Here is a 53,109-nt window from a genome sequence, read left to right on the forward strand (position 1 = left end):
CGGTGTAGCGGCTGGGGTGTGGGCCGGTGTAGCGGCTGGGGTGTGGGCCGGTGTAGCGGGTGGGGTGTGGCGGGGGGGGGGTGGTTTGGGGCCGTTTCTGTCGCCGGGTCGGTGGGCCGTTCCGTGGGGTTTCGGGGGCCCTGGTAGCTTGCTGCGGACCCTGCGGCCCGTGGGCCGACCGGCTACAGCTCGGGAGTTTGCAGTGACTTCGGTTACCTCCTCGCGCCCCACGCGGAGCGCGTCGCGTCGGCGGGTACGGATCGCGGCCGCGGCCCTGGGGCTGGCGGGTGCCCTCGCGCTGACCGCCTGCAGCGACGGCGGCGACGGCAACGACTCCGCGGACGACTCTCCCTCCGGCTCGGGTGCGAGCGCGAGTGAGACCGCCGGGTCCGGTGGCGGCTCCGGCGGTACGACGTCCGCGTCCGACGGTCTCCAGGGCAGCTGGCTGACCACCAAGGACGGGCACGCCGTGGCGCTGGTGATCAGCGGCAAGCAGGCCGCGCTCTTCGCCACGGGTGGGTCCATGTGCAGCGGGACCGCCGGTGACGAGGCGGGCATGCAGATGCTCCACCTCAAGTGCACCGACGGCAACAAGGACCGGGCGACCGGGATGGTCGACTCCGTGAACAAGGCCAGCCTGAAGATCACCTGGGAGGGCGGCGCGGGCGCGGAGACCTACACCAGGTCGGAGGGCGGGAAGCTGCCCACGGGGCTGCCGACGGCGAGCCTCGGTTCGTGACCTCCGCAGCGTTCCGCGAGCCGCTCGGGGGCTCGGGCGGGGCGCGCGAAGGGGGCGCACGGTGGTGCGGTGCGGTCGGGAGCGCGGGGGTGCGCGGCGGGGCGGGGTGCTCGTACGTGATGATCGGTGGGCACTGTCACGATCTCAGGGGACCCATCTATGCGCGCCGTTCCGCTCACCGTCACCGCTCTAGCCGCCGCCCTCCTGCTCACCGCCTGCGACAGCGGCGGTGACGCGTCCGGCGGCGGGGCCGACAGCGGCTCCTCCGCCGAGGGCAAGAGCCCCGGTGGCGCCTGCGCCATCGGCAAGCTGGGCTCGGAGGTCGGGCCGGTCAACGCCGCCCCGGCCGCCGGGGACAGCGGCAACGTCACCGTCACCCTCACCAACCAGGGCCCGGAGTGCGCCCTCGAGGGCTTCCCCGCGATCAGCCTCGACGCGGGCAGCGTCTCCGGCAACGTCCCCCACGACGAGGCCGCGCAGCCGCAGAAGCTGACGCTCGCCGAGAACGCCACCGCGACCTTCACCATCACCTACGCGCGCGGCGCGGGCGGCGACGCGAAGAGCCTCTCCGTGAAGACGGTCAAGTACGGCCTGCCGGGCGCCAAGGCCACCAAGAGCTTCCCTTGGTCGTACGGCGACATCGCCCTGAAGGGCGACACGGGCGAGCCCGACGCCTCGGTGAGCGCGTTCCAGCAGGCGGGCGACTGACGGTCGAGCGCCGCCGGGCGTGGCCGAGCGGCCTCAGGGGAGGCGCGGCCGGGACTCCACGCGGGCCCGGTCCGCGGCTTCCGCGCCCTCGGTCCAGCCCGCCGCGTCGCTGACCCCGCGCAGGCGGGTCGTGACCGTCTGCGGGAACAGCCGGTCCGTCGTCGAGGTGACCGCGACCTCCCGGGAGGCGAGGACGGGGAGCAGGTCGTCGCTCACCTCGACCTCGGCGGCGGACGCGAGGCGCATGCCGATGCGGTGGGCGTACGCGGCGAGGAAGGACTGCCGGAAGGTCTTCGTGCGTTTGCGGCCGCCCGCGCGCTGGGCGGCCTCCGCCTTCGTCATCGCGCTCGTGGCCTGGACGAGGAGCGAGGTGTAGAGGAGCTCCACCGCCTCCAGATCGGCCTCGAAACCGACGACCGTGGAGAAGCAGAGGGGTTCGTTCCACACGGCCCGGCAGTGGTTGGCGTCGGCGACCGCGTCCAGCAGGACCGCCTTGGCCTGCTCGTACGGCGGCTCCACCCCTATCCGGCAGGCGCCGGGCGCGTCCGGGGCCGGCGCGCGGGCGGCGAGCAGCGCCTCGTCGACGCTGTGCCGGGCCATCAGCTCCTGTGCCTTGGCGGTGAGCGCCTCCGCCTCCTCCGGGAACCCCGTCGCCTCGGCCTTGGCGAGCAGCGCGCGGATGCGGGTGAACATGCGGGAATCGGATCCGGACTGCCGGACCGGTTCCTCCAGGGGTTCGAGGGCGGGCAGGCGCAGCAGCAGTCGGTACAGCTCCAGGACCGCTGTGGCGTGCGAGAAACGGTCGGTGCCGGGCGTGGTGCCGGGAGCCGCCGCGGCCAGTTCCTCCAGTTGGGCCGTCCAGCGGCGGCCGCGCGGGCGGTCGTCCGCTGCCTGCGCGCGGATCAGCTCCGAGGCGAGCCGCACGTGTACGTCGTCCAGTTCGCGGCGCACGATCCGTACGACGTCGGCGGGCTGCCAGCCGCGCCGCCAGGCCGTCGCCACGAACTCCCGCCCGCGCCGCTCCAGTTCGGCGTCCGCCGAGGTGTCGGCGGCCAGCAGCGAGGCGCCCGAGTCGAGGGCGGCGTCGGTGGTGGCGTAGAGGGCGGTCTGGAAGGCACGGTCGACGGCGCCGGGCGTCCCGGGTGCACTGCTGCTCACCCGTCGATCGTGTCACGGGCGGGAGGGCGGCCGCCGCAACGCCCTCTTCATGTCAACCCGCGGTTGACACCCTGAGGGCGTCAACCTAAGGTTGACACATGACGACGAACACGACCATCACGTCATCCGTACGCCTCGACGACCTCATCGCGGCTATCAAGGGCGTCCACGCCGAGCCCCTGGAACAGCTCCAGGACGCGGTGCTCGCCGGTGAGCACCTCGGTGAGGTGGCCGACCATCTGATCGGGCACTTCGTCGACCAGGCCCGCCGCTCGGGCGCCTCCTGGACGGACATCGGCAAGAGCATGGGGGTCACCCGGCAGGCCGCCCAGAAGCGCTTCGTGCCGAAGGAGTCGACGGACCTCGACCCCAGCCAGGGCTTCAGCCGCTACACGCCCCGGGCCCGCAACGTGGTCATGGCGGCCCACAACGAGGCCAAGTCCGCCGGTGCCACCGAGGGGCTCCCCGAGCACCTCGTCCTCGGCCTGCTGGCCGAGCCGGAGGGCCTCGCCGCGAAGGCCCTGACCGCACAGGGCGTCTCCCCCGACGCGGTGCGCGAGGCGGCCACCGCCGCGCTCCCGCCGGCCGCCGAGGACGCCCCCGAGCTGGTCCCGTACGGCCCGGCGGCCAAGAAGGCACTCGAACTCACCTTCCGCGAGGCCCTCCGCCTCGGCCACAACTACATCGGCACCGAGCACATCCTGCTGGCCCTGCTGGAGCACGAGAACGGCGAGGGCGTCCTCAGCGGCCTCGGCATCGACAAGGCCGGGGTCGAGGCGTACGTGACGAAGGCTCTGGCGGAACTGCTCAAGGCCCGTGAGCAGGGAGAAGGAACCGGGGAGGAGTCGGCGCAGGGACCGGAAGACGCCGGCTGACCTGCGGCTTCCCACAATCCGGGGCCGTTGTCAGACCCCCCTGCCACACTCGCGGTATGGCCGAACGGTGGGCGCTCGCTCCGGCCGAGGACGGCGGCGCGGAGCTCGCCCCCCTCGGTCCGGACGGGCTGCTCGCGGGGCCGGTGCTGCGGGAGGCGGACCTCGCCTCCGCGGTGCGCGGCCGGCCCGAGGTGAGCCGCTGGGTGTGGCGTTCGACGGCCGAGGTCTATCCGCGTCTGCTCGCCACGGGGGTGCGAGTGGAGCGGTGCTACGACGTCGAGGACGCCGAGACGCTCCTCCTCGGCCACGAGGGGCGCTACGGCGAGCCACACTCGGCGGCCGCCTCCCTGGCCCGACTGCGCGGCGGCCCCGTACCACCGGATCCGCCGCAGCGGCCGGCCGCGCCCGGTGCCCAGTCCCCGCTCTTCGAGCCGGAGGGCGTCCGGCTGCCCCTGACGGACCTCGTCGAGGTGTACACCGAGCAGCAGCGGCGGCACGACCGGGCCGGGCACCCGGAGAGGATGCGGCTGCTGACGGCCGCGGAGTCGGCGGGGATGCTGGTGGCCGCCGAGATGAACCGGGTGGGGCTGCCGTGGAGCGCGGAGGTCCACCGGGAGGTGCTGCACGGACTGCTGGGCGAGCGGTACGCGGGCGGGGGCGAGCCACGCCGGCTGGCCGAGCTGGCGGACGAGGTGTCGGCCGCGTTCGGACGCCGGGTGCGGCCCGACCTGCCCGCCGATGTCGTCAAGGCCTTCGCGCAGGCCGGCATCCGGATCACATCGACCCGCCGCTGGGAGATCGAGTCCATCGACCACCCGGCGGTGAAACCGCTGATCGAGTACAAGAAGCTGTACCGCGTCTGGGTCGCGCACGGCTGGTCCTGGCTGCAGGACTGGGTGCGCGACGGACGCTTCCGGCCGGAGTTCCTCGCCGGTGGCACGGTCACCGGCCGCTGGGTGACCAACGGTGGCGGCGCGCTGCAGATCCCCAAGGTGATCCGGCGGGCGGTGGTCGCCGACCCGGGCTGGCGGCTGGTCGTCGCCGACGCCGACCAGATGGAGCCGCGCGTCCTCGCGGCGATCTCCCGCGATCCCGGGCTGATGGAGGTGGCCGGCCGCGAGACCGACCTGTACCAGTCGGTGTCGGACCGCGCCTTCTCCGGCGACCGCGACCAGGCCAAGCTCGCCGTGCTCGGCGCGGTCTACGGCCAGACCTCCGGCGACGGGCTGAAGAACCTCGCGGCGCTCAGACGCCGCTTCCCCAGGGCGGTCGCGTACGTGGACGACGCCGCCCGCGCGGGCGAGGAGGGGCGGCTGGTGCGGACGTGGCTCGGCCGCACCTGCCCTCCGGCGGCGGGGGCGACGCAGGACGCGGCGGAGGAGGCGGGCATCCCGGTCGGGGAGGACGAGGCCGGCACCGACGGCCGGCCCTGGGCACCCGGTTACGCCTCCACCTCCTCCCGTGCCCGAGGCCGTTTCGCCCGCAACTTCGTCGTCCAGGGCAGCGCCGCCGACTGGACCCTGCTGCTGCTCGCGGCGCTGCGGCGGACCTGTGCGGACATGGCCGCCGAGCTGGTCTTCTTCCAGCACGACGAGGTGATCGTGCACTGTCCCGAGGAGGAGGCCGACACGGTCGTCGCGGCGATCCGGGAGGCGGCGGAGCTGGCGGCACGGCTGACGTTCGGGGAGACGCCGGTGCGGTTTCCTTTCACGACGGCGGTGGTGGAGTGCTATGCCGATGCCAAGTGAGGGCCGAGTGACCTAGCGAGAGGGGCGAACGGGCCGACTGCCCTCGATCTCGGCGATCAGTGACCGGAGTTCCTCCGTGAGCGCCTTCTCGTCCGTGCGGTGCAGTGCGGCGAGGGCGGCGCGCCACTCCTCGTACGCCTCATCGGGGCGCCCCGACTCGTGCAGCAGGAGCCCGTGCTGGTGACGGGCGAGGCCGCCCATGTAGCGGTCGGCGCGGGCGTCCGCGCCGCGGAGCAGCTCGGCGCACTCGCGCCGGGCGCGGTCGGCGCGGCCGAGCAAGCGCAGCGTGCGCACCAGCCCGAGCCGGGTCTGGGACTCGCCGTGCCAGTCGCCGTGACCGCCGAGGATGCGCCGGCTTTCCTCGAAGTGGGGCAGCGCGGCGGCCGGTTCGCCGAGCGTGAGGTGGGCGTAGCCGATGTTGCAGTGCGCGGAGTGCTGCACGATGACGGCGCCGATCCGGTCGCCGATCGCGAGTGAGTGCCGGTGCTGCTCGATGGCGGCACGCGGGTCGGTGTGCTCGTACAGGTTGCCGAGGTGGCTGTGGGTGACGGCCTCGCCGTGCGGGTCGTTCAGCCGGCGTGAGTACTCGAGGCTCCGCAGCAGCGCCTCCCGCGACTCCTCGTACCGTCCGAGCCCTTCGAGCAGCAGGCCCCGGTTGTTGAGGCAGCGCCGGATGCGGGTCGGCCGGCCGAGCCGCCGCCAGGTCGACAGGGCCAGGTCGTTCAGGGCGAGGGCGTCGTTGAGGCGGCCCGTCAGGAAGTGCACGCCGGCCAGGTCGCCCAGCGCGTACGCCTCCGCCTCCTCGTCCGCGAGCCACCGCGCCACCCGCAGGGCGGCCCGTCCGAGCACCTCCATCTCGGCGACGCGACCGCTTCGCTGGACGTAGGGGAAGAGGAGGCGGACCAGGGTCGAGACGTGCGCTGCGGTGCGGTCGTCGGGCGCGTCCGCGGTGCGCCCGACGAGGGTCACGATGTTCTCCAGCTCCAGCTCGCCCCAGGTGAAGGCCTGTTCGGGACTCTCGAAGGGCGGCACCTCCCGGACGTGCGCCGCGTGGTCGGCCGGCTGTGCGGCGGTCGGGCGGCGGCGGTCCTCCTGGTCGGGACCGGCCTCGACGATGGCCATGAGGCTGCGTTCGGCGACGGCGGCGTACCAGCGCAGGGAGGCCGCGGTGCTCTCGGCGCGCCCGGTGTTCTCGGTCTGCCCGGTCCCGTCGGTGTGCCCGGCGTGCCCGGCGTGCCCGGCGTGCCCGGCGTGCTGGGCGTGCTGGGCGTGCTGGGCGTGCTGGGCGTGCTCGCCTTCCGCCAGCTCGCGGGCGAAGTCGCGCACGAGGTCGTGGGGGGCGTAGCGGCCGTACGCCGTCTCCTCCAGCAGGGCCACGTCGACGAGCCGGTCGAGGGCGGCCTCGGTGCGGCGCTCGTCGGTACCGGTGAGGCGGGCCAGCAGGGGCGCGCCGTACGCGGGCAGGTCGAGCGCGCCCACGCGGCGCAGCACGAGGGCGGCGTCCCGGTCCGCCTCGCGGTCGGAGGCGGCGAGCGCGTCGTGGGCGACGGCGAGGGAGCGGCGCACGCTCAGGTCGTCGTACTCGAGGTGGTGCAGTCGGCTGCCGCTGGCCGCGAGTTGCCCGGCGAGCACGTCGGCGGTGAGGGCCCGGCGTGCGGCGAGCCGGGCGGCGACGACACGCAGGGCGAGCGGGAGGCGGCCGGTGAGTTCGACGAGCGGGTGGCCGGCGTCGAGACCGTCCCGTCCCGAGACCGCGCGCAGCAGCGCCGCACTGTCCTCGTCGGAGAGGGGAGCCAGCGGGAACCGGTGGGCGCCGTCGAGGGCGGTCAGCGGCGAACGGCTGGTGACGATCACCGCGCAGCCGGCCCCGGCCGGCAGCAGCGGACGTACCTGGGCGGCGCTCGCGGCGTCGTCGAGCACCATGAGCGTGCGGGTCGGCGCGAGCAGGGAGCGCAGCAGGGCGGCGGCCGCGTCCGGGTGTTCGGGGACACGGCGGGGCTCGACGCCCAGGTCGCGCAGCAGGGCGGCGAGGGCCTGGGCGGAGGTGAGCGGGGTCATGCCGGGGGTCGCACCGTGCAGGTTCACGTACAGCTGCCCGTCAGGGAAGCGTTCCCGCAGCCCATGCGCCACGCGCAGCGCGAGCGCGCTCTTGCCGACGCCCGCCATACCGCTGATGACGGCGACGGGAGTGCTGGTTCCCTGAGCGGGGGCTGTGGCGGGCGCGGGCCCCGCGGCGGCGGCGACGGCCGGGGCGCCGGTGGCCAGCGTCCGGTGCAGACGGCGTAGCACCTCGGTGCGGCCGGTGAGATGCGCGGGCGGTGGGGGGAGCTGGGCGGGGCGAGGGGTGGGCGGGGTCTCGGAGAGGCTGGAGGTACCAGGGGCACCGCCGGTGCCGGGGGCGGTGAGGTCAGGGGTGTCGGAAGGGTCGTCGGGCCCGGCGCCGGCCTCGGGGTCGGAAGCGGCCATGGACGCGGAGGCGCCTTCCGGGGCACCGCCGGCCTCGGGCAGGTCGGCGCTCTCCGGTGCGGCCGCCCGCAGTACCTCCACGTGGGCCTCGCGCACCGCCGGCCCCGGTTCGATGCCGAGCTCCTCGACGAGGCGGTTGCGCAGGTCGCGGTGGACGGCCAGGGCCTCGGCCTGGCGGCCGGTGCGGTGCAGGGCGAGCATCAGCTGACGGTGGTAGCCCTCGCGCAGGGGATGCTCGGCGGCCAGCTCCGTCAACTCCGGTACCAGGCCGTCGAGCCGCTCACCACCGAGGGCCAGTTCGGCGTCGTAGCGCCACTCCAGAAGGAGCAGCCGCGCCTCCTGGAGGCGCTGGACGAACGCGTAACCGCCCAGCTCGGCGGGGAGACCGCTCAGCGGCGCGCCCCGCCACAGCGCGAGCGCGGCGGCGCACTCGCGCACCACGCGCTCCCAGTTGCGGGCGGCGTACGATCCGCGCGCCGCGGCGACGTGCCGCTCGAAGACATGGACGTCCAACTCGCCCTGTTCGACCCGCAGCAGGTACCCGGGCGGCACGGCCCGCAGCCGTTCGGGGTCGTCGAGGATCCGTCGCAGCCGGGCCACGTGGTTGTGCAGCGAGGCCTGTGCGGAGGCGGGCGGTGCGCCGCCCCACAGTGCGTCCTTGAGCGACGCGACCGGAACGACTCGGCCGGCCTCCAGCAACAGCACGGCGAGCAGGGCCCGCACCTTGGGGCTGCCGACGGTCCGGATCGCGCACCTGGCGCCGAGGTCCGCGTCATCGACGCCGTCGCCCTCGCCCTGGACGCCGTTCCGGCCCTCGTCGTCGTACAGGACCGGCGGCCCCAGCAGTCCGAACCGCAGCGCGCATCGCATCACGCCGCTTCACTGCCTTCCCGCGCCGTCCACGTCCGACCCCGCTCCCTGCGGGTCGTCGCCACTGCTGGCGCGTTTCCACCCACCTTGGACGGTTTCCCGCCACCCTCTTTCTGACGGACCGCCATGGAATCCGCCAGCCTACCGCCCGTTTCCGGTATCCGTACGGCGACTTCAGGCCAGTTGACCTGCGGCCACATGGAGGACCGTTGGCCACATGTTAGCGATCCGTTGGCGCGACCTGATGTGATCAATACATCGGATCTGGCCCGACGGTGCGCGCGTACACGCGTTGCTCGGGGGAGTGTCGCCGCCGCGGCCGGATTCGGGAACGGGACGAAGGCCCCGGTCGGCGGAGGTGAACGACTGGGGCCTTCGTCCCGTTTCCGTGCGCCCAGGCGTGCCGCGTGGGTCAGATGACCGGCGGCCGGCCCAGCCGGGTCAGTCGCCACACCGTGCGCCAGCGCATGGGCCGTCGCTCACCGGCCGGCTCGCGCATCCCCTCCGCGAACCCGCCGAACCAGGCCCGCAGTCCGCCGAGGGACCGGGTGCGCAGGAGCGTGGCGAGCATCCACACGCCCAGGTGCACCGGGATCAGTGGCAGCGGCAGCCTGCGCCGGACCAGCCAGACCCGGTTGCGGGCGGTGACGCGGTAGTAGATGGCGTGCCGGGCGGGCGAGGTCTTGGGGTGCTGGAGCAGCAGTTCGGGCGCGTAGAGGATGCGCCAGCCGGCGTCGGTGGCCCGCCACGCCAGGTCGGTCTCCTCGTGGGCGAAGAAGAACTCGGCGGGCCAGTCGCCGGTCTCGGCGAGCATCGCCATGCTCAGGGCGTGCCCGCCGCCGAGGAACCCCGTCACGTATCCGCCCTGCATGGGGTCCGCCGCCCCGACCCGGGGCACGTGGCGCCGCTGGGTCTCCCCGTGCTCGTCGGCGATGCGGAAGCCGACGATGCCGAGGCGCGGGTCGGCCGCGTACAGGTCCCTGACCCGGCGCAGCACGTCGGCGTCGACGAGCAGCCCGTCGTCGTCGAGTTCGACCACGATGTCGACGTCACCGAACTCCCGCAGCCGCGCGAGGGCGACGTTGCGTCCGCCGGGGCAGCCGAGGTTCTCCTCGACCTCGATGGCGGTGACCTCGCCCGGCAGGGAGAGCCGGTGCGCGAACTCGGGCAGCGGGCAGCCGTTGCCGACGATCACGATGCGGGCGGGCGGGAGGTCCTGCTTGGCCACGGACTCCAGCAGGGCGTCGACCTCGGCCGGCCGGTTGCCCATCGTCACCACGGCGACGGCGATCCTCGGCTCCACCACGTACCTCACACCCCATCCGGCTTCCGTCGCCGCTCACGCCTGTCCGTGCGACGCCCGTCGTTCACCAAGATGTTGCCTCAGGTCCGAAGGTTGTCCTGAACACCGGATCACTTTGCGCCTGGTTTACGGCGATTTTCCTTCCGCCGAACGAATTTCAGCCCCGACCAGTCCTCCCCCAGCGCGGCGACCTTCACATCGACGACGCCGAGCGGCAGGAACAGCTCCCGCAGCCGGTTCTCGGAGATGTCACTGACGTGCCCGGCGGCCCTGCGGGGCCACGCGATCCAGAGCATGGACGCGTCGGCGAGGTCCCGTACGAGGACCGGCGCGGCGGCGGCCAGTGCACGCTCCTCCCGGAAGAACGCGACGGTGACGTCGGCCGGTTCCGGCCCGCGATCGACGACCTCGCAGCCCTCCGGCAGCCCGGGGATGTCCCAGGCGGCCGGCGCCTCCAGCAGCCGTACAAGGTGTCCGGCCCTGATCCCGATCTTCCTGGCGAGCGGCGTACCGGAGTACCCGCCCGCCGCACCGACTCCGCTCACACCGGTCTCCTCCGCTCCACGCGGGCGTTGACGACGCTCGGCATCCGACCCCGGCTCCATCCTCCTGGGTCCGACTCCAGTCACCAAGCAACGCACAGCTCTTGTCACGGGAGCCGGCGGCCGAAGAGGCTTCCGTTTCCGTGCGAGGGAGCTGCCGTTCCGGTGGCCGGTGCGGCCGTAGGCGCGGCGTGGCACAGTCCGTACCACAGGACGGCCTGGTTCGAGGTGATGACCGGCACGCCCAGTTCCTGTTCCAGGGGGACGACGGCGGCCCGGGAGGGGAAGCCGCTGCCCGGTACCAGGACACCGTCCGGGCGCGGGTGGTCCGGGTCGTGGAACGCCTTGACGACCTGCTGGTGCACCTCGGCGGGGTCGATCGTCCAGTGGGCGCCCTCGTCGAAGGCGTTGTAGCGGGCGATGCCGTCCCACTCCGGCCCCAGCGCGAACTGGATCAGCCTGGTCCGCTCGACGCCGACCTCGCTCAGGTACTCCTCCGTGGCCCGGAACGTCGGCTCGGTGAACCACGGCGGCATGACCAGCAGCGGTCGTCGTACGCCGGACGCCCGCAGGGCCGCCGTGATGGCCGTCGCCGCCGTGTACACGGGTACGCCATGGGCGTGCGCGCCGGCCGCCGCGACGAACTCGGTGTCGAACGCCGGTCCCCCGAAGAAGCTGCTCGAACCGAAGCAGAGCGCGACGCTGTCCGCGCCCAGCCGGCCCAGCTGGTCCAGGCCTCGGACGACGTCGGGCGCGTTCGCGAGAGCGCCGGCGGGACTGCCGACGTACTCGGTGTCGGCGGGCCGTGGGCACTCGAAGCGCGCGGTGTGCACCGAGACCCCCTCGGGAGCCATGCGCCAGATCTCCGTCTCGGGCACGGGGTCGTTGTGGATGACGAGGATGCCCAGCCGGGCGGCTACCGCGGCCATCAGCACTCACCCGCCGCGGCCGGAGCCGGAATGCCGTCCGCCGGCTGTGCGTCCCGGTCCACGGCGGCGGCCCGACCGCCCGGCGCGAACCCGAGCCACGCGAACACCGCGCCGGCCGCCGCGATCCCACCGGCCAGCAGGAAGCCCGTACGGAACGCCCCGTCGCCCGGGTCCGTGCCCAGGACCAGGATCAGGGCCGCCACGCCGAGGGCGCCTCCCGCGTACTGGGTGGTGGTCATCAGTGCCCCGGCCACGCCCTGGTTGCGGTCGTCCACGTCACGCGTGCCGCCGACGAACATCGAGGTGTAGATCATGCCGTGACCGAGTCCGCTGACGACCAGGCCGGGCAGCATCGCCGCGAGGTAGCCGTGGTGGGTGGCGGAGAGGCCCAGCAGCACCAGTCCGGCCGCGCCGACCGTGAACGCCAGCGTCAGGCAGCGGCGCACGCCGAGGACTCCGACCAGCTTCCCGGCGATCATGTTGCCGAAGGTGATGCACGCGGCGAGCGGGAGGAACGCGATCCCGGCGGCCAGCGGCTCGTAACCGCGGCCGTCCTGCAGGAGCAGCGTCACCAGGTAGAACTCGACGCCCGCCACGCTCGCCATGTACAGCGCGGAGGAGCAGCAGCCCATGACGAGGCTGCGGGTGCGCCTCAGCACCGGGTCGACCAGCGGCTGCCCGCTGCCGCGCTCCCGCAGCGCGAACAGCACCAACAGGCCGGCCCCGGCGAGGAAGCTGCCGAGCGTCAGCGGTTCGGTCCAGCCGATGTCGGCGGCCAGGGTGAGACCGAGAACGGAGACCAGGACCGTGGCGGTGCACAGCACGGCGTTGAGCACGTTGAGGGCGGCGTGCCGGCCCTGCTCCGTCTTCCCGGGCAGGAACCGGGGGGCGGCCAGCGCGCACAGCACGGCGAACGGCAGGTTCACGAAGAACGTCCAGCGCCAGGAGAGGGTGGTCAGCAGTCCGCCGATGACCACGCCCGCGGCCAGTCCGCTGGCGCCGACCGTGCCCCAGACGGCGAGTGCCCGGGTGCGCTCCCGTCCCGCCGGGAACGTGGTGTTGACCAGGGCCAGGATCGACGGCTGGAGGCAGGCCGCGGCGACGCCCTGGGCGCCGCGGGCGACCAGCAGCAGCGCGGCGTTCGCCGCGAGGCCGCCCAGCAGTGAGGCGACGCCGAAGAGCACCAGCGCGGCCATGAACAGTTTGCGGGCGCCGACCCGGTCCCCGACCCGGCCGCCGACGATCAGGAAGCCGGCGAAGAACACGGAGTAGGCGCTGACGACCCACTGCATGGCGCTGCCGGACAGCGTCAGGTCGGAGCCGATGTCGGGCAGGGCGACGAAGATGACGGAGAAGTCGAGCGCGATGAGGAACTGGGCCGCGGAGAGGGTGATGAGGCCGCCGACGGGACTGCGGGACGCCGTCGGTGCGGAGGATGCAGTCGGAAGAGGCATGGTGTGGATGACCGCCTGGTTCTTGTGCCGCCCCGGGTGGGGCGGAGGTGTCTGGGGGATGGCCTGTCGGGAGTCAGGAAAGGGCCGGAGTCGTCACCGGGCTGCGGCTCAGGGCCTGTTGCAGCGCGTCGACCGTGTCCGCCACCAGCGCGGCGCCCGCCTCCGTCAGCTGCCGCGACGAGGCGACACCGTAGGAGACGCCGATCGCGGGCATGCCGGCCGCCGTCGCCATCCGCACGTCGTCCACGGCGTCACCGACGACCACGCACGCCTGCGGCGCGATGCCGACCGACCGGGCCGCGAGCAGCGCCAGGTCGGCGTGGGGCTTGCCGCGCGGGGCCATGCCGTGGCAGACGACGGCGTCGAACTCCTCGACGAGCCCGGCCGGTTCGAGGAGTTCCAGCGCGCTGGCCCGGATCTTGCTGGTGCAGATCGCGGTCCTGAGTCCCTCGGACCGCAGTCGGCGCAGCAGCTCCGGCACCCCGGGGAAGACCAGGTCGGCGGCCCGGGGGACGACCTCCTCCCGGAACCGCTCCCGGAAGAGGGCGACCGCGTCGGCCACCTCCGGATGCTCCTCGGGCAGCCCCGTGAGCTCGGCGAAGACGGCCCCGAGCGGCTTGCCGACGGTGGCGCGCACCCGGTCCGCCGGGACCTCCGGGCGGCCGGTGTGTTCCAGTACCCGGTGCAGGACGCCGGCGATGGCGCCCGGGGTGTCCAGCAGGGTGCCGTCGAGATCGAACAGGACGGCGGCCGGTCTGCCGTACGTCGTCATGCGAGCGCCCCCGCGTGCTCGGCGAGTTCGAGGGAGAACTGAGCGGCGAACTCGCCGGCGAAGGCCGCGGTCGACAGCAGCACGGACCGGTTGGCTGCCGAGGTACGGCCCCGGGTCGCCTCGGATATCGCCTTCAGGAGGTACGGCGTGATCGCGGGGCCGGTGACACCGGCGGCCTTGGCCTGGGCGGTGGCGTCCGCGAGGGCGGCCTCGATGTCGGCGGACGGGATGCCGTCCGCTTCCCGGATCGGGTGGGTGACCAGGGTCGAGGTGGCGTTCCCGGCCCGCCAGTGGGCGAGGGTGACGGCCGCGATCTCACGCAGGTCGTCGGACCGGTGCGGGTTGCGCACGCCGCTGCTGACGCTCAGGTAGGCGGGGAAGTCGTCGCAGCGGTAACCGATCACGGGGACGCCCGCCGTCTCCAGCCATTCCAGGGTCCAGGCGGGGTGCAGCATCGACTTGGCGCCGGCACACACCACGGCGACCCGGCTGCGGGTGAACTGCACCAGGTCGGCGGAGATGTCGAAGCTGTCCGGGGCGTCACGGTGCACACCGCCGATGCCCGCGACCGCGAACACCGGGATGCCCGCCAGCTCCGCCGCGACCAGGGAGGAGGACACGGTGGTGGCGCCGAGGCCGCCGCGCGTCAGGGCGACGGCCATGTCCCGGGTGCTGACCTTGGGCACGTCCGGGGCGGAGGCGAAGAGTTCGAGCTGTTCCTTGGTCATGCCCACCCGGATCCGGCCGTCCAGCAGCGCGACCCGGGCGGGGACCGCGCCGGACGCGCGGACCTCCGCGTCGATGTCGAGCGCCAGGTCGAGGTTGGCCGGGTACGGCAGCCCGTGCGGGATCGCCGAGGACTCCAGGGCGACGACCGGTCGGCCCTCGTGCAGGGCCTCGCGCACCTCTTCGTCGATGTCCAACAGGTAGGGGTCGGCGGCGAGTGCCGCGGGGGTGGCGTGCATGGGGGCTCCTCAGCGAGTCAGGAAGTCAGCGGCTTGACGGCTAGGCGGCTAGGCGGCTAGGCGGCTAGCGAGTGAGGACGGGCGGTGGGGCGGCCTCGGAGGCGAGGGAACCGCCCGAGACGGTGCCGGTTCCTTCGAGGAACCGCGGGTGCGCGCTGCGCATCGACGCCATCACGAACTCGTACGGCAGGTCGTCGAAGGCCCCGTGGTCCCGGAGGAACTCCATGGCGCCGCCGCTGCCGTGCGGGTGGTACAGGCTGTCGGCCCGCCCGTCGAACTCCAGCGGCTGCATGGCGTACAGCCGGCACAGCAGCTTGTTGAAGACGGGGGTGGCCTTCACCCAGCGGCCCTCCAGGTGGATCTGGGTGAGGCCGTGGAAGAAGACGTCGCCGCCGATGTGCTCGATCAGGCGGGGCGAGGCGAGGTGGTTGCGGACATCGCCGTACACCAGCCGGGAAGGGATGCCCAGGGCGCGGACGGCGGCGGCGAACAGGGCCGACTTGTGCAGGCAGAAGCCGGACTTGACGGTGGCGGTGTGGGACGCCTTCAGACCCTCGCGGGACAGATCGGCGCCGTACACCTCGTAGTGGACGGTGTCACGGACCGCGTAGTACAGCTTGACTGCGTTGGCGCGGCGGTCGGCCGAGCGGTCGTCGACGACGTCGTCGATGAAGGTCTGCACCGCCTCGGACTCGTAGTCGAGGAACTCGGTCGGCGCGGTGAGCGCGGTGAGACTGCTGGGCACATCGGTCATGGGCTCGGTCATGAACTCGTTCCCTGGTCAGAGGCCGAGAAGGCTGGCGATCCGGGTGCGCTGGATCTCGCTGGTCCCGGAGTAGATGGTTCCGGCGACGGAGTCGCGCAGTGCGCGCTCGACCCCGTGCGCGGTGAGCACGCCGCGTCCGCCGTGGATGCGGACCGCGTCGAGGGCGTTCTGGACGTTCGCCTCCGACACGACGGTCTTGGTGGCGGCGAGGTCGACGGCGGCGTCCTGGCCGGACTCCACCTTCGTCCCGGTGTCGTGCAGCCACTTCCGGGCGGTCTCGGTGCGGATCTTCATGTCGGCGATCTTGTGGGAGATCGCCTGGTACTTGCCGATGGGCCGGCCGAACTGGGTCCGGCCCTTGACGAACTGGATGGTCTCCGCCAGCCGACGGGTCATCTCGCCGAGCGTGATGGAGAAGGAGAAGAGCACCTCGCGCTTCATCACGTAATCCAGGACGAGGAACCCGGCCCCGTCCCCGCCGACCCGTTGGGAGACGGGAACTCGCAGTTCCTCGAAGGCGAGCGTGCCGACCGGGCTGGTGCGCAGCCCGATCTTGTCCATGGCAGGGCCGACCACCAGACCGGGTGTTCCGGCCTCGACCAGCAGGCAGGTGAGACCGAACGGGCCGGGGGCGCCGGTGCGGACGTAGAGCAGGAAGAGGTCCGCGACCGGGGCGTTGGTGATGAACATCTTCCCGCCGTTGACCACGTAGTGGTCGCCGTCGCGTACGGCGGTGGTGGAGATGTTCATGGCGTCGGAGCCGCCGGACTCCTCGGTGATGGCGTGCGCGGTGATCAGATCGCCGGAGACGATCTTCGGGAGGTAACGCTCCTTCAGATCGTCGTCGCCGAACCGCTGGAGCGGCACGCCCACCGACACGATCTGGGTGGAGGCCGAGAAGGACAGGCCGGAGTCGCGTGACGCGCGGCCAAGTCCTTCCAGGGCCAGCATGGTGTCGGTCAGCGACCGGCCGTGCCCGCCGTAGGCGGCGTCGAAGGGGATGCGCAGGATCCCGGACTCCTGGACGGCCGACCACTTGTGCCGGGAGAACTCGGCCCTGCCGTCCAGTTCCTCGATGTCTGCGTTGAGCTGATCGGCCCAGGGGGTCATCAGGTGCGGGAGATCATGCTGCGGTGGTTGGTCGGACATGGCTGTACTCCTCGAAGCGGGGCCGGGGGCGGGGCCGTTGCCGTTGGCTCGGTGCCGGGTCAGTACTGGGAGAAGCCGTCCTCGGACAGGGTGTGCCGCTCGTTGCCGACGATCGGCGGGTTGAAGACCGACACCAGGTGCAGGTCCTCGTAGTCGGAGGCGATGAGGTAGTGCGGGTCGTGCTTGTCGAGGACGTAGATCGTGCCCGGGACGATCTTGTGCCGGGTGCCGTCCTTCTCTACGACCTCACCGGAGCCGGCGACGCAGAAGCAGGCCTCCAGGTGTTCGCGGTACTGCAGGGCGCTCGTGGTGCCCTGGCGCACCAGGGTCACGGCGAAGGCGAAGCCCATACGGTCGGCCTCGACCAGGAGCCGGTGGCTGGTGCCGTTGCCCCACTCGACGGGGACGACGTCGTCAACGCTGCGGGTGAACACAGTGAATCTCCTTGGGTGTTGGTGAAGATCAGTGGAGTTGCTGAGGGGGTGGTCCGGTGGTGCGTCAGGCCGCGACGGGCTCGGAGTGCTCGCCGATCAGATCGGTGATCGCGGCGATGGTGCGGAAGTTGTCCGGCGTGATGTCGATGCCGTCCACCGGGACCCGGTAGGCGGTCGCGATGTGCGAGACCAGCCGGACCAGGCCGAGGCTGTCGATCACTCCGGAGGCGACGATGTCGTAGTCGTCGGTGAGGTCCGAGGCGTCCTCACCCGCCAGGAACTCGGCGGCGATGAAGGCGCGGATCTCGTCGGCTATGTCTTGGGCGGTCATGCGGTGGGGTCTCCTTCGTGCGGGTCTGGGTCTCTTTCATGCGGGCGGAGGTCTCCTCCACAGGGGGAGCTCTCCTTCACGCGGGCTGAGGTCTGCTTCATGCGGGCGGAGGTCTCCTTCACGCGGGGAGGTCTCCTCCATGCGGGGAGCTCTCCTCCACACGGGCGGAGGTCTCCTCCACACGGGGAGGTCTCCTCCATGCGGGGAGCTCTCCTCCACACGGGCGGAGGTCTCCTCCACACGGGGAGGTCTCCTTCACGCGGACCGAAGTCACCTCCATGCGGCGGAGGTCTCCTTCACGCGGACCGAGGTCTCCTCAACGCGGACCGAGGTCTCCTCCACACGGGGGGCTCTCCTCCATGCGGCGGAGGTCTCCTTCACGCGGAACGGGCTCTCCCTCATGCGGGCGGAGCCCTCTTCACGCGGCGGAGGTCTCCTTCATGCGGTCGGCCCGGATCCGGTTGCGGTCGGGCTTGCCCGTGGATGTACGGGGCAGCGGCTGGTCGGTGATGTGGACGGACGCCGGGATGGCGTGCCGGGGCAGCCGTGCGCCGGCGTAGCTGCGCAGGGCGAGGCCGGTGAGCGCGGCGACGGGGCGCCGGGTCACCGTGGCGTGCAGCCGGACCCCGGCCTGGTCGTCGGGCAGGGCGACGACCACCGCCTCGGCCACGTCGGGGTGGGTCGCGATGACGGCCTCCACCTCCTGCAGGTTGGTGCGGATGCCGCGTACCTTGACCTGCCAGTCGGCGCGCCCTTCGAGGTGGACCAGGCCGTCCGCGGACCGTGTGACGAGGTCACCGGTCCGGTAGTAGACGCGGCCGTCGATCTCGGTGAACACCCGGTCGTTCAGGGAGCGTTCGAGATAGCCGCCGGTCTGGAACGGTGTCGACACCAGCAGCTCACCGCCGCCCGCGCCCTCCAGTGGGGTCCCGTCGACGCCGACGACCAGTGCGCGCACACCGGGCAGGGGGCGGCCGATCGGCATCCGTTCCCCGGCCCGGGTGCGGGACACCTCATGGATGAACGAGTCGTTGGTCTCGGTGCAGCCGAACACGTTGTGCAGCCGTGCCTCGGGGAACGCGGCGAACACCGAGGGCAACAGGTCGGCCGGCATCGCCTCGCCGGTGAAGACGGCCTGACGAACCGCCGGAAACGTGGCTTCGGCGTCCTGGGCGAGCAGCCGGTGCAGCATGGGGACGCCCTGGACGAAGCTGACGCCCCGGCCGGCGACGAGCTCCCGCAGGTGGCGGGCGTCCGCGGCCTGCTCCTTGCCGACGAGGACGACATGGGCGCCGAGCCGCAGGAACGTCCATACGTCGAGCAGGGCCAGGTCGAAGTTGAGGGGAGCGTAGGAGAGGGCGACGTCGTCGCCGGTGAGGTGGAAGGCGTGGCCGGCCCAGTCGGCGAACGCGGTGAAGCCGTCGACGGGGATGGGCACGATCTTCGGGGTTCCGGTGGAACCGGACGTGGTGAGCAGCAGCCGGGTGCGGGCCGGGTCGGGGACCGCGAACCCCGCCGCCTCGGCCTCGTCCGGCTCGACCGGTTCGGCCGACACGGAACCCTGTTCGTCCGCGCCGAGCAGGTGGGAGGCGCGGGCCCGCCGGCTCAGCCGGGCCAGCGCCTCGGCGCCGAGGTCGGGCGAGGGGACGAGAGCGACCAGTCCCTGCCGGAACACCGCCAGGAGCAGCGCGACGGTCTCCGGCGACTTGTGTGCCGGTACACAGACGGTGGCGCCCGGTGCGAGCGGCAGCCGCCGCAACCGGTCGGCGAACGTGCGTGTGAGGTCGTCGAGTTGCTGGTACGTGACGCTCCGGTGGCAGCAGGACAGGGCCACCCGGTCGGCGTGTTTCTCGCGGTGCTCGCCGACGGCGTCGGCTAATTGCGGTGACGGCATGGACTACCCCCGGACGGTGGGACGAGGACTCGTCTCGCTGCGGACGCCCCGCTGACGGGGCCCCGGAGCCGAGCGCTGATCACGACCATCACTGTGTGGAGCGCGCCGGGGGTCTCACAAGCGCCGTCCCGGATCCTCATCAGGTCCGGGAAGTCCGTCAGGTCGCCCTTTGAAAGAAGGGGGAACCCAAGGTGCGCGGTGGTGGCCGGCCCACCTCCCGGAGGCCGGGTCGAGCCCCTGCGGCGGGCATTCACGGGCCGGTGATGGTGGTCCGGCCACCACTCCGACGGCCCGACAGGGTCCCCGCGACACCTCCTCCGGACGGCACGGGACTCGGCAGTGTGGGACAGGTCAGGAGTCAGCGGGCGAGAGGCAGGCGTGACCATGAGCGGAGCGGTCTTCGGCGGGCCCTGGACGGACCCCGGGTGGGCGGCTGTCCACCAGCCGGCGGACATCGTCGCGGAGCTGTCCGCGGCCCTGTTCCCCCGGACACTGCGCAGAAAGGACCAGCGCTGGTGGGCCGAGCAGTACGTGCGCGGGCTGCTCGCCGCCGACGGCCGCAAGTCGGTGCGCCGGATCGCCTCCGCCGTCGGCGGCGGGGCGGCGGAGCAGAGCCTGCACCACCTCATCACCGCCTCCACCTGGCCCTGGTCGCCGATGCGGGAGGAACTGGCCCGCTACCTCCAGGACGTCATGACACCGTCGGCCTGGGTGGTCCAGCCGATGGCCATCCCCAAGGTCGGTGAGCACTCGGTGGGTGTCGGCCGGCACCTGCCGCGCCCCGGCCGGCCGGACAACGGGCAGCAGGCGTTCGGGCTCTGGTTCGCCTCCGAGCGGTCGAGCGCCCCGGTCAACTGGCGGCTGCACCTGCCGGGCGGCTGGATCCGCGACCCGGAGCGGCGGCGGCGGGCCGAGATCCCCGACGGCGTGGGCGAGGAGACGCTGGAGGAGTGCGCGGCGGCGGTCGTGCGGTCCACGCTCGAGTGGCGGGTGCCGCGCCGGCCCGTGGTGCTGGGGGCGGCCGGCCCGGACCTGGGTGCGACGATTCGGCGGTACCGGGATGCCGGGGTGCCGCTGCTGGTGAGGGTTTCCGGCGCCGCCTCGGTGACCGTGCGCGAGCCGTCGCTGCCCGGATTCGGCGCGGGACCGCTGAGCGCGGAACGCATCGTCGACTCGGTCAGGGCGCTGCGCCGGCCGGTGCGGTGGGCCGATCCGCTGGGCGGCCCAACGGCCGTACGGAATTCACTGGTGGTGGGTGTTCCCATCGCCCTGCCCCAGGCCGGCGGGGGCAGCGGGCGGCCGGGGCTGCTGATCGGTGAGTGGGGCGATCCTCGCCGGCCGCCGACGGAGTTCTGGCTGACCGACCTGGACCGCACGCCGGTGCCGGTCCTGCTGAGGCTGGCCAAGCTGGCCAGGCAGGTGACCCAGGACTCTGCCACGGCGGGGGAACAGGTCGGACTGCGGGACTTCGTGGGCCGGTCGTTCACGGGCTGGCACCGGCACACCACACTGGCCTCGGTCGCCTACGCCGCGCGGGCACTCGCCGACGCGGACCAGGGGCGGGCACTCGCCGACGCGGACTACGGCCAGTTCGACGCCCTGGAGGCACGCAGCGCCTGACCGGGCGGTCGTGCGCCGTCGCCGTCGCCGTCCGCCAGCAGGTGCCGGGTGCGGTGCAGCCGGAGCGCCAGTTGCACTTCGAGGGCCTGAGCGGGCTCCTGCCAGTGCGGACCCAGCAGGTCGGTGATCCGCTCCAGCCGCCGCGAGACGGTGTTCGGATGGACGTGCAGCAGCTCCGCGGCCCGCGTGGGACTGCTTCCCGAGGCGAAGTACGACTCGAGTGTCCGCAGCAGCTCCGTCGACTGCTGGTGGTCGTACTGCAGCACCGGCCCGATCGCCGATCCGACGAACCGCGTGACGTCCTGCTTCTCTGACAACAGCAGTCCCAGGAAGCCCAGTTCCTTCGGCGACGCCGTACCGCCCGTGCCGTCCAGCACGGTGAGCGCGTCCAGGCATCGCTGGGCCTCGCGGTAGACATGCCTGACGTCGTCGGGCGCGTCGGCGGGCCCGGCCGCTCCCCCGGTCACCGGATGCCCGAGTACGGCGGACAGCTCCCGTTGCACCGCACGGGCGGCGCCGGCCGGATCGTCACCCGGCAGCAGGAGCACGATATGGCCGCCGTCGACGTACTTGAGCCCCGACAGCCGGTGCGCGTACGACGCGGCCCAGGCGTTGGCCCGGCTCTGCGAACCCCCTTCGGGGCGCACCACGACGATGACGTGCGGCTCGCCGAGGTCGACCGCGAGCCGGCGGCCCCGGGCGGCGAGCTGCCCCGGCGGCAGCTGGGAGACATGGAGCAGATCGTGCAACAGCTCGTCCCTGACCTGGCCCTCGGCCACCGCCGTACTGCGCTGCATCAGCAGCTGGACGGCGACGGCCTGGGCGGCCAGGCCCAGCAACTGCTCCTGCTCCGGCGACGGGGCTCGCGCGCCGCACAGCACCAGGGTGCCGAGATTCTCCGTACCGCCGGTGACCGGGCTCGCCAGCAGCACACCGCCCGCCCCGTCGTCGCCCTTCACGAGTCCGCCGACGGCCTGCGCGTCCAGGCAGATCCGGTCGATCAGAGCCATGTCTACGCGGGTTGAATCATCACCTGAAAAAAGGGCCCGAAAGCCTTCCGTGTGGGCGAGATCCTTGCTGACGGTGTCCCGTACCAGCAGCGCTCCGCCCAGTTCGGCGGCCGCCCGCTCCACCAGGGCGGCCAGTTCCCCGCCGGCGAGCGCCAGGTCGAGCAGGTTCCGGTGGACACCGTGCAGCCTGCGCGCGGTGGCGGAGGAGTCCATGGCCTGCGAGACGTCGCCCGTCAGCTCCGCGACCTCGGTCCGGGTCCGCTCCAGCAGGCGGGTCCGCTCGATGGCGACGGCCGCGAGATCGGCCAGCGAGGTCATCAACGAGATCTCGTTGGGCAGGAAGTGACGGATGTTGCGGTCCGCGACGTAGAGCACGCCCAGCGTCGAGTGCTCGTGGCGCAGCGGGACGGCCATGACGGCCCGCAGCCCCTCGGAGCGCACGACATGGTCGATGGCCTCGTCGTGGACGAAACTCTCGTCCCGCATGTAGTCGGGTGTCCAGAAGGGGGCGGATCGCTGGTGCGCCTGCCGGCCGACCCCGCCGTCGTTCGGCACCCTGAACCCGACCGTGATCGCCGAGGCGTGTCCGTCCGCGGCCCGGACACAGGACGTTTCGTCGTCGGGCAGACTCACCCACGACATGTCCAGGCCCATCAGCAACCGGGCCCGGCGGGTGATGACGGCCAGCAGGCTGTCCAGGTTGTACGGCTGGGTCAGGTCGCGGGCGGTGTCGACCAGCGCGGACAGCCCGGCCTCGCGCTGCTGGCGACGGGCGAACAGCTGCCTGACCTCCAGGGAGCGGTTCTTGGCCGTGACCACCGCCGCCAACTCGGCCTCGGAGGCGCCCTCCTCGGCCGTCCGCCGGACCAGTTCCTCGAAGTGCTCGACGGGCGCTTCCCTGGCCAGCAGTTCGAGCATGGCAAGCGCGTACCCGTCGAGGGGTCCCCCACTGGTCGGCACCCTGCGGCTCCCCCCGAGCAAACGTGCGAGATCAATGGAAAGGTAAGTGGAGTTTTGCTCACTGGTCAACAAGTTCCCGGTCGAGGCGGGCCATCAGGCCAGTCCACGACCCTGACTGTGGCGCGATCACCCCTCCGGCAACCAAGTGCTGTCGTCGGAGCACCTTCCGTCACCCCATGGCCACCCATCACGCTCAGCACCACGGGCATCGCGCAGTGCGACGCACCGAGCCGATCGGAACAGGTGGGGACCCATGCCGTACACATCGCAGGTGCAGGACTACCGGCGTTCGCTGGAGCGCAGCCGTCAGTCCCTCGGCCGTGCGGACCGACCCTCCGTCTTTCCCCTGGCCGGACGCCAATGGGATCTCCTCGACGAGGTGTTCGCGCCGCTGTACTCGCCGTCGACCGGCGTCGCCCTGGACTTACTCGGGCTCACCGAACCCGGTGACGACCGGGCGCGCCGGGGCTCCTTCCTGGAGATCGGCTGCGGCACGGGCGTCATCGCGGTAACCGCCGCGCTGGCCGGCCACGGCCCGGTCGTCGCCTCGGACATCAACTCTTTGGCGGTACGCAACGCGGCCGTCAACGCCCGCCGCCACGGAATGACCGACCGGGTCAGAACCGTGCACGGCGACCTGTTTTCCGGACTCGGCGACGACGAGCGCTTCGACACCGTCTTCTGGAGCTCGAACTACGTGCTGGGTCCCGACCACTACCAGTACGAGTCGGACCACGAACGCGCCTACGTCGACGCCGGATACCGCTCGCACCGCGGATACCTGGAGCAGGCACCGCTCCGGACGACACCCGGCGGGCGGGCCCTGCTGCACTTCAGCAGCCGGGGCGACTACCCGTCGCTGGCCCGCATAGCCGCCGAGACCGGCCGTGAGCTGCGCCTGCTGGGCCGTTGCACGGTCCGGGAAGGGGAGTACGGCGACGACCTCGTCGAGCACCTCCTCCTGCAGATCCTGACCACCGCCTGACCGGCCCGTCCGAGCGAGGAGAGACCAGAGGTCCATGCGCACACTGCTCGTCGACAACTACGACTCGTTCACCTACAACCTCGTTCACCAGATCGCGCGCGTCACCGGCCAGGAACCGACGGTCGTCCGCAACGACGACCCGCACTGGCACCCCGCGCTGCTGACGGACTTCGACAGCGTCGTCGTCTCACCGGGGCCGGGCACCCCGGAACGCGCCGCGGACTTCGGCATCTGCCGGGAGATCGTGGAGCGCGCAGCACTGCCCCTGCTCGGCATCTGCCTCGGCCACCAGGGCATCGGGCTGGCGCACGGGGCGAATGTCGTCCGCGCCCCACAGCCCCGGCACGGCCAGACCTCGCCGGTGCTGCACGAGGGAGACGGACTGTTCACGGGACTGCCGTCACCGTTCGAGGCGGTGCGCTACCACTCGCTCACCGTGACCGGCCTCCCGGAGCACCTGGAGGTCACCGCCTGGACGCCGGACGGGGTGGTCATGGGCCTGCGGCATCGGACACGGCCGCTGTGGGGCGTGCAGTTCCACCCGGAGTCGATCTGCTCCGAGTACGGCGACGAACTCCTGGCCAACTTCTTCGAACTGGCCGGCACGGGGGTCGGCCGCCATCGGGAGAACGCCCGCCTCCGACGGGCCGCCACGGGGACGTCGGCAGACGGGCGCTTCCGGGCCGCGACGGGCATCCCGACCGCGACGGGCATCCCGACCGCGACGGGCATCCCGACCGCGACGGGCATCCCGACCGCGACGGGCATCCCGACCGCGACGGGCATGCCGACCGCTCCCGAGGCCCCGACCGCTCCCGACACTCTGACCGCTCCCGACACCCCGCACGCCCCGACGCCCGCACGCCCCCTACGCGTGCTGACCACCCAAGTCCCCACCCCCTGCGACGACGAGACCCTCTTCGAGCGGCTCTTCGCCGGTGCCGATCACGCGTTCTGGCTGGACAGCAGCCGACGCGACGAGCAGGGCCGGTTCTCGGTCATGGGCGACGCCACGGGGCCGCTGGCCCGGGTGGCGACGGCCGATGTCGCCACCCACACCGTCACCGTACGGTCGGCGACGTCCGAGGAGACCGTCGAGGGGCCATTCCTTCAGTGGCTCGACCACGACCTCGCCTCCCTCGACGTCGAAATACCCCCGCTCCCCTGTGACTTCGCCCTCGGCTGGACCGGCTACCTCGGCTACGGACTCAAGGCCGAGTGCGGCAGCGGGGCCGGCCATCGCGCCGAGGAGCCCGACGCCGTCATGGTCTTCGCGGACCGGGCCCTCGTCCTCGACCACAAGACCGGCACCACCCACCTGCTCGCCCTCACCGAGGCCGACGCGCCACGCGCCGCCCGCGACTGGCTCGACACCACCGCCCGACGGCTCACCGGACTCGCGGGCGCCCCCGCCCCCCGGCCGCTCGAACCGCCCCCCGCCCTCGGCGAGGTGCGGCTGCGCCACGACCGCACGGCCTACCTCCGCCTCATCGACGAGTGCCAGGAGGAGATCGCCGCCGGAGAGAGCTACGAGATCTGCCTCACCAACATGGCCGAGGTCCAGGGCACCCTGGACCCCTGGCAGGCGTACCGCGTCCTGCGCCGCACCAGCCCCGCTCCGTTCGGTGCCCTCCTCCGGTTCGGCGAACTGTCCGTGCTCTCGACCTCCCCCGAGCGGTTCCTGCGGATCTCGGCCGACGGGGTCGTCGAGTCCAAGCCCATCAAGGGCACCCGCCCACGCGGCTCCACCCCCGCGGAGGACGCGGCCCTCGCCGCCGACCTGCGCACCCACGAGAAGGACCGCGCCGAGAACCTGATGATCGTCGACCTGGTACGAAACGACCTGGGCCGGTGCGCCGAACCCGGCACCGTGCGCGCCGACCCGGTCTTCGCCGTGGAGAGCTACGCCACCGTGCACCAGCTCGTCAGCACGGTGACCGCCCGGCTGCGGCGCGACAGCACCCCGGTGCGCTGTCTTCGCGCGGCCTTCCCCCCGGGTTCGATGACCGGCGCGCCCAAGCTGCGGACCATGGAGATCATCGACCGCCTGGAGAACGGCCCGCGCGGGGTGTACTCCGGCGCCATCGGATACCTGTCCCTCTCCAGTGCCGCCGACTTCAGCGTCGTCATCCGCACCGCCGTCGTCACGCCCGGCCGGCTGCGCTACGGGGTGGGCGGCGCGATCGTGGCGCTGTCCGAACCGGCGGCGGAGTTCGAGGAGACCATCGTCAAGGCGGCCCCGCTGCTCGCACTGACCGGCACCGCCTTCCCGGACCTGCCGGACCCCGTGCCGACCCCGCCGCTCGCGCTGACCGGCCCCCGCTCCCCCGACCTGCCGGACCCGGCGCCGGCCTCCATGCGGTGACTCGGTGACGCGGTGACTCGGTGACACAGTGACGCGGTGACACTGCGGGCCCGGCTCCCTCACACCTCAGCCGAACCGGGCCCTCAGCACCTCCGCTCCGATCGCCTCGACGTCCACGTTCCGCTCCGCGAGCAGGCGCAACGCCCGCGTGGACTGCTCGTGCCGCCCCATCAGCGTGTCGCCTTCGAGCCCATCCCCGCGGGCCGCCGCCTCCGCGGTCTCCACCGTCAGCACATGAGCCGTGTTCCAGCTGACCAGGGACCGCACCTGTTCGGGCCGCGTCCCCGACCACAGCAGCATCGGCGGACGGGCACCGGCATCACGCAGGCTCTGCCAGCTCTTGTCGGCCAACGCCATCTCCCGCGTCCGGTACAGGAGGCGGGCGGTGGCCAGCCCCGCCGTGTCACGCAACCCGCTCGCCTCGCCGTCGGGAAGCCGGTCGAGGCGGGCGTTCACCTCCGCGTCGAGCACCCCCAGATCGCAGGACGTGGCCACACCCAGCGCCTCCAGGTCCACACCGCGCACCCTGGCCCGCTCCAGCCCGGTGCGCTGGGCTTCCAGTACGGCGCGGTACTGCCGCACCGAGAACACCGCGGTGGACTCGATGCCGATGCCCTCAGCAAGACAATCCGCCATGGCGTCGATTCCGGCGCGGTTCGCCGGAACACGGACCAGCAGATTCGCCCGATCCACTCCGCTGCACATCACCCGCGCCGCGGCCACCCACGCCGCAGGATCGTCCGCCCCGTCAAAAGCCGCTGCGGCGAGGGCCACGAAGCCACCGCTCTCCCGCAGTTCGTCACACGCGGCCCGGACCATGCCGGTCGTCGCCCCGAACGGCATCCGGATTCCGCGGAATCCGTACGACACAGTGTCGAGCGCCTCTGACCGCTCCCACGGACAAGCCGCCCACCAGGGCGAAACTCCCTCGGCGGCAAGCTCCTTGAGGAGCCTCATAGCTTCAGCCGTCATCACCCCTCGACGCTAAGCCCGGCGGGGTTGACCGGTCGACCGCGATTCCGAGAGGCCGTCAAGTCTGGATGCCCCCTGCCGGGCGTGGCCCAACACTCAACCCCGGGCCGTGTTCCGACCTGGGGCAGCAGCACCCGCATCCCTTTACGCCGGCGGTCGCTACGCCTCCCCGGGCCCGCTCGGCCTACGTGGACGACCCCGCACATCACATGAGGCCGCATCGACCATGAAACTGACCCTCAGCGACGACTGGCGCGCAACACTGACGCCCGTTCCGCTGCCCATCATCCCCTTTCATCTGACCTGGGGTCCCAGTGGAGCCGCCTTCGGGGTTCGAACCCGAGACCTACGCATTACGAGGGGCTGAGGTCAGCTGGTGCAGGAGGATGCACAGCTGGACGCACAGCCATAGCCGGTGTCGCAGTCCTCGGTCACCGGCATCGGCGAGTCCGTAATCGCGATGGTGAGCTGCCAGTCGTCACCGATGATCTCGCGCCGTCCCGGTCGTCGTGGTTGCCATTCCAGCACCTCCGAAGGGGTGGGCGGCCCGCCCACGGGAAGCGTGGACGAGGGAGCGCGGGACCCCGCAGCCGGCTGCATGGGCTTGTGCAGAGCTGAGTGCGCGGATACAGCGTTCGGGCCCAGGAGGCCACTGTGTCCGTGTGGGCTGGTGGCCCCGCTCTCTGCCGGGGCCCCGCGGCTGGGGGCCGTTGAAGGGGAGCACGGCCTCTGCCCGAGAGCTGCGGGCTGTCGGTCGGGGCGCTCACCCAACTGAGCAGGCCATATGCCCAGCCCGGCTTCATACGCCGAATTGCTACCGTTGGTAGGATCGAACCCATGAGTGGTAGCAAGAAGTACTCGATCAGCCTCCCCGAAGACCTCGCCGAGGCCGCACGTACCCATGTAGGTCCAGGCGGCTTCTCCGCCTACGTAGCCGAGGCCCTCGAGCAGCGTGTGGCCATGGACAAGCTTCGCGAGATCGTCGCCGACTTCAAGACCGACAACGACCCGCTGTCCCGGGAAGAGATCGAAGCGGCCCGCGCCGTACTGCGCCATGATCAGCGCGACTCGAGCGGTGCCGCAGCCTGATGCCCGGCACGCTCCTCCTCGACAGCGAGGGCCTGTCCAAGCTCTACCTCAAGGACCGCACCGTCCTGACTCTCGTCCAAGCCGCGTCGGAAGAAGGCATCCGAGTGGCCACGACCGCCATGACCACGCTCGAGGCAGACTACGAGCGCATCCACCCCGCCCGCATCCGGTGGGTACTCTCCCGGATCGACGTCCACGACGTCACCAAGGGCGTCACCGACCAAGCGGCAGCACTGTTGCGCGATCACCAACTCAGCGGCCACAAGTACGCTGTCGACGCCGTCCTCGCGGCCATTGCGCGCTCGGCGCCAAGACCAGTCACCGTCCTCACCTCCGACCCTGAGGACATCAGTCTGCTCTGTGGACCCGCCGTCGAGGTCATCAAAGCCTGACGCGTGCAGATCGCGGGCACACCCGCATGTGGTGGCCGGAGGCCGACTCCGGCAAGCTGCGCAGCGCGGCGGACGCCTGGCGTACCTTCGCCGGCGCCGTGGACGACGTCCGGGCACCGGTGCACCGCAGCGCGTCGTCGGTCATCCATCACAACACGGGTGAGTCGATCAGCGCGTTCGAGAAGTTCTGGGACCGCTGTGCCAAGGGTGAGTCCGGGGGCTGGCTGAGCGATCTGGCCGACTCCTCGCGGGAGATGGCCAAGGCGCTGGACAAGTTCGCCGACGCCATCGACGCGCCATCACCAAGCTGTGGACACAGATCGGCATCGACGCCGCGTCATCGCGGGCGGGGTCGCCCTCGCCTTCTTCACTGCTGGTCTGGCCTCGGGTGCGGCGGTCGCCGCGGCCGACGCCGTCATCGAGTTCGGTGCCACGCTGGGCGTCGCCGTCACCGCCACGGTCGCCGAGATCGCTGCCGGCGCGCTGGTCGCCGCCGCGTTCGGCGGGGTCGAGTCGATCGCCGTCGACCTCGCAGTGGCCCAGCCGCTGAAGATCGCGACCGGACTGCAGGACGGACTCAGCCTGGACGAGGTCAACCAGGCCGCCAAGGACGGCATGCTCTTCGGCGGCGTCCTGGGCGGCGGCGCCGGTGTGCTCAAGGCCGGCATGGAAGGCCTCGGCGACACCACTCCACTGCTGCTGCGCCGCCGTCCCTTCGCCCCGACCTGGTCGACCTCGGCCCGGCCGCCCGCAACGCCGAACGCACCCCCTGCGTGGGCGAACCGATCGACGTGGCGACCGGCGCGATGCTGATGACCGCCACCGACCTCACCCTGCCGGGCGCGCTGCCCCTGCAGTTCACCCGCACGCACCTGTCGTCCCAGCGGTTCGCCTCCGGTAGTGACTGGTGCGTGATCGTGCCTGGTGGGCGGCCGCGCCAATCGGACCAGGCAAGTGAGTGGGCCGTTCGCGGGCGGGCCGGACGACGAGCGCGATGAACAGGCGGCAGATCTCGTTGCAGGACATACGGGATCACGTCGTCCGGCGTGGGCCGGTGTGCGTGTTCGTCGGCGAGGAAGGCGTGGGCCGGCATCGCGAGGGTGACCCGGCGGGCCCAGGCGGGACAGCGGCGGACCTCGTGCTCATCCAGCCCGCCCGGCCCTGGTGACGACTGATGCCGCCAGACGCCATTGTGCCTGATCAAACCACATGCGTCGTACCGGACGCCGGTACCTCGTACCGCAACGTCCAAAGGCGTCCGGCACCCCATGGCCACCCGGAAGGTGCCCGCCGCCCCTGGAGGTCACCCAACGCCGGCTGTTGGGTCCGAACACCTACGGGCCCAGCTCACGCCCCGCGTCACGGCGTCCGCTCGTGCGGAACGGTTCCCCCCTGTGGTGCGCGCACGCCACGGAAGTCCACCCGTGGGACGGCTCTGTCCGCCGTATCATGACGGCACACGGGAAGGAGCACCGTCCATGAGTGTCGACGCGATCACGCACACCGAGTTCCCCGCGGGATACGTGGTGTTCTTCGGCGTCGACGGAAAGATCATCATGACCCCGCAGAGCGAAGAGCACTCCAGCACGATCAGGTCGATGCAGATCGACTCTCTCGCCCTCGGCCGTCACGCGAAGGTCACCTCGGACGTCTACATCGACTTCCCCGCCGACGAGAACTCCGCCCCTGACCTGGCCATCCTGCGCGAGGATGCGCGCAAGGAAGGCAAGCGCTACAGCTTCGAGGACGTCCTGTTGATCTCGGAGGTCGTCTCCACGTCCTCGGCACGCAAGGATTACGACGACTGCACCGCGAAGTACGGCCGGTACGGCATCCCCGTCTACCTCGTCGTGGATCCCTACGCCCGGGAAGTCGTCCTGCACACCGAGCCCACCTCCAGCGGCTACAGCACCGCCCGCACCCGCGCATACGGCACAGGCAAGCTCCCCATCCCCCTGGCCGACGGCCGCACCTTCACCCTCGACCTCGACGAACTCCCCCTGCCGGACCCGGAGCCCGACACTCACTGAGTCTGAGAAACGCGCCCCGAAGCAGGAAGAGGCCCGGCAGCCGGTCGGCGAGGGCATGATCATCGAAACCGCGACTGAAGAGCTCCACGCATTGGGGTGCCCGGGGTTTGGTGATCACTCCCGGGGTTTCTCTGTCCTTCCGGCCCCATTCTGGGCCCCAGGAAGGCCCGGCGGCGGGCTGGGCCCCGTCGAGCAGCACGATCATCAGCGGCTCACACGCATGGCTGCGCACATTGGCGCCGCTCGCATGAGGTCCATTCATGCCTGGCCGGTAGCCACTCACCATCGCCGCCGGGCCCTCACGGCGCCTGAGGCCCGCGGCAGGACCCAGCATGTGACACCACTGCCCATAGCCTCTCGCGCGTGGGCGACATGGAGGTCCTGCCGTACCCCCAGGCCAGCCAGATCGAGTGAACTGAGGGGGCCCCGAGCTCACCTGCCAGATGCGATGCACCGCAGGGGGACGACCCAGGAGCGGCAGCATTGAGACCAGCATTGAGACCGCAGTCAGCCGCACAGCCCGCGCTCAACGCCGCCGCCGCATCCGCTGAACGAGAAAGCCCAGCTCAGACACTGTCTGGGCTGGGCTTAGAAAGAGCCGCCTTCGGGATTCGAACCCGAGACCTACGCATTACGAGTGCGTTGCTCTGGCCATCTGAGCTAAGGCGGCGCGCTGTCCGCACTATGGTGCGATCAGCAACGTCGGTAAGTCTACACAGTTTCCGGGGGTGCTCCGACCACGCCCCCGGAGGGCCCCGGAGGGGACTGGGGGCGTGACTATGAGCAGCGTTTTCCGGTCGTCGGGGGCGGGGTGCCGCGCAGGAGGTAGGTGTTGATCGTGGTGTCGACGCAGGCGCTGCCGCGGCCGTAGGCGGTGTGGCCGTCGCCCTCGTAGGTGAGGAGGCGACCGGAGGAGAGCTGGTCGGCGAGGGACCGGGCCCAGCGGTAGGGGGTCGCCGGGTCGCGGGTCGTGCCGACGACGACGATCGGGGCGGCGCCCTTCGCCTCGATGCGGTGGGGCTCACCCGTCGGCCGCACCGGCCAGTAGGCACAGTTCAGGGTCGCCCAGGCCAGGCTCTCGCCGAAGACGGGGGACGCCTTCTCGAAGGCCGGGAGGGAGCCGCGGACCTGCTCGGGGGAGGAGAACGCGGCGGGCAGGTCCAGGCAGTTCACCGCCGCGTTGGCGAACATCAGGTTGGTGTAGCGGCCGTCGGGGTCCCGCTCGTAGTAGCTGTCGGCGAGGGCGAGCAGACCCGCGCCGTCGTTGTCCTTCATCGCCGTGGTCAGCGCCTCGCGCAGCTGTTCCCAGGCGCCTTCGTCGTACATCGCCGCGATCACGCCCGTCGTGGCGAGGGCCTCGCCGAGCCTGCGTCCGTCCGGATCGCCGGTGCGGAGGGGGCGCGCGTCGAGCTTCCGGAAGAACGCCTTGAGGTTCTTGCCGACCTGGCCGGGTGTCGTGCCCCGCCCGCCCAGCGGACAGTCGGACTGCCGCACACAGTCCTTCGCGAACGACTGGAACGCCGTCTCGAACCCCGTCGTCTGGTCGAGGTTCAACCGCCGCGCGGGCAGCGAGGGGTCCATCGCGCCGTCCAGGACCAGCCGACCCACCCGGTCCGGGAAGAGCCCCGCGTACGTCGCCCCGAGGAACGTCCCGTACGACGCCCCCACATACGTCAACTTCCGGTCCCCCAGCGCCGCCCGCAGGAGGTCCATGTCCCGCGCCGCCTCCACGGTCGAGACATGCCTCAGCAGCTTCGGCGCGTCCGCCCCGCACCCCTCCGCGAACTTCCGGTAGGACGCGACCAGCGCATCGGTCTCCCGCTGGTCGTCGGGCGTGACGTCCGTCTGCGTGTACCTGTCCATCTCCCGCCCGTCGAGACACTCCACGGGCTCGCTGCGGGCCACGCCCCGTGGGTCGACGGCGACCATGTCGTAGCGGGCCCGGACCGCGGCCGGGTAGCCGATGCCGGCGTACTGCTGGAGGTAGCCGACCGCCGAGCCGCCCGGCCCTCCCGGGTTCACCAGCAGCGAGCCGAGCTTCTTCCCCGGTCCGGTGGCCTTCTTGCGGGCGACCGCGAGCCGTACGCCCCCCGCGTCGGGCCTGGCGTAGTCGAGCGGCGCCTTCAGCGTGGCGCACTCGAAGCCGGGGACGCCGCAGTCGCGCCAGGTCAGCCGCTGCGCGTAGTACGGCGCCAGCGCGGACGGCGTGGCCCGCGGCAGCGCGGCCAGCGCCGCGTCCGCCGCGCCGGCGGAACCCGCCGTCGGGCCGCTGGAGGAGGAGCAGGCAGAGACGAGCAGCGCCGCGACGCCGAGAAGGGCGGCACCGAGGCGGGACCTGCGGGGAGAGCGCCTGAGGTACATCGGTCGAGCGTAACTCTGCGCGACGTGATGGATGCTCTGTGTGCGCAAAGTGCCACGGACGAGTTACGCCGTCAACATACGTCAGCCCGCTCTCAGGGTCATCGTCATCGCCTCCACCGCGAGCAGCGGGGCGACATTGCGGTCAAGGGCGTCACGGCAGGCGCCGATCGCCTCGATACGGCGCAGGGTGGACTCGGGGCTGCTGCCGCGGGCGATCCGCTCCAGGGCGTCCTCTGCGTCGGCGTTGGCGATCGCCACGCGCGAGCCGAACTGAAGGGCGAGGACGTCGCGGTAGAAGGCGGTCAGGTCGGTGAGGGCGAGATCGAGGCTGTCGCGCTGGGTACGCGTCCTGCGCCGCTTCTGCTTGTCCTCCAGGTCCTTCATCACACCGGCCGTACCGCGCGGCAGCCGGCCGCCCTGGGCCGCGCCCAGCGCCGCCTTGAGCTCCTCGGTCTCCTTGGTGTCCATCTCCTCGGCGAGGACCTTGGCGTCCTCGGAGGCCGCGTCCACGAGCTCCTGGGCGGCCTTGAGACAGCCGCCGACGTCCTCGACGCGCAGCGGCAGCTTCAGTACCGCCGCGCGGCGCCGGCGTGCGGCCGGGTCGGTGGCGAGGCGGCGGGCCCGGTCGACGTGGCCCTGCGTGGCGCGGGCAGCCGCGAGGGCGACGTCCGGTTCGATGCCCTCGCGGCGGACGAGCATGTCGGCGACGGCCTCGACGGACGGGGTGCACAGGTTCAGGTGGCGGCAGCGGGAGCGGATGGTGGGCAGGACGTCCTCGATGGAGGGCGCGCACAGCAGCCAGACGGTACGCGGGGCGGGCTCCTCGACGGCCTTGAGGACGGCGTTGGCGGACTTCTCGTTCAGCCGCTCGGCGTCCTCGACGAGGATGACCTGCCAGCGGCCGTTGGCCGGCGAGGTGAATGACTTGCGGACCGTGTCCCGCATGTCCTCGGCGAGGATCTGCGTACCGACCGCGGCGACCGTGGTGACGTCGGCGTGTGTGCCCACCAGCGCGGTGTGGCAGCCGTCGCAGAAGCCGCAGCCCGGGGTGCCGCCGAGGGCGCGGTCGGGGCTCACGCACTGCAACGCGGCCGCGAACGCCCGCGCGGCCTGCGTCCGCCCCGCCCCGGGTGGCCCCGTGAACAACCAGGCGTGCGTCATCCTCGACGCCTCGGGCGGCGGGGCGCTCACGGCGGCCGCGGTGACCAGGGCGTCGGCGTCCCGGGCGGCCGCGTCGAGCTGCCCGCTCACCCTCTCCTGCCCCACCAGGTCATCCCAGACGGTCATACCGCCTCACCCCGCCCTTCCCTCACACCCACACGTTCCGGCTCCATTGTGCGCGCCCCCAGTGACAGCCGGGGGCGCCAACACTGCGGGGCAGACGGGCGCGAGAACTGACGAAGCTCAGTCCCGCCGGCCCCGGCCCCGTCCCCGACCACGACGGTCGTCGTCGAAGCCGCCCTCCTGGTGCGGGCCCAGCAGCTCGTCCGCCAGCGTCGGCAGGTCGTCGAGCGGGGTCTCCTCCGCCCAGTCGGACCGGGAGCGTCGCCGCGGTGTGCCCTCCTCGTCGAGCTGGGGCAACTCCCGCGTACGGTCGTCGGAACCGTCGGGATCCGGCACCGCGCGCTCGTCACGGAAGAACCCCGGCGGCACCCGGTCGGCGGGGTCCTCGCCACGTACGGGCGGCACCCGGTCGGCGTCCTCCCCGCGCACGGGCGGCAGCACAGCCGTCTCATCGGCCGCACCCGGCGGCACGGGCGGCAGCACAGCCGTCTCATCAGCCGCACCCGGCGGTACCGGCGGCAGTACCGCCGTCTCATCGGCCGGCCCCGAGCCGGCACCGGGCACCGGCGGCTGCGGCAGCTCCGCCGTCACCTCGGAGTCGGGGCCGCCGGAGGCCTGCTCACGCGCCGCGCCCTTGCCGCCCTTGTCGTCCCGCACGGGGCGCAGGACCGCCGTCTCCTCGACCGGGCCGCCCGACGCGTTCGTCGGGGTCACGACCGGTGTCGCGACGGTCGCCGCGTCCGAGGGGGCCGCGGGCGTGTGCGATGCCGTGGGAGTCGTGGGACGCGGGCCCGCCTGCGCGGCGGCCGCCGCCTGCTCGGCCGCCCGGCGTGCCTCCTCGGCCCGCAGCAGCGCCTCCTCGGCCTTGCGCTGCTTCTCCAGGCGCAGCGCCTCGGCCTCCGCACGCAGCCGGGCCTCCTCCTCCGCCTGCTTGCGGCGCCGCTCCTCCTCCGCCTTGCGGCGGGCCTCCTCCTCGGCGCGGGCCTTCTCCTCGGCGAGGAGCCTGGCCCGCTCCTCCTCGGCCCTCCTGCGCGCTTCCTCGGCCCGCTGCCGGGCCTCCTCCGCCTGCCGTTCGGCCTCGCGCCGCTGCGCCTCCTCGAGCTCGCGCCGCTTGCGCTCCTCCTCCTCGGCACGCAGTCGCGCGAGCTGCTCCTGGCGTTCCCGCTCCAGGCGCTCCTCCTCGGCCTTGCGGGCGGCCTCCTCCTCGGCCTTCCTGCGTGCTTCCTCCTCCGCCTTGCGGCGGGCCTCCTCCTGGGCCTTCACCTCGGCCTCGGACAGCGGCAGCAGCTGGTCGAGCCGGTGCCGGACCACCGTCGTGACGGCCTCGGCCTCCTGCCCGGCGTCGACGACCAGGTAGCGGCCGGGGTCGGCGGCGGCCAGCGTCAGGAAGCCGGACCGCACGCGCGCGTGGAACTCGGCCGGCTCCGACTCCAGACGGTCGGGCGCCTCGGTGAACCGCTCGCGGGCCTTCTCCGGGGAGACGTCCAGCAGCACCGTCAGATGCGGTACGAGCCCGTTGGTCGCCCAGCGCGAGATCCGCGCGATCTCGGTCGGGGACAGATCACGGCCCGCCCCCTGGTAGGCCACCGACGAGTCGATGTAACGGTCGGAGATCACGACCGCGCCCCGCTCCAGCGCCGGCCGCACGACCGTGTCGACGTGCTCCGCGCGGTCCGCCGCGTACAGCAGGGCCTCCGCGCGGTGCGACAGGCCGGCGCTGGACACGTCCAGCAGGATCGACCGCAGCCGCTTGCCCACGGGCGTGGCGCCCGGCTCGCGGGTGAGCACCACCTCGTGGCCCTTGGACCTGATCCACTCGGCGAGCGCCTCCGCCTGCGTGGACTTCCCGGCGCCGTCGCCGCCCTCCAGGGCGATGAAGAAGCCGGAGTCCGCCGGTGCCTGCGCCGGGTCGTCGCCGCGCAGCAGCGCGTCCCGCAGGTCGTGCCGCAGCGGCACGCCGGAGCGGTCGTCCACCTTGGCCAGCACCAGCGCGGCCACCGGCAGCAGCAGCGCGCCCACCAGCATCAGCGTGAACGCGGCCCCGCCGTGGGCGAAGACGAACTTGCCGTTCTCCAGGCGGTGCGGACCGATCGCCCCGGCCACCACGGGCGCCAGGAGCGCGCCGAGCGCCACGGAGACCCGTACGACCGCGTGCAGGTGCTCGGTCGTGCGCGGTCGGCGGAAGTCCTCGGCCTCCTGGTCGAGCAGCGTGTGCCCGATGTTGGCGGCCATGCCCGCGCCGACTCCGGCCAGCGCGTCGATCAGCAGCACCAGGGTGACGTCCGGGACCAGTCCGGCGGCGAGGAGCGCGATGCCGGTGAAGGCGATCACCAGCGCCAGCAGCCGGCGGCGGGACAGGGCGGGCAGCACGGCCGGCGCCGTACGGATACCGAGCACGACACCGCCGGTCAGGGCGAGCACCAGCAGTCCGTACAGCACCGGGCCGCCGCCGAGGTCCTTGGCGTGCAGCACCGACACGGCGACCGCGGCGGCGATCGCCCCGGCGACGGCCGCGCAGGTGAGCACCAGCAGCGGGATCGCACCCGTGCGGCCCTTGTCGACGCCCGAAACGGTCTTGGGGCGGCGCAGCCCCTCCAGCGGCGACCGCGCGCGCGGGGTGCGCGTGGCGGGCAGCTCCAGGAACGTCAGCACGGACACGGAGGCGGCGAACAGCCCGGCCGCCACGTACGAGCCGAGGGCGGCCTGGTGCTGGTCGAACCAGTCGATGCCCGCGCCGAGCAGGTTGTTGACGAGCGCCGCGACGACGAGCGCGGCGGCCGCGAGGGGGATCGACACGAAGCTCGTGCGCAGCGACAGGCGGCGCAGTGCGTCCATGTGGTCCGGCAGCGGCCGTACCGTCGCGCCCTCCGGGGGCGGGGCGGGCAGCAGGGCGGGGGCGGCGCTCTCGCGGGCGACCGTCCCGAAACGTTCGGCGACACCGATCACGAAGCCGGTGACGAGGAGGAGGGCCAGCGCGTCGTCCGGCGTCCAGTCGATCCACAGCGGCGCGATGATCAGCAGCACGGCGCGCACGCCGTCCGCGCCGACCATGGTCCAGCGGCGGTCGAGTGGGCCGTCCTGGGAGGTGAGCGAGGTGAGGGGGCCGAGGAGTACGGCACCGAAGAGAAGTGTGGCCAGAATCCGCACCCCGAAGACGGTCGCCACTGCGAACGCCACGCCTCGATAGCCGCCCCCGAACGAGCCCTCGGCGATGGCCGCCTGAAGGACGAGGAGGACGAGCACCAGCAACGCCAGGGCGTCACCGGTACCGCCCACGAGTTGGGCGCTCCACAGTCGCTTGAGCTGAGGTTGGCGTAGCAGGGCGCGAACGGCGCGCTCGCGGGAGTCCGCTACCAGGGCGTCGTCTGGGGCCGGGTTGGGGGCCGTTGGCTGCTCGGCTCGCGTCATGCTTTCAGCCTATCGGGCAGCACCGACACCGCGGCGAGCCCGCCCTGACGTGCGCACGCCCCGACACCAAAGTGATGCCGGGGCGTTCTTTTTGCGAAGCCGCGATGGAGAAGCGGTGGAGAAAACGTGCGAGAAAACGTGCGGGGAAGTGCGCTCAGTCCTCCGCCGCCGAGTTCGCGGCCGTCGCCTTCTTGGCGGGCGCCTTCTTCGCCGCCGTCTTGGCCGTCGCCTTCTTCGCCGCCGTCGTCTTCGCCGCGGTCTTCTTCGCGGCCGTCGCCTTCTTGGCCGGAGCCTTCTTGGCGGGCGCCTTCTTCGCCGTCTTCTTCACGGGCCCCTTCGCCCGCTTCTCGGCGAGCAGCTCGAACCCGCGCTCGGGCGTGATCGTCTCGACGCTGTCGCCGGAGCGCAGGGTCGCGTTGGTCTCCCCGTCGGTGACGTACGGCCCGAAGCGACCGTCCTTGACGACGACCGGCTTGCCGCTGACCGGGTCGGCGCCCAGCTCCTTCAGCGGCGGCTTGGCGGCGGCGCGTCCACGCTGCTTGGGCTGGGCGTAGATCGCCTGGGCCTCCTCCAGCGTGATCGTGAAGAGCTGGTCCTCGGACTGGAGGGACCGCGAGTCCGTGCCCTTCTTCAGGTACGGGCCGTAGCGGCCGTTCTGCGCGGTGATCTCCACGCCCTCCGCGTCCTTGCCGACGACACGCGGCAGCGACATCAGCTTCAGCGCGTCCTCGAGCGTCACCGTGTCCAGCGACATCGACTTGAACAGCGAGGCCGTGCGCGGCTTGACGGCGTTCTTGCCCGTCTTCGGGGTGCCCTCGGGGAGCACCTCGGTGACGTACGGGCCGTAGCGGCCGTCCTTGGCGATGATCTGGTGGCCGGTCACCGGGTCGGCGCCCAGCTCGAAGTCGCCGCTCGGCTTGGCGAGCAGTTCCTCGGCGAGCTCGACGGACAGTTCGTCGGGTGCCAGGTCGTCGGGGATGTCCGCGCGCTGGTGGTTGTCGGTGTCCTTCTCGCCGCGCTCGATGTAGGGGCCGTAGCGCCCGACCCGCAGCACGATGTCGTTGCCGACGGGGAACGACGAGACCTCGCGCGCGTCGATCGCGCCCAGGTCGGTGACGAGCTCCTTGAGGCCGCCGAGGTGGTCCCCGTCGCCGTTGCCGGCGTCCGCCGCACCACCCTCGCCAGTGCCCTCGCCGAAGTAGAACCGCTTCAGCCACGGCACGGCACGGGCCTCGCCGCGGGCGATGCGGTCGAGGTCGTCCTCCATCCTGGCGGTGAAGTCGTAGTCGACGAGCCGCCCGAAGTGCTTCTCCAGGAGGTTGACCACGGCGAAGCTCAGGAAGGACGGCACGAGGGCCGTGCCCTTCTTGAAGACGTAGCCGCGGTCGAGGATCGTGCCGATGATCGAGGCGTACGTCGACGGTCGGCCGATCTCGCGCTCTTCGAGCTCCTTGACCAGGCTGGCCTCGGTGTAGCGGGCCGGGGGCTTGGTGGCGTGCCCGTCGACCGTGATCTCCTCGGCGCTGAGCGCGTCGCCCTCGGCGACCTGGGGCAGCCGGCGCTCGCGGTCGTCCAGCTCGGCGTTCGGGTCGTCGGCGCCCTCGACGTAGGCCTTCAGGAAGCCGTGGAAGGTGATCGTCTTGCCGGAGGCGCTGAACTCGACGTCCCGTCCGTCGGCCGCCGTGCCGCCGATCTTGACCGTGACGCTGTTGCCGGTCGCGTCCTTCATCTGGGAGGCGACGGTCCGCTTCCAGATCAGTTCGTAGAGCTTGAACTGGTCGCCGGTCAGCCCCGTCTCGGCGGGGGTGCGGAAACGGTCGCCCGAGGGGCGGATGGCCTCGTGGGCCTCCTGGGCGTTCTTGACCTTCCCGGCGTACGTGCGTGGCTGCTCCGGCAGGTAGCCGGCGCCGTACAGCTGCGTGACCTGGGCGCGGGCGGCCGCCACGGCGGTGTCGCTCAGCGTCGTGGAGTCCGTACGCATGTAGGTGATGTAGCCGTTCTCGTACAGCTTCTGCGCGACCTGCATGGTGGCCTTCGCGCCGAAGCCCAGCTTGCGGCTGGCCTCCTGCTGCAGCGTCGTCGTACGGAACGGGGCGTACGGCGAGCGGCGGTACGGCTTCGACTCGACGGACCGCACCGCGAACCGGGTGTTCTCCAGGGCGGCGGCGAGGGCGCGGGCGTTCGCCTCGTCGAGGTGGAGGGTGTTCGCGCTCTTGAGTTGTCCCAGGGAGTCGAAGTCGCGGCCCTGCGCGACCCGCCTGCCGTCGACGGTCTGGAGGCGGGCGACCAGGGACGACGGGTCGCTCGGGTCACCGGCCCGGCCGGTGGCGAAGGTGCCCGTCAGGTCCCAGTACTCGGCGGAACGAAACGCGATGCGCTCGCGTTCCCGCTCGACGACGAGCCGGGTGGCGACGGACTGGACACGACCGGCGGACAGCCGCGGCATGACCTTCTTCCACAGGACCGGCGAGACCTCGTAGCCGTAGAGGCGGTCGAGGATGCGGCGGGTCTCCTGGGCGTCGACCATGCGCTGGTTGAGGTCGCGCGGGTTGGCGACGGCCTGGCGGATCGCGTCCTTGGTGATCTCGTGGAAGACCATCCGCTTGACCGGCACCTTGGGCTTGAGGACCTCCAGGAGGTGCCAGGCGATCGCCTCGCCCTCGCGGTCCTCATCGGTGGCGAGGAAGAGTTCGTCGGACTCCTTCAGCAGGTCCTTGAGCTTCTTGACCTGGGCCTTCTTGTCGGCGTTGACGACATAGATCGGCTCGAAGTCGTGTTCGACGTCCACACCGAGGCGGCGCACCTCGCCGGTGTACTTCTCGGGCACCTCCGCGGCGCCGTTGGGAAGGTCGCGGATGTGCCCCACACTCGCCTCGACGATGTAGCCGGGGCCGAGGTAGCCCTTGATCGTCTTCGCCTTGGCAGGCGACTCGACGATCACGAGTCGGCGGCCGCCCTTCGCGGTCTCGCTGGTGGGGGACAACTTCGCTCTTCTCTCCGGTCGACGCTGGGGCCTCCCCAGGCTTCGTCCCGGGGCTGGGTCGTGGTGACGCTGCGGAGTGTGACGGTACATCCCGCCCCCGTGTCAAACGGGAAAAGCCCGCAACGGCCACTCGAACGGTAACCCGACTACCGCCATTCCTGCCGCCCGGAGTACCCACCAGGTCTTTCCGGGCCATCCGGAGCGTGACCTCTCAATTACGGACGCGTGCCGTCGTGCCCCATTTCGGAAAGGCCTTCCCAGGGCATCGGCCGTTCCCTCAGAGGCGGGTGAAGCACCACGCGCCGAGAGCCAGCGACGCCACCGACACGAGGGTCGCGAGGGTCGCCGATGCGACCGGGCTCACACCGTCCACGACGGGTTCACCGTGCCGCACACGCGTCGCGGTCCACGCCAGGAGCCCGCCTCCGAACAGGGCGAACACCACTCCCGCGAAGATCGCCGGTCCGCTCTCCATGCTCGTCCGCTCCCCCTCTGCGTCCGCCCATACGCGCCGCCCCGGGAGGCTGACACGCGTGGGCGGCGTCCGGGCGAACAGCGGGTGAACGCGGGGCTGACGGCGCGGTGACCCCGCCCCGGCCGTGCCTCGCCGGCCGCGGACCGAAGCGCCTGCGGACTCGGACCGAACCGGGCGCGGGTATTTTTCCGGTCGTCTTCTTTCTGCCGACCCGACCGACCGTGCACACGATCTTGGTGAAACCGGCCTTCCAGTCGTCCTCATCGGTCACCCAACCGATCACAAGGCGCTCGGAACCGGGCGTCCAGGTCGACTCGAATGCGTTGCCGCACAGCGGAGCGTCGACACAGCGGAGCGTCGACGCGGGCCAGTCGTGGCGCACGCAGGTCCGGCGCACGCCCCCGCGACTCTCGGGCGCGCCCCCGCAACTCTCGGCGCGCCCCTGAGACCGGCGGGTGGGCCCCCTGCTCAGCGGGCGGGCATGCACCCGGCCCTACGCCGGGTCCAGGAACCCCTGTTCCACGAGCAGCCGGATCTGCGCGGGCGTGCGGTCGCGCAGCAGGACCGGGTCCTCGCCGACCAGTTGGGCGATGGCGTCCAGGATGCGGCCCGCGCTGAGCGAGCCGTCGCAGACGCCCGCGAACCCGGCGCCCACCGTGTCCACCTTGGTCGCCCGGCGCATACCGCGGTGCTGGCGCAGCACGACGTGCTCGGGGTCCTCGGCGCCCGGCAGACCGACCTGTTCCTGGACGATCTCGGCGGCGAGCCGGAAGTGCCCCTCGAGCAGGGCCGCGTCGTCGTGGGCGCGCAGGTAGTCGAGACGGTCGAAGTGCGCCCGGACCGTGTCCCCGAGCGGCTGTTCGACCGAGTGCGGCCACTCCTCCACCGTGATGACGGGCTCGGCGGCAGCCGTCTTGCGCAGGGTGATCCAGCCGAAGCCGACGGCCCTCACCTTGCGCGCCTCGAACTCGTCCAGCCACGCGTCGTACCGCGCCTGGTAATCGGCCCGGTCGCCGCGGTGGTCGCCGGCGTCCCTGAGCCACAACTCGGCGTACTGCGCGACGTCCTGCACCTCGCGCTGCACGATCCACGCGTCACAACCGCGCGGCACCCACGCCCTGAGCCTGTCCTGCCAGTCCTCCCCCTCCACGTGCTGCCAGTTGGCGAGGAACTGCGCGAACCCGCCCTCATTGAGCCGTTCCCCCGACTGCTGAACGAGCGTGCGGCACAGATCGTCCCCGCCCATCCCGCCATCGCGGTAGGTGAGCCGTGCGCCCGGCGAGATGACGAAGGGCGGGTTCGACACGACCAGGTCGAACGTCTCGTCGTCGCGGACCGGCTCGAACAGGGATCCCTCGCGCAGGTCCGCGGCGGGGGCGCCGGACAGGGCCAGCGTGAGCGCGGTGATGTGCAACGCGCGTGGGTTGAGGTCGGTCGCCGTCACGCGCGTGGCGTGCTGTGCGGCGTGCAGCGCCTGGATCCCGGAGCCGGTGCCGAGGTCGAGCGCGCAGGAGACGGGCGTACGGACGGTGATGCCGGCGAGGGTCATGGAGGCACCGCCCACGCCCAGGACGACACCCTCGTCGCGGCTGCCGATGCCCCCGGCGCCGCCGACGGCGCACCCGAGGTCGGACACGATGAACCAGTCCTCGCCGTCGGGCCCTCCGTACGGCCGTACGTCCACGGTCGCGGCGACATCGCCCCCGGAATTCCCGGAGGCACCGGTGGCCCCGGAGACCTTTGAGTCCCCGCCGACCCGCACCAGCCACCCGCTCTCCACGCACTCGTCGACGGGCAGAACGCCCTCCACGCGCGCGTGCGGCACGGGCTGCTGGAGCAGGAACAGCCGGACGAGGGCCTCCAGCGGCGTGTCACCACGTGTCGCCCGCAGCGCGGGAACGGTCTCGCTGCGCGCGAGCGCCGCGTACGCGGGGGCGCCGAGCAGGTCGAGGAGGCCGTCGGCGGTGAAGGAGGCCCTGAGCAGGGCGTCCCGCAGCCGCGCGGCGACGTCGGGGCGGTCGGAGGAGGGCAGGGGGGACTGGGTGGCGTTACTCACGCCCCCCATTGTGTCCCGCGACCGCCCGCGCGGGCGGAATCAGCCCTGGGTCGCCTTGGCCGAGGCGGAGGCGGCGACCTTCTTGCAGCTGGCCTGCTTGGCCATCGCCGACTTCACATCACCGTTCTCCAGGTTCTTCAGCGCGGTGTTGCTGCTCTTGCTGAGCTTCCCGAGCTCGGTCGCGACGTCCTGGAGGCCGTCCGCGAACTTCCCCTGGTCCTTGGTGTCGAGCCCGTCCACCTGCTTCTTCAGGTCGGCGTACGACGTGGACAGGGCGTTGAGCGCCTTGACGGCGTCCTGCTGCTTCTTGCCGCCCGACTCGACGCCGGGGGGCGGCCCGGCCTGCTGAACGGTCGTGGCGAGCGCCTTGTAGGCGTCGGACATGTCCTGGAACGCCTGCGAGTCGGTCTTCTGGACGGCCTCGGGCGACTTGTTGTCCGTGGCGGCCTGCTTGATCGCCTCGTTGGCCGCGTCGACCTTCGTGTCCTGCGCCGGCAGCGCGTCGCAGACCTTCTTGGCCCAGGCGTCGAGTTCCTTGTTGCCGTCGTCGCCGCTGGTGCATCCCGTCAGCGCCACTACCAGTACCGCACCGCCGGACAGTGCGGCCGCGAGCTTCTTGTTCACCGGATCGGTCCCTTCCATGGCTCTCGGCCCCGGAACATACACGGCATGGGGGTGGCAGCTGTGTGACGGATGACTGCTTCGTCAGCTCTTGCCGCCATTTGCACCATGCGAGAGAAGGCTCACGATGCGCGCACGAACGCGGACAGGGCGGGCGGTCGACGCGACGATACGCGCCTCCCGCCCGCCCTGTGAGCTGGGCCTCGTGACGCCGATCTACGAAACCACCGCAGGATCGGCCGAGTTGGACACCCGCTCGGCGTTGTCTTCGTCACCCACGGCGATGCCGCGCCGCTTGGAGATGTACACCGCTACGACGATCACGAGGAGGGCGAAGATCGCGATCATGATCCGTACGCCGATGCTCTTGTCGTCGCCGTAGCTGAACTTGATCACCGCGGGCGCGATGAGCAGCGCCACCAGGTTCATCACCTTCAGCAGCGGGTTGATCGCGGGCCCCGCGGTGTCCTTGAAGGGGTCACCGACCGTGTCGCCGATCACCGTCGCGGAGTGGGCCTCGCTGCCCTTGCCGCCGTGGTGGCCGTCCTCGACGAGCTTCTTGGCGTTGTCCCACGCGCCTCCGGAGTTCGCGAGGAACACCGCCATCAGCGTGCCCGTGCCGATCGCGCCGGCGAGATACGCGCCCAACGCCCCGACGCCGAGCGTGAAGCCGATGAAGATCGGCGCCATCACGGCGAGCAGTCCGGGCGTGGCGAGCTCGCGCAGGGCGTCCTTGGTACAGATGTCGACGACCTTGCCGTACTCCGGCGTCTCGGTGTAGTCCATGATCCCGGGCTTCTCCCGGAACTGCCGGCGCACCTCGAACACCACCGAACCCGCCGACCGCGACACGGCGTTGATCGCCAGCCCCGAGAAGAGGAAGACGACCGCGGCGCCCGCGATGAGACCGACGAGGTTGTTGGGCTGCGAGATGTCCATCATCAGACTCATCGGCGCGCCGGATCCGGAGAGCTTCTCGCCGACGTCCGCGGCTCCGGTCGTGATCGCGTCACGGTAGGACCCGAACAGCGCCGACGCCGCCAGTACGGCGGTAGCGATGGCGATGCCCTTGGTGATGGCCTTGGTGGTGTTGCCGACGGCGTCCAGGTTGGTGAGCACCTGCGCGCCGGCGCCCTCGACGTCGCCGGACATCTCGGCGATGCCCTGCGCGTTGTCGGAGACCGGACCGAAGGTGTCCATGGCCACGATCACCCCGACCGTGGTGAGCAGGCCGGTGCCGGCCAGGGCCACCGCGAAGAGCGCCAGCATGATCGACGTACCGCCGAGCAGGAACGCCCCGTACACGCCGAGGCCGATCAGCAGGGCGGTGTAGACGGCCGATTCCAGACCCACGGAGATACCGGCGAGGACGACGGTGGCCGGGCCGGTCAGCGAGGTCTTGCCGATGTCCCGGACCGGGCGGCGGGTGGTCTCGGTGAAGTAGCCGGTCAGCTGCTGGATGACGGCCGCGAGCAGGATGCCGATCGCCACCGCGACCAGGGCGAGGATCCGCGGATCGCCGCTCTTGCCGCTGATCGCCACGTCGGTGACGCCGTCTAGGTCGGCGTACTTCCCCGGGAGGTAGACGAAGACGGCCAGCGCGACCAGCACCAGCGAGATCACCGCGGAGATGAAGAAGCCGCGGTTGATGGCGCTCATGCCGCTGCGGTCCGTGCGGCGCGGTGCCACGGCGAAGATGCCGATCATCGCCGTGAGCACGCCGATCGCGGGCACGAGCAGCGGGAACGCGAGACCGGCGTCGCCGAAGGCCGCCTTGCCGAGGATCAGCGCGGCGACCAGGGTCACGGCGTACGACTCGAAGAGGTCGGCCGCCATGCCCGCGCAGTCGCCGACGTTGTCGCCCACGTTGTCGGCGATGGTCGCGGCATTGCGCGGATCGTCCTCCGGAATGCCCTGCTCGACCTTGCCGACCAGGTCGGCGCCGACGTCGGCGGCCTTGGTGAAGATGCCGCCGCCGACTCGCATGAACATCGCGATCAGTGCGGCGCCCAGGCCGAAGCCCTCGAGCACCTTCGGCGCGTCGGCCGCGTACACCAGCACCACACAGGAGGCGCCGAGCAGGCCGAGCCCCACCGTGAACATGCCGACGACGCCGCCCGTGCGAAAAGCGATCTTCATCGCTTTGTGCGAGACGGTGGTGAGATCCTTTTCCGGCTCGCCCTCCGCCGGTGTCGCTTCTCGGGCCGCCGCGGCGACACGCACATTGCTGCGCACGGCGAGCCACATACCGATATAACCGGTGGCCGCCGAGAACACCGCGCCGATCAAGAAGAAGATCGACCGTCCGGCACGCTGATTCCAGTCGTCCGCGGGCAGCAGCATGAGCAGGAAGAACACGACCACGGCGAATACGCCGAGCGTGCGCAACTGCCGTGCCAGATAGGCGTTGGCGCCTTCCTGGACCGCCGCCGCGATCTTCTTCATGCTGTCGGTGCCCTCGCCCGCCGCGAGTACCTGGCGCACCAGCACGCCCGCGACCACCAGCGCGGCCAGTGCGACGAGCCCGATGACCATCACGAGGACGCGGTTGTCGTCGGTCAGCACGGCCGCCGCGAGGGTTGTGGGGTGATCCAACTGATGAGGGGTAGAAAGCCCCGCCATTCGTCCTCCTTGACGCTTGGGCTGAGCTCAAGATGTGGACGGATTGTAGGTACCGGAACCTGATCAAAACAGGTGGCGGTAAACGGAATTAGCCTTCCCGTACCCGCCAGTGAACCCGATAGTGGTAACGCCTTGAAAGCATTGACGCGTAGATTGATGCTTGATCAAATTATCAGGACATTGATCGTGAATTTCTTCACGAATCTGATAAACGCGAAAAAGGCCCTGCTGAGCAGGGCCTTTCGGGTGTCGCGAAGGGGTTGGATCAGGCGGGCACGGGGGCCGACGGCGCGGTCGGCCAGGTCATGCGAATCTGCCCGCCGTGCGCCCCGGTGGTCACTTCGACGTCGTCGACGAGACCGCTGATGACCGCGAGTCCCATGTCGTCCTCCTCGGCCTCGATGTCGTCGTCCGGCGCGCCGGACGCCCGGTCACCGGGGACCGCGTGCGGCGCCTCGTCGCCGACCTCGATGGAGAACTGCTTCTCCTCCTCGATCAGCACCACCTTCACCGGCTCACTGACACCGCTGGTGCGGTGCAGCCCGACGGCACGCGAACAGGCCTCACCGACGGCGAGTCTGACCTCGTCGAGGACGGCCTCGTCCACTCCGGCCCTGCGCGCCACCGCTGCCGCCACCAGCCGGGCGGTCCTGACGTGCTCGGGCAGCGCGCTGAAGCGGAGTTCAACGGTGGCCATGCATCCCCCTCGGAACTACGGGCGTGCTGTAGAGGGGCCGGGCCGCCGAGCCCGACCCCCCGTACTTGTTACTTCTGCCGAAGCTCTGCCTTCATGCCACCGAACTTCGGCCGGCCCGGGCACAGGGCCCGGGACCGGTGTCAGTCGGTGGCCGCCACCGCTTCGTCGACCGAGGTGTGGATCGGGAACACCTTGGTCAGACCGGTGATGCGGAAGATCTTCAGAATGCGCTCCTGGTTGCAGACCAGGCGCAGCGAGCCCTCATGGGCACGCACTCGCTTCAGGCCGCCGACCAGCACGCCGAGCCCGGTGGAGTCGAGGAAGTCCACGCCCTCCATGTCTACGACGAGGTGGAAATTCCCGTCGTTCACCAGCTCGACCAGCTGTTCGCGCAACTTGGGCGCGGTATATACGTCGATTTCGCCACCGACCTCGACGACCGTACGATCGCCGACGGTACGGGTCGACAGGGACAGGTCCACGGATCCTCCAGCACCTTGCTATCGAGCGGTCGCCCCTCGGGCACCTCGGCTTGAAGCCCCCGGGACGGTTCGCCAGCCGCGATGGCATTCAATCACTTACCGGCAGGCGTGCACGACGCCTTGGCTCCATTGTCCGTCACGCCAGTGACACACTCGGTGCCGATGGCCAAGAATCACCGATCCGATCGATCCTCGACGGACACCGCGTCCAGCCCCTCGCCGGGCACGGTCCTGGACCGGCTCGCCTCCGGGCCGAGCCGGGCATCGCGCATCACTCATACGGAGCACTTGCCCGCACGTGCGGGTCGCCATGCCGTCTGGTCGGAACGGATCCGGTCCGAGGTCGTCGCCGCCGTGCGGAGCGCGGGCATCGAGCACCCGTGGGCCCACCAGGCCCAGGCGGCCGAGCATGCCCTGGACGGCCAATCCGTGGTCGTCGCCACCGGCACCGCGTCCGGCAAGTCCCTGGCCTATCTCGTCCCGGTCCTCTCCACGCTTTTGGACGGCTCCGAGGCCCCCAACGGCCGCGGAACCACCGCGCTCTACCTGGCCCCCACCAAGGCGCTCGCGGCGGACCAGTGCCGAGCTGTGAAGGAACTTTCACAACCGTTGGGCCATTCGGTGCGCCCCGCGGTCTACGACGGCGACACCCCGTTCGAGGAACGCGAGTGGATTCGCCAGTACGCCAACTACGTCCTGACCAACCCGGACATGCTCCACCGGGGCATACTCCCGTCCCACCCCCGCTGGTCCTCCTTCCTGAAGGCGCTGAAGTACGTCGTCATCGACGAGTGCCACACCTACCGCGGTGTCTTCGGCTCCCACGTCGCCCAGGTGCTGCGCCGCCTGCGCCGCCTCTGCGCCCGCTACGGCGCCTCCCCCGTGTTCCTGCTGGCCTCCGCGACCGCCGCCGAGCCCGCGGTGGCCGCCCGCCGCCTCACCGGCCTGCCGGTGGTCGAGGTCGCCGACGACGCCTCTCCCCGCGGGGAACTGGTGTTCGCCCTTTGGGAGCCGCCGCTCACCGAGATGCAGGGCGAGAAGGGCGCCCCCGTCCGCCGTACCGCCACCGCAGAGACCGCCGACCTGCTGACCGACCTGACCCTCCAGGGCGTCCGCACCGTCGCCTTCGTACGCTCCCGGCGCGGCGCCGAGCTGATCTCGGTGATCACCCAGGAGCGCCTCACCGAGGTCGACCGCTCACTCGCCCGACGTGTCGCTGCGTACCGAGGCGGCTATCTCCCGGAGGAGCGCCGCGCCCTCGAACGGGCCCTGCACTCGGGCGAGCTCCTCGGCCTCGCCGCCACCACCGCGCTCGAACTCGGCGTCGACGTGTCCGGCCTCGACGCCGTCCTGATCGCCGGCTATCCGGGCACCCGCGCCTCGCTGTGGCAACAGGCCGGCCGGGCCGGACGGTCCGGGCAGGGAGCCCTGGCCGTCCTGATCGCCCGCGACGACCCGCTGGACACCTTCCTCGTCCACCATCCGGAGGCCCTGTTCGACCGGCCGGTGGAGTCCACCGTCCTCGACCCGGACAACCCCTACGTCCTCGCCCCCCACCTGTGCGCCGCCGCCGCGGAGCTGCCGCTGACGGAGGAGGACCTGGAGCTGTTCGGCCCCGAGACCGAGAGCCTGCTGCCCCAGCTGGAGAACGCGAAGCTGCTGCGCCGCCGTGCCAAGGCGTGGCACTGGACGCGCCGGGAGCGGGCCGCCGACCTCACCGACATCCGCGGCGAGGGCGGCCGGCCGGTCCAGATCGTCGAGGAGGGCACGGGACGCCTGCTCGGCACGGTCGACGCGGGCGCCGCCCATACGACCGTCCACGAGGGCGCCGTCCATCTCCACCAGGGCCGCACCTACCTCGTCCGCTCCCTGGACCTGGAGGACTCCGTCGCGCTGGTCGAGGAGGCCAGCCCGCCCTACGCGACGGTCGCCCGCGACACCACGGCGATCTCCGTCCTGGAGACGGACGTCGAGATCCCGTGGGGCGACGGCCGCCTCTGCTACGGCTCCGTCGAGGTCACCAACCAAGTGGTCTCCTTCCTGCGCAGACGTGTCATCACCGGTGAGGTCCTCGGCGAGACGAAGCTCGACCTCCCTCCCCGCACGCTCCGTACCCGGGCCGTGTGGTGGACGGTCACCGAGGACCAACTCGACGCGGCCCGGATCAACCCGGAGATCCTCGGTGGCGCCCTGCACGCCGCCGAGCACGCCTCCATCGGCATGCTGCCGCTGTTCGCGACCTGCGACCGCTGGGACATCGGCGGCGTGTCCATCCCGCTGCACCCCGACACCCTCCTCCCGACGGTCTTCGTCTACGACGGCCACCCCGGCGGCGCGGGCTTCGCGGAGCGCGCCTTCCACACCGCCCGCGCCTGGCTCGGCGCCACCCGCGAGGCCATCGCCTCCTGCGAGTGCGACGCCGGCTGTCCGTCCTGCATCCAGTCCCCCAAGTGCGGCAACGGCAACGACCCCCTGCACAAGAGGGGCGCGGTACGCCTCCTCACCGTGCTGCTTCGAGGGGCGCCGGAGGAGGGGCCGCCGGAGAAGGGGCCGGAGGCTACGGCGCCGCAGGAGCAGCCGTTGGAGAGGGGGCCGTCTCCGGCGGCGGAGGAGCCTGCGGGGTCGGCTCCGCAGGGCCCGCCCGCGCCCTGACCTGGGCGGCGAAGGGCCCCGCACCGGAGGCCGCCGTCACTCGGGCTCCGCAGGGCCCGCCCGCGCCCTGACCTGGGCGGCGAAGAGCCCCGCGCCGGAGGCCGCCGTCACGTCCGAGACGTCGCCCACCACCGCGCACCGCACCAGCCGCGTGCCCTGGGCCTCGGCGATCCGGCCCGCCCGCGCGCAGGCCGCCTCACGCCCCTCGGCCCAGTGATCGGCTGCCGCCAGCGCCGCGAGGTCCGCGCCGCCGGCCGCACGGTGCCGGGCCACCACCGCCTGCCCCAGAGCGAGCACCACGCCGAACACCACACACAGCACGGCGATCACCCCGACACTCCAGACGGTGGCAGACCCACGGTCCGAGCCACGGCCTCTCCCGCCCCCGCTGCGCCTCCCTGTGCCCCTCACGACCCCACCCTCTCCTCCGCGTCCGCCACGGCCTCCTCCCGTACCTCGAACGGCAGCCCACGCAGCAGTCTCGGCTTGGCCACGACGACCACGCGGACCCGGTCCTTCTCGCGGCTGACTGTGACCGTCGCCCCCTGGGGGGCCGCCTCCCGGGTCACCCGGGCCACCGCGTCGGCCGGGTCCTGCCGGGCCGCGGCGCGGGCGCCCGTCCTGGCCGCGTCCACACACTGGATCTGCGCGGCCACCACGAGCAGCCACCCCACCAGCGCCATCGCGAACGCCACCAGCACGGGCAGCACCACTGCGGACTCCGCCGTAACGAACCCGCTGTCCGACCGCCGCTCACATCCCCGCACTGAGCGCCCTCTGCACGATGGCCTGCAACTGCGCGGTGACCTCCCCGCTCGTCACCACCTTGTGGAGAAGCACCGCGAACCCCACCGCCGCGATGATCCCCATCGCGTACTCGGAGGTGACCATCCCCGCGTCCCTCCGCGCCGCCCGCGCCCTGCACACCAGGGCACGCAGCCGCGCCCGTACCGCCTTGTACATTCCAACCCCCGTAAGGTCTCGACTGGTTCGTTGCCACTGCTCACTCGCTGTTCGTCGCTCGGCCGGCGGCCGGCGTCGTCATCCGCGCCACACCGTCATCGACCACCCCCTCCCATCGCTTCGCCCGCGAGCCCGATCACCACGGGGAGGACACCGACCGCGATGAAGGCGGGCAGGAAGCACAGCCCCACCGGGGCGGTGACCATGACCGCCGCCCGGCGTGCCCGGGCCGTCGCGGTGCGCGCCCAGTCGGCGCGGGCGTCCGCGGCGAGCCGGGCGACCGGTCCCGCCGCCGGGAGACCGGACACATCGGCCCGCTCCAACAGCCGGGCCAGCGCCCCGGCGCCCTGTATCGCGGCCAGCCTCCGCCACGCCTCGCCGGGTTCGCCGCCGAGCCGCACCTCCGCCGCCCCTCGCGCCAACGCCTCCCCCACGGGCCCGTCCAAGGCCTCTCCGACGGCCTGCGCCGCGATCACCGGACCGGCCCCCGCAGCGATGCAGGCGGCCACGAGATCGGCCGCGAGCGGGAGTTGCCGCGCCGCTTCCGCGCCCTCGGCCTCCTTCGCCAAGCCGACGGCCTCCCGCCGCAGCCGCCACCGCCACAGTCCGACCGCGGCGGCCACGCCCACCACGACACCCGCGACGCCCCCGACCACGAACCACCCGGCGGCCACGACTCCCGCCAGCGGCCCCCACTGCCGAGCAGCGTCCCGCACCTCGATCCGGGGCCCGACAGTCACCACTTCCAGGGCGAGCAGCGTGGCCACCCGGTGCCGCGCCCTTCGCTCGCGTCGCGCCCTCGCCCACCAGCTCACCGGCCATCCGAGGAGGAGCCCAACCCCCACCACTGCCCACAGCCTGTGGACAACTTCCCCGTTCACGCCGCCCCCTCCGCTCCTCGGACGATCCGCAGTGCCCACCACAGCCCCGCGCCCTCCAGCACCCCGCCGACGAGCAGACAGCCGAATCCCGCCCCGGTGTGCAACAGGACGTGCAGCGGGTCGGCGCCCATCGCCGTGCCGAGCAGGAGGCCCAGCACCGGCAGGCACGCGAGCATCACCGCTGTCGAGCGCGCGCCTGCCAACTGGGCCCGCAGATCCAGGCGTTGGTCCCGTTCCGTGCGCAACGCTTCTTCCAGTCGGTCCAGTCCGGCCGCGAGGCCCGCGCCCTGGTCCACGGCCACCCGCCAGCACGCGGCGAGCCCGAGCAGCCCCTCGGCCCCGGGCTGCCGTGCCGCGGACGCCAGTGCTTCGGGTACATCGCCGCCGAACCGGGCCGCCGCCAGCACCGGGGCCTGGGCGTCGCCGAGCCCGTGGGAGTCACGCGCGGCCCGCAGCAGCGCCTCTGCGGGCTGCCGTCCGCCGCGCACCTCCCCGGCGAGCGCCGCGCACAACGCGATCACCGCGTCCCCTCGGCGCTCCCGTGCGCGCCGCGCCTCCCTTTCCAGGCGCGTCCGTCGCAGCAGTGGCACTCCGGCCGCCCCCGCGACGACCGGCAGCACCGAGGCGCCCCACACGGCCAGCGCCAGCCCGGCGGCCAGCGACCACCACTCCGCCCGCCACCTGCCCTGAACGCGCCGCATTTCGTGAGCCAGCCGCTGCCAGGAGGTCGGCCCGGCGGCCACCACTCCCCCGCCCGCGAACAGCAACTGCGCCCGCCGCGCACCGGAGTCCCACCCACCGAGCAGCCACACCGCCGCCCCGACACACATCCCGACCGCCCCCAACTCCATCTCACCCATCGCCCGAAACCCCTCCGCTCCACCGGTCACCCGTCACCCGAACCCCTCCGCTCCACCGGTCCCCTCACCCGAACCCCTCCGCCGCCCCGATCCACCGTCACCCGACACCTCTCATCCCGCCGCTCACTCACGCCTCCCCGGCCCCCGCCCCGGTCCCTCCGGGGCCTCACCCGGTCCCTCCGGCCCCTCCCCCGGTCCCTCCGGCTCCCCCGGTCCCTCCGGCCCCTCCCCCGGCCCC

Annotated in this window: 43 protein-coding genes, 1 tRNA gene and 1 pseudogene; 14 read left to right on the forward strand and 31 right to left on the reverse strand. The window is 72.1% G+C overall.

The window, feature by feature from the left end; all coding sequences use genetic code 11:
* Positions 1–202 precede the first annotated feature (202 nt).
* Together IG99_RS38420 and IG99_RS38425 are read left to right on the forward strand one after the other, a co-directional pair.
* Positions 203–739: a hypothetical protein gene (locus IG99_RS38420; RefSeq protein ID WP_037682651.1), complete on the forward strand. Its 537-nt coding sequence runs from the start codon at positions 203–205 to the stop codon at positions 737–739.
* 159 nt (positions 740–898) lie between these two features.
* Positions 899–1,447, forward strand: a complete 549-nt coding sequence (locus IG99_RS38425) for a DUF4232 domain-containing protein (RefSeq protein ID WP_037682652.1) — start codon at positions 899–901, stop codon at positions 1,445–1,447.
* Positions 1,448–1,480: 33 nt separating this feature from the next.
* Here the strand turns inward: IG99_RS38425 and IG99_RS38430 are convergent, their stop codons facing one another.
* Positions 1,481–2,605, reverse strand: a complete 1,125-nt coding sequence (locus IG99_RS38430; RefSeq protein ID WP_037682654.1) for a DUF2786 domain-containing protein — start codon at positions 2,603–2,605, stop codon at positions 1,481–1,483.
* 98 nt (positions 2,606–2,703) lie between these two features.
* Between IG99_RS38430 and IG99_RS38435 the strand changes: the two genes are divergently transcribed.
* Positions 2,704–3,480 carry a Clp protease N-terminal domain-containing protein gene (locus IG99_RS38435; protein ID WP_037682656.1) on the forward strand — a complete coding sequence of 259 codons (777 nt, stop codon included), beginning with the start codon at positions 2,704–2,706 and terminating at the stop codon, positions 3,478–3,480.
* Between the two features lie 56 nt (positions 3,481–3,536).
* Entirely contained in the window at positions 3,537–5,228 is a 1,692-nt protein-coding gene (locus IG99_RS38440) for a bifunctional 3'-5' exonuclease/DNA polymerase (RefSeq protein WP_037682659.1), read from the forward strand.
* A gap of 12 nt (positions 5,229–5,240) precedes the next feature.
* On the opposite strand, the gene IG99_RS38445 is transcribed toward IG99_RS38440, so the two are convergent.
* From IG99_RS38445 to IG99_RS38500, 12 genes are all read right to left on the reverse strand, one after another.
* Complete coding sequence (locus tag IG99_RS38445; protein WP_037682662.1) at positions 5,241–8,564, reverse strand: AfsR/SARP family transcriptional regulator; 3,324 nt, start codon at positions 8,562–8,564, stop codon at positions 5,241–5,243.
* Positions 8,565–8,976: 412 nt separating this feature from the next.
* On the reverse strand, positions 8,977–9,870 hold the full coding sequence (locus IG99_RS38450; protein ID WP_037682709.1) for a glycosyltransferase family 2 protein: 894 nt from the start codon (positions 9,868–9,870) through the stop codon (positions 8,977–8,979).
* A gap of 107 nt (positions 9,871–9,977) precedes the next feature.
* Complete coding sequence (locus tag IG99_RS38455) at positions 9,978–10,412, reverse strand: hypothetical protein (RefSeq protein ID WP_037682664.1); 435 nt, start codon at positions 10,410–10,412, stop codon at positions 9,978–9,980.
* A gap of 104 nt (positions 10,413–10,516) precedes the next feature.
* Positions 10,517–11,338: an aspartate racemase/maleate isomerase family protein gene (locus IG99_RS38460; protein WP_051866456.1), complete on the reverse strand. Its 822-nt coding sequence runs from the start codon at positions 11,336–11,338 to the stop codon at positions 10,517–10,519.
* On the reverse strand, positions 11,338–12,792 hold the full coding sequence (locus IG99_RS38465) for an MFS transporter (protein WP_078948169.1): 1,455 nt from the start codon (positions 12,790–12,792) through the stop codon (positions 11,338–11,340). The genes IG99_RS38460 and IG99_RS38465 overlap by 1 nt, the downstream gene beginning before the upstream one ends.
* Before the next feature lie 73 nt (positions 12,793–12,865).
* On the reverse strand, positions 12,866–13,564 hold the full coding sequence (locus IG99_RS38470) for an HAD family hydrolase (RefSeq protein WP_051866457.1): 699 nt from the start codon (positions 13,562–13,564) through the stop codon (positions 12,866–12,868).
* Positions 13,561–14,529, reverse strand: coding sequence for a pseudouridine-5'-phosphate glycosidase (locus tag IG99_RS38475; protein ID WP_051866459.1), 969 nt, complete (start codon positions 14,527–14,529; stop codon positions 13,561–13,563). Before IG99_RS38475 ends, IG99_RS38470 begins: the two co-directional genes overlap by 4 nt.
* 64 nt (positions 14,530–14,593) lie before the next feature.
* On the reverse strand, positions 14,594–15,295 hold the full coding sequence (locus IG99_RS38480; protein ID WP_051866460.1) for a transglutaminase-like domain-containing protein: 702 nt from the start codon (positions 15,293–15,295) through the stop codon (positions 14,594–14,596).
* A gap of 15 nt (positions 15,296–15,310) precedes the next feature.
* Complete coding sequence (locus IG99_RS38485) at positions 15,311–16,444, reverse strand: acyl-CoA dehydrogenase family protein (RefSeq protein ID WP_037682666.1); 1,134 nt, start codon at positions 16,442–16,444, stop codon at positions 15,311–15,313.
* A gap of 59 nt (positions 16,445–16,503) precedes the next feature.
* Positions 16,504–16,878, reverse strand: a complete 375-nt coding sequence (locus IG99_RS38490; protein WP_037682668.1) for an ectoine synthase — start codon at positions 16,876–16,878, stop codon at positions 16,504–16,506.
* A gap of 64 nt (positions 16,879–16,942) precedes the next feature.
* Positions 16,943–17,209 (reverse strand): acyl carrier protein, encoded by a 267-nt coding sequence (locus tag IG99_RS38495; RefSeq protein WP_037682670.1) that lies wholly within the window; start codon positions 17,207–17,209, stop codon positions 16,943–16,945.
* 418 nt (positions 17,210–17,627) lie between these two features.
* Positions 17,628–19,103: an AMP-binding protein gene (locus IG99_RS38500; protein WP_037682671.1), complete on the reverse strand. Its 1,476-nt coding sequence runs from the start codon at positions 19,101–19,103 to the stop codon at positions 17,628–17,630.
* Between the two features lie 384 nt (positions 19,104–19,487).
* Here IG99_RS38500 and IG99_RS38505 point away from each other — a divergent pair, with 384 nt between their 5' ends.
* Entirely contained in the window at positions 19,488–20,723 is a 1,236-nt protein-coding gene (locus tag IG99_RS38505; protein ID WP_234312106.1) for an IS701 family transposase, read from the forward strand.
* Here the strand turns inward: IG99_RS38505 and IG99_RS38510 are convergent.
* Positions 20,684–22,693, reverse strand: coding sequence for a helix-turn-helix domain-containing protein (locus IG99_RS38510; RefSeq protein WP_324606166.1), 2,010 nt, complete (start codon positions 22,691–22,693; stop codon positions 20,684–20,686). The two genes, IG99_RS38505 and IG99_RS38510, sit on opposite strands and share 40 nt — an antisense overlap.
* 253 nt (positions 22,694–22,946) lie before the next feature.
* Here IG99_RS38510 and IG99_RS38515 point away from each other — a divergent pair, with 253 nt between their 5' ends.
* Positions 22,947–23,678 carry a methyltransferase domain-containing protein gene (locus IG99_RS38515; RefSeq protein ID WP_051866464.1) on the forward strand — a complete coding sequence of 244 codons (732 nt, stop codon included), beginning with the start codon at positions 22,947–22,949 and terminating at the stop codon, positions 23,676–23,678.
* A 34-nt stretch (positions 23,679–23,712) separates the two neighbouring features.
* Positions 23,713–26,043 carry an aminodeoxychorismate synthase component I gene (gene pabB, locus IG99_RS46695; RefSeq protein ID WP_037682672.1) on the forward strand — a complete coding sequence of 777 codons (2,331 nt, stop codon included), beginning with the start codon at positions 23,713–23,715 and terminating at the stop codon, positions 26,041–26,043.
* Positions 26,044–26,109: 66 nt separating this feature from the next.
* Here pabB and IG99_RS44545 read toward each other — a convergent pair whose 3' ends face one another.
* Positions 26,110–26,886, reverse strand: a complete 777-nt coding sequence (locus tag IG99_RS44545; RefSeq protein ID WP_158973328.1) for a transaldolase family protein — start codon at positions 26,884–26,886, stop codon at positions 26,110–26,112.
* 966 nt (positions 26,887–27,852) lie between these two features.
* Here IG99_RS44545 and IG99_RS38530 point away from each other — a divergent pair.
* The 6 genes and pseudogenes from IG99_RS38530 (at position 27,853) to IG99_RS38550 (ending at position 30,526) form a co-directional block, all read left to right on the forward strand.
* Positions 27,853–28,104, forward strand: coding sequence for a hypothetical protein (locus IG99_RS38530; RefSeq protein ID WP_037682674.1), 252 nt, complete (start codon positions 27,853–27,855; stop codon positions 28,102–28,104).
* Positions 28,104–28,496 (forward strand): type II toxin-antitoxin system VapC family toxin, encoded by a 393-nt coding sequence (locus IG99_RS38535; protein WP_037682675.1) that lies wholly within the window; start codon positions 28,104–28,106, stop codon positions 28,494–28,496. Before IG99_RS38530 ends, IG99_RS38535 begins: the two co-directional genes overlap by 1 nt.
* A gap of 26 nt (positions 28,497–28,522) precedes the next feature.
* Positions 28,523–28,774, forward strand: a pseudogene (locus IG99_RS52420) (WXG100-like domain-containing protein); the annotation flags it as partial.
* A 31-nt stretch (positions 28,775–28,805) separates the two neighbouring features.
* Entirely contained in the window at positions 28,806–29,309 is a 504-nt protein-coding gene (locus tag IG99_RS50935) for a hypothetical protein (protein WP_037682676.1), read from the forward strand.
* The gene (locus IG99_RS50940; RefSeq protein ID WP_234312108.1) at positions 29,309–29,494 is read left to right on the forward strand and encodes a DUF6531 domain-containing protein; all 186 of its coding nucleotides are present in this window, start codon (positions 29,309–29,311) and stop codon (positions 29,492–29,494) included. The genes IG99_RS50935 and IG99_RS50940 overlap by 1 nt, the downstream gene beginning before the upstream one ends.
* Positions 29,495–29,974: 480 nt before the next feature.
* A complete protein-coding gene (locus IG99_RS38550) occupies positions 29,975–30,526 on the forward strand; it encodes a Uma2 family endonuclease (protein WP_037682677.1) in 552 nt (183 codons plus the stop codon).
* Between the two features lie 596 nt (positions 30,527–31,122).
* On the opposite strand, the gene IG99_RS38555 is transcribed toward IG99_RS38550, so the two are convergent.
* The 11 genes from IG99_RS38555 to bldG form a co-directional block, all read right to left on the reverse strand.
* Positions 31,123–31,196 (reverse strand) — tRNA-Thr (locus tag IG99_RS38555).
* Positions 31,197–31,303: 107 nt separating this feature from the next.
* The gene (locus IG99_RS38560; RefSeq protein WP_037682679.1) at positions 31,304–32,887 is read right to left on the reverse strand and encodes an alpha/beta hydrolase; all 1,584 of its coding nucleotides are present in this window, start codon (positions 32,885–32,887) and stop codon (positions 31,304–31,306) included.
* Between the two features lie 81 nt (positions 32,888–32,968).
* Positions 32,969–34,174: a DNA polymerase III subunit delta' gene (locus IG99_RS38565; protein ID WP_037682680.1), complete on the reverse strand. Its 1,206-nt coding sequence runs from the start codon at positions 34,172–34,174 to the stop codon at positions 32,969–32,971.
* A gap of 117 nt (positions 34,175–34,291) precedes the next feature.
* Entirely contained in the window at positions 34,292–37,579 is a 3,288-nt protein-coding gene (gene tmk / locus IG99_RS38570) for a dTMP kinase (protein ID WP_037682681.1), read from the reverse strand.
* Positions 37,580–37,733: 154 nt separating this feature from the next.
* Positions 37,734–40,562 carry a type I DNA topoisomerase gene (gene topA / locus IG99_RS38575; protein WP_037682683.1) on the reverse strand — a complete coding sequence of 943 codons (2,829 nt, stop codon included), beginning with the start codon at positions 40,560–40,562 and terminating at the stop codon, positions 37,734–37,736.
* Positions 40,563–40,839: 277 nt separating this feature from the next.
* Complete coding sequence (locus tag IG99_RS38580; protein WP_037682685.1) at positions 40,840–41,037, reverse strand: hypothetical protein; 198 nt, start codon at positions 41,035–41,037, stop codon at positions 40,840–40,842.
* A gap of 493 nt (positions 41,038–41,530) precedes the next feature.
* Positions 41,531–43,102 (reverse strand): DUF7059 domain-containing protein, encoded by a 1,572-nt coding sequence (locus tag IG99_RS38585; RefSeq protein ID WP_199815702.1) that lies wholly within the window; start codon positions 43,100–43,102, stop codon positions 41,531–41,533.
* Between the two features lie 30 nt (positions 43,103–43,132).
* Positions 43,133–43,735: a hypothetical protein gene (locus IG99_RS38590; RefSeq protein WP_037682687.1), complete on the reverse strand. Its 603-nt coding sequence runs from the start codon at positions 43,733–43,735 to the stop codon at positions 43,133–43,135.
* Positions 43,736–43,930: 195 nt separating this feature from the next.
* Positions 43,931–46,336 (reverse strand): sodium-translocating pyrophosphatase, encoded by a 2,406-nt coding sequence (locus tag IG99_RS38595; RefSeq protein ID WP_037682689.1) that lies wholly within the window; start codon positions 46,334–46,336, stop codon positions 43,931–43,933.
* 265 nt (positions 46,337–46,601) lie between these two features.
* On the reverse strand, positions 46,602–47,033 hold the full coding sequence (locus tag IG99_RS38600) for an ATP-binding protein (RefSeq protein ID WP_037682691.1): 432 nt from the start codon (positions 47,031–47,033) through the stop codon (positions 46,602–46,604).
* 140 nt (positions 47,034–47,173) lie between these two features.
* A complete protein-coding gene (gene bldG / locus IG99_RS38605; protein ID WP_009189842.1) occupies positions 47,174–47,515 on the reverse strand; it encodes an anti-sigma factor antagonist BldG in 342 nt (113 codons plus the stop codon).
* A gap of 81 nt (positions 47,516–47,596) precedes the next feature.
* Here bldG and IG99_RS38610 point away from each other — a divergent pair, with 81 nt between their 5' ends.
* Complete coding sequence (locus IG99_RS38610) at positions 47,597–50,167, forward strand: DEAD/DEAH box helicase (protein WP_234312107.1); 2,571 nt, start codon at positions 47,597–47,599, stop codon at positions 50,165–50,167.
* A 36-nt stretch (positions 50,168–50,203) separates the two neighbouring features.
* Here IG99_RS38610 and IG99_RS38615 read toward each other — a convergent pair whose 3' ends face one another.
* The 5 genes from IG99_RS38615 to IG99_RS38635 form a co-directional block, all read right to left on the reverse strand.
* Positions 50,204–50,578, reverse strand: coding sequence for an Rv3654c family TadE-like protein (locus IG99_RS38615; protein ID WP_037682697.1), 375 nt, complete (start codon positions 50,576–50,578; stop codon positions 50,204–50,206).
* On the reverse strand, positions 50,575–50,934 hold the full coding sequence (locus IG99_RS38620; RefSeq protein WP_078948171.1) for a TadE family type IV pilus minor pilin: 360 nt from the start codon (positions 50,932–50,934) through the stop codon (positions 50,575–50,577). Before IG99_RS38620 ends, IG99_RS38615 begins: the two co-directional genes overlap by 4 nt.
* Positions 50,921–51,130 (reverse strand): DUF4244 domain-containing protein, encoded by a 210-nt coding sequence (locus IG99_RS38625; RefSeq protein WP_037682701.1) that lies wholly within the window; start codon positions 51,128–51,130, stop codon positions 50,921–50,923. Before IG99_RS38625 ends, IG99_RS38620 begins: the two co-directional genes overlap by 14 nt.
* 95 nt (positions 51,131–51,225) lie before the next feature.
* Positions 51,226–52,011: a type II secretion system F family protein gene (locus IG99_RS38630; protein ID WP_037682703.1), complete on the reverse strand. Its 786-nt coding sequence runs from the start codon at positions 52,009–52,011 to the stop codon at positions 51,226–51,228.
* Positions 52,008–52,862, reverse strand: coding sequence for a type II secretion system F family protein (locus tag IG99_RS38635; protein WP_199815703.1), 855 nt, complete (start codon positions 52,860–52,862; stop codon positions 52,008–52,010). Before IG99_RS38635 ends, IG99_RS38630 begins: the two co-directional genes overlap by 4 nt.
* Between the last annotated feature and the right edge of the window lie 247 nt (positions 52,863–53,109).

It is taken from the genome of Streptomyces griseus subsp. griseus, assembly GCF_000720255.1.
Lineage (GTDB): Bacteria > Actinomycetota > Actinomycetes > Streptomycetales > Streptomycetaceae > Streptomyces > Streptomyces griseus_I.

Bases quoted from the DNA above. Each gene is read 5' to 3' on its own strand.
- IG99_RS38580 (WP_037682685.1), bottom strand. From the start codon at position 41,037: ATGGAGAGCGGACCGGCGATCTTCGCGGGAGTGGTGTTCGCCCTGTTC.
- IG99_RS38585 (WP_199815702.1), bottom strand. From the start codon at position 43,102: ATGGGGGGCGTGAGTAACGCCACCCAGTCCCCCCTGCCCTCCTCCGAC.
- IG99_RS38610 (WP_234312107.1), top strand. From the start codon at position 47,597: ATGGCATTCAATCACTTACCGGCAGGCGTGCACGACGCCTTGGCTCCA.
- IG99_RS38500 (WP_037682671.1), bottom strand. From the start codon at position 19,103: ATGCCGTCACCGCAATTAGCCGACGCCGTCGGCGAGCACCGCGAGAAA.
- IG99_RS38485 (WP_037682666.1), bottom strand. From the start codon at position 16,444: ATGTCCGACCAACCACCGCAGCATGATCTCCCGCACCTGATGACCCCC.
- IG99_RS38460 (WP_051866456.1), bottom strand. From the start codon at position 11,338: ATGGCCGCGGTAGCCGCCCGGCTGGGCATCCTCGTCATCCACAACGAC.
- IG99_RS38475 (WP_051866459.1), bottom strand. From the start codon at position 14,529: ATGCACGCCACCCCCGCGGCACTCGCCGCCGACCCCTACCTGTTGGAC.
- IG99_RS38635 (WP_199815703.1), bottom strand. From the start codon at position 52,862: ATGGAGTTGGGGGCGGTCGGGATGTGTGTCGGGGCGGCGGTGTGGCTG.
- IG99_RS38480 (WP_051866460.1), bottom strand. From the start codon at position 15,295: ATGACCGAGCCCATGACCGATGTGCCCAGCAGTCTCACCGCGCTCACC.
- IG99_RS38445 (WP_037682662.1), bottom strand. From the start codon at position 8,564: ATGCGATGCGCGCTGCGGTTCGGACTGCTGGGGCCGCCGGTCCTGTAC.
- pabB (WP_037682672.1), top strand. From the start codon at position 23,713: ATGCGCACACTGCTCGTCGACAACTACGACTCGTTCACCTACAACCTC.
- IG99_RS38535 (WP_037682675.1), top strand. From the start codon at position 28,104: ATGCCCGGCACGCTCCTCCTCGACAGCGAGGGCCTGTCCAAGCTCTAC.
- IG99_RS38530 (WP_037682674.1), top strand. From the start codon at position 27,853: ATGAGTGGTAGCAAGAAGTACTCGATCAGCCTCCCCGAAGACCTCGCC.
- IG99_RS38590 (WP_037682687.1), bottom strand. From the start codon at position 43,735: ATGGAAGGGACCGATCCGGTGAACAAGAAGCTCGCGGCCGCACTGTCC.
- IG99_RS38600 (WP_037682691.1), bottom strand. From the start codon at position 47,033: ATGGCCACCGTTGAACTCCGCTTCAGCGCGCTGCCCGAGCACGTCAGG.
- IG99_RS44545 (WP_158973328.1), bottom strand. From the start codon at position 26,886: ATGCCGTTCGGGGCGACGACCGGCATGGTCCGGGCCGCGTGTGACGAA.
- IG99_RS38425 (WP_037682652.1), top strand. From the start codon at position 899: ATGCGCGCCGTTCCGCTCACCGTCACCGCTCTAGCCGCCGCCCTCCTG.
- IG99_RS38465 (WP_078948169.1), bottom strand. From the start codon at position 12,792: ATGCCTCTTCCGACTGCATCCTCCGCACCGACGGCGTCCCGCAGTCCC.
- IG99_RS38495 (WP_037682670.1), bottom strand. From the start codon at position 17,209: ATGACCGCCCAAGACATAGCCGACGAGATCCGCGCCTTCATCGCCGCC.
- IG99_RS38505 (WP_234312106.1), top strand. From the start codon at position 19,488: ATGAGCGGAGCGGTCTTCGGCGGGCCCTGGACGGACCCCGGGTGGGCG.
- IG99_RS38435 (WP_037682656.1), top strand. From the start codon at position 2,704: ATGACGACGAACACGACCATCACGTCATCCGTACGCCTCGACGACCTC.
- IG99_RS50940 (WP_234312108.1), top strand. From the start codon at position 29,309: ATGACCGCCACCGACCTCACCCTGCCGGGCGCGCTGCCCCTGCAGTTC.
- IG99_RS38595 (WP_037682689.1), bottom strand. From the start codon at position 46,336: ATGGCGGGGCTTTCTACCCCTCATCAGTTGGATCACCCCACAACCCTC.
- IG99_RS38470 (WP_051866457.1), bottom strand. From the start codon at position 13,564: ATGACGACGTACGGCAGACCGGCCGCCGTCCTGTTCGATCTCGACGGC.
- IG99_RS38560 (WP_037682679.1), bottom strand. From the start codon at position 32,887: ATGTACCTCAGGCGCTCTCCCCGCAGGTCCCGCCTCGGTGCCGCCCTT.
- IG99_RS38550 (WP_037682677.1), top strand. From the start codon at position 29,975: ATGAGTGTCGACGCGATCACGCACACCGAGTTCCCCGCGGGATACGTG.
- IG99_RS38565 (WP_037682680.1), bottom strand. From the start codon at position 34,174: ATGACCGTCTGGGATGACCTGGTGGGGCAGGAGAGGGTGAGCGGGCAG.
- IG99_RS38440 (WP_037682659.1), top strand. From the start codon at position 3,537: ATGGCCGAACGGTGGGCGCTCGCTCCGGCCGAGGACGGCGGCGCGGAG.
- tmk (WP_037682681.1), bottom strand. From the start codon at position 37,579: ATGACGCGAGCCGAGCAGCCAACGGCCCCCAACCCGGCCCCAGACGAC.
- IG99_RS38515 (WP_051866464.1), top strand. From the start codon at position 22,947: ATGCCGTACACATCGCAGGTGCAGGACTACCGGCGTTCGCTGGAGCGC.
- IG99_RS38625 (WP_037682701.1), bottom strand. From the start codon at position 51,130: ATGTACAAGGCGGTACGGGCGCGGCTGCGTGCCCTGGTGTGCAGGGCG.